Origin of the sequence: Stutzerimonas azotifigens, assembly GCF_013522725.1 — a bacterium.
Lineage (GTDB): Bacteria > Pseudomonadota > Gammaproteobacteria > Pseudomonadales > Pseudomonadaceae > Stutzerimonas > Stutzerimonas azotifigens_A.
Map to the genome: position 1 here is coordinate 56,306 of NZ_JAAMRF010000006.1, position 56,328 is coordinate 112,633.

The window sequence follows — 56,328 nt, forward strand, 5'->3', positions numbered from 1 at the left end:
CGGTACTCCATGCGGGTTGCGGTAGCCGGGCCCTGCAAGCGCAGAACCCGCTACAACTGACCCCAACCGCCGACGGGCTATCCGCGTCGATGCACGCCCTAGTGAAGCGTGAAGCGCTGCTGTTGGACGTCCTGCGAATCCAGGCCGATATAGAGGTTGAAGTCGCCGGGTTCGGACGTCCACTGCAGCGAAGCGTTGAAGAACCGCAGGTCGGCCTCGCTGATAGGGAAGCTCACCTGGCGCGACTCGCCGGGCTCCAGCGTCACCTTTTCGAAGCCCTTGAGTTCCTTCTTCGGCCGGCTGATCGAGCCGGTAATATCCTGAAGGTAGAGCTGCACCACCGTGGCGCCTTCACGTGTGCCGATGTTCTTCAACGTCACGCTGGCGGTCAGCTGCCCGTCGCGGCCGAGGCGGGTGTCGGACATCCGGATCGGCGAAAGGCTGAATTCGGTGTAGCTCAAGCCGTAACCGAAGGGATACAGCGGCCCGTTTTCGATATCGAAATAGCGCGAGGTGTACTTGCCCGAGCCGGTCTCGTCGGGCTTGGCCGGCCGGCCTGTGTTGAGCTCGCTGTAATAGAGCGGGACCTGCCCGACTGAACGCGGGAAGGTCATCGGCAGCTTGCCGGAGGGGTTGTAGTCGCCGAACAGCACATCGGCGATGGCGTTGCCGCCCTCGGTGCCGCTGAACCAGGTTTCCAGAATGGCGCCGGCATTCTCGTGCTCCCAGTTCAGGGTCAGCGGGCGGCCGTTCATCAACACCAGCACCAGCGGCTTGCCGGTCGCCTTGAGCGCCCGCAGCAGCGCCCTCTGGTTTTCCGGGATGTTCAGATCGCTGCGACTGGCGGACTCATGGGCCATGCCGCGCGCCTCGCCGACCGCCGCGATGACCACATCGGCCTGGCGTGCGGCCTCCACCGCTTCGTCGATCATCGCCTGGGCGGGCCTGGGGTCGACCGGGCTCTCGATCTCGGCGTCGTTGACGAAGCCCAGCACCCGCGGATCGTCGCTGATGTTGGCGCCACGGGCATGGAGGATGCGCGCCTGGTCGCCGACCGCGTTGCGCAGCCCTTCGAGCAGGGTGACCGCCTGCTCCGCGCGCCCGGCCGCCGACCAGCTGCCAATCATGTCCAGCTTGCTGTCGGCCAGCGGCCCGACCAGCGCCAGGGTGCCCTGCCGGGCGAGCGGCAGCGTCTGCGCCTCGTTCTTGAGCAGGACCATCGCGGTACGCGCCACCGCCCGCGACTCGGCGCGGTGCAGGCGCTCCTCGGCGTTGGTGTCGACCGGGTCGCTGGAGGCCGGGCCCAGGTGACGGTAGGCATCGGCGAACAGCCCCATGTCCCATTTCACCCCGAGCACGTTGCGCACGGCCTCGTCGATGTGCGCCTGCTGGACTTCGCCCCTGCCGAGCAGACCCGGCAGGTGCAGCCCGAACATGCGGTCGTGCATGTCCATGTCGATGCCAGCCTCAAGCGCCAGCTTCGCCGTCTGCGGCTCGTTGGCCGCCACGCCATGCTCGATCAGGCTCTTGACCGCCCCGTGGTCGCTCAGCGTCACGCCGCCAAAGCCCCATTGCTGGCGCAGCAGGTCGCGCAACAGCCAGCGGCTGGCGGTCGCCGGTTCGCCATTGACGGCATTGAGCGCGACCATCACCCCGCCGGCACCGGCATCCACCGCCGCCTTGTAGGGCGGCAGGTAATCCTGGTGCATGCGCTGCGGGCTCATGTCGACGGTGTTGTAGTCGCGCCCGCCTTCGGCCGCGCCATAGAGGGCGAAGTGCTTGACGCTGGCCATGATGCGGTCCGGCGCGGACGGATCCTCGCCCTGATAGGCCCGCACCATTACCTCGGACATCTTCGAGGTGAGGTAGGTGTCTTCGCCGAACCCTTCGGACACACGCCCCCAGCGGGGGTCGCGGGTAATGTCCACCATCGGCGAGAAGGTCATGTTGAGCCCGTCGGCGGCGGCTTCGATCGCCGACACCCGGCCGCTCAGCGCCACGGCCTCGAGGTCCCAGCTGGCGGCGAGCCCGAGGCTGATGGGGAAGATGGTGCGATGACCATGGACCACGTCGTAGGCATAGAACAGTGGGATCTTCAGGCGGCTGTGCTCGACCTGATCCTGCATGCGGCGAATATCGGGCTTGGTGACCGTATTGAACATGCCGCCAACCTGCCCCGCACGGATCTGCGCCATGGCCGTCTCGCGGGGATAGTCGTCGCCAATGCTGACGAGGTTGAGCTGGCCGAGCTTCTCGTCGAGGGTCATCCGGCCGAGCAGGTCGTCGATGAACGCCTGTTTGTCCTGCTTCGCCTCCGCGGGCGCCTGGGCCTCAACCGCCATCGAAAAACCGACCAGGCAGGCCAGAACGCCGACCACGCAACGCTTATGCATTTTTATTCCTTTGCCCTGAATACGTTCCCCGGACGCCCGGGTTGATTGCAGGCCGCTCGCGCGGCGCGGGCCATTCTCGATTAAACCCGTTTCGGCCTCCACGTCTTTTTGCACCACCGCGAACGGAGCCACGTCGCCGGACCGACAGCCCGTCCGTCGGGCCGCCGCTCCCCCAGCGCTGCGGTCACCACAACGTCATCTTCGCGCAGCAGCCTGAAGCCACCAGCACGAGTGGCGGAGGCGACAATGACTACCCAGACCCACGCGCTACCTGTACAGCACGACGAACCGGCGGCGCGTCCGTGGCTGTCCTGGCTGATCGTCGCCTGCCTGATCTACCTGCTGCTGGCCGCGGTAGGCGCGATCGGTGACGGTTTCAAGGTAGCCACCGGCGACAACGCCAAGGAACTCTTCGCCTTCGCCACCAACCCGTTCGTGGGTCTGATGATCGGCCTCGCGGCGACCGCGCTGATCCAGAGTTCGAGTACCGTGACCTCGATCGTCGTCGGCATGGTCGCCGGCGGCCTGCCGATCGCCATCGCCATTCCCCTGATCATGGGCGCCAACATCGGTACCTCGCTAACCAGCACCCTCGTCAGCCTCGGACATATCCGCCACGGCGACGAATTTCGCCGCGCCTTTTCCGCCGCCACGGTGCACGACGCCTTCAACCTCACCGCAGTGACCCTGTTGCTGCCGCTAGAATTGCTATTCCATCCACTACAACGGATATCCGAAGCGATCGCCGGACTGCTGGTGCACGACGCCAGCGTCGACATGAAAAGCGTCAATTTCATGAGGGTACTGCTCGAGCCGGCCAGCTCGGCGCTCAATGCCAGCGTCGCCTGGCTGCCCAGCCAGACCTGGACCGGCGTCGCGCTGATCCTGATCGGTATCGGCCTCATCCTTTTCGTGGTGTCGACCATCGGCAGAGTGCTGCGCCGGGTCATGGTCGGCCGCGCCAAGGATATCCTGCACGCCAGCGTCGGCCGCGGCCCGCTGTCGGGCATCGGCTCGGGCGCGGTTATCACCGTGCTGGTGCAGTCGTCCTCGACCACTACCGCGCTGATCGTGCCGCTGGCCGGCACTGGGGTATTCACCCTCAAGCAGGTCTATCCCTTCACCCTGGGGACCAATATCGGTACCTGTGTGACCGCGCTACTGGCGGCGACCGCCATTTCTGGCCCCACCGCGGAGCTCGCGATGCAAATCGCGCTGGTGCACCTGCTGTTCAATCTGCTGGGCATCCTGCTGATCTACGGGTTGCCCTTCCTGCGCGGCGTGCCGCCGATGATAGCCAACGGCCTGGCCAGCCTGGCCCAGCGCAGCAAGCTGTACGTCGCGGCCTACATTGGCGGATTGTTTTTCGCCCTGCCCCTGGGCCTGATCGTGGTTAGCCAGTTGTGAAAACCGACCGAGGAGCTCAGCGATGAAAAGCCAGCGCCACATCGAAACACGCGCCCGTATCCGTGAACTGCGCGCCTCGGTGGACGATCTGCAGGCCAAGCTCGCCGACCTCGAGGCGGACGAACAGGCCCAGCACCAGCAGATCGAACAGCTCGACCAGTACATCGACGCGGTGGATACCAAATTCAGCAGCGTTCAGCTGTTCTGGAACACGCTCAAGCAGGAATGGCTCAAGCCGAAGGGCTGACGAGGACGCACCATGACGGGCACTACCTGGATGACGACCCTGGCCGTTGCGCTGGCCGCTGCACTGCTGGGAAGCAGCAATGCTGCGGCTACGGACGAGCAAAAACCGATTCGCGCCAACGGCTCCAGCACCCTGTTCCCGGTGACCCTCGAAGCGGCGCGGCGTTTCCAGCGCGCGCAGCCCGGCAGCAACATCCAGGTCGAGTTTTCCGGCTCCAGCGCGGGGTTTCGCGCCTTCTGCCGCGGCGAGATCGATCTGGCCAACGCCTCGCGGGAAATGAATGAGGACGAACAAGCCGAGTGCGAGAAGAATGACATCGCCTACCGCCGGCTGCCGGTGGCGATCGACTCCATCGCCATCGTGGTCAACCCGGCCAACCGCTGGGCCGACGACATCACCGTCGAGGAACTGAAGAAACTCTGGGCACCCGAGGCCGAAGAGAAGATAACCACCTGGAAGGCGATCCGTGCGAGCTGGCCCGACGAGCCTATCGAACTCTTCGGCAGGGGCCAGGATTCGGGCACCTACGATGTGTTCACCGAGGCCATCATCGGCCAGGCCCACCGCAGCCGGCACGACTACCAGGCCAGCGAAGACGAAGAAGCGCTGGCCAGGGGCATCGCCGATTCACCCAATGCGCTCGGCTTCTTCGGCATCGGCGCCTATCACCGGCACTGGGATGAGCTCAAGCTGATCGCCGTCGATGCCGGCAAGGGCCCGGTCTACCCGACACTCGCCACGGTCGGCAGCGGCGACTACCAACCGCTGACGCGCCCTCTGTACCTCTACGTCAACGAACGCAGCTTCACCGGCAATCCTCGGCTGAGCGAGTTTCTCACCCACTACCTGACCCACCTGCGCAGCTGGATCCACTTCACCGGATTCATGCCGCTGGAGGAAGGCGGCTACCAGCAGAGTCTGCAGCTACTCGTCCCCAGCGACCACGCCGACGCCAGGCTCCCCGTCCCTGAGACGCCATAGACCCTGCATCCGACCTACGGATCGAGTCGCCTGCGCGCCCAAGTGGTCCAACGCTGAGTCCCCACACAACCGAAAGAGGTGATCTATGGGCCTGTTCGATAGGATCAAGGAGAAGCTTGGTGTCAGCAACGAGGCGCAGAAGAAGGCCGAGCTGCAGAACCCGGAAGCACGCGACAACCCTTCGACCGATCCGGTGATCGACTCGGAACGCCCCACGGCTGCGCAAAACGCCACCACCGGTCCGGGCCAGTACCTGGACGAGAACGCCAGTAGCCAGAGCGCCGCCGCGGGCGCCGCCGCGCCGGTGAATACCACGCCGGTAGACGTGACCGCCCACCTGGACGATCTGGCGCAACAGCACTGGGAAAAGCTCGACTGGCGCAACTCCATCGTCGACCTGCTCAAGCTGCTGGGCCTGGACAGCGACCTGGAGACGCGCAAATCGCTCGCTACCGAGCTTGGCTGCCCGCCCGAGAAGATGGCCGATTCGGCGCAGATGAACATCTGGCTGCACCGCGCCGTCATGCGCAAGCTGGCGGAGAATGGCGGTACCGTCCCGGAAGAGCTCGCTCGCGCCGCTGACTGAGATGCCTTGCGAGCCGGGGCCAACCGGTCCCGGCTCGCCTGGAGCTGCCCCTGCCCCTGTCCGTTTGCTAGGCTGCGCGCTTTCCCCGGATCGCGTGCCCCATGAGCCTTTCCGACTTTCTGCTGTTCGCTCTGCCTGCGGTCTTTCTCACCGGTCTGTCCAAGGGCGGCTTCGGCGGCGCGCTGGGCGGCATCGCCGTGCCGTTGCTGGCGCTGGCCACCTCACCGAAACAGGCGGTGGCGATCATGTTGCCGATCCTCTGTCTGGCCGACGTGGTGGGCCTGAAAGCCTATTTCGGCAAATGGGACGTGGCCAACCTCAAGGTCATGCTGCCCGGCGCCCTGATCGGCATTCTCATCGGCTCGCTCACGTTCGAATTGCTCAACGAGAACCTGATCGGCCTGCTGATGGGCGTCATCGCCGTGTCGTTCGTGCTGCTCGGCCTGCTTAACACCGGCCAGACGCCACGCCCGCTGCAGCGCGGACGCGGCACCGCCCTGTCGACCCTGGCCGGGTTCACCAGCTTCGTCGCCCACGCCGGCGGGCCACCCGTGATGATGCACCTGCTTCCGCAGCAACTGGAAAAGCTGCGCTATGTCGCCACCATCAACATGTTCTTCCTGCTGACCAACGCGATGAAACTGATCCCCTACACCGCGCTAGGCCAGTTCAGCCGGGAGAATCTCCTGATGAGCCTGATGCTCGCGCCCATCGTGCCGTTCGGTGTCTGGACCGGCCTCTGGTTGCAATCGCGGATCAACCACACCTGGTTCTATCGCATCGCCCGACTGGGAATGCTCGCCGCTGGCGTGCAGCTGATCTGGCGCAATCTCTAGGAAGCCTGTCGAGAGGCGGCTCACAGCTGGCGAACGAAGCCTCTTTTCCTGCCCGGCGAACTGGAGGATAGTCGCGCCCGCCAACCACTCTGCAACCCAAGGACGGACATGGAAAACATCTACCAGGCACCTGCCTCCGAGCTGGTGGAACCGACCACCCACAACGCCTTCTTCGTGACGTCGATACGCAAGCTGGTGGTCCTGTACTTCGCGACCTTCGGTCTCTACGCCTGGTACTGGGTCTACAAGCAATGGCAAGCGTACCGGGCTAACACGGGTGAAAGGGTCTGGCCGGTCGCCCGGGCGCTCTTCCAGATATTCTTCATGCATTCGCTGGGACGCGCTATCTCCCGGCGGCTGGAAGTAGAGGGGCTTGGACGATGGGACTACGGCGCTAACGCAACGGCCTACGTCGTGCTGGTGATCGCTTCGACAGCGCTCAACTTCGTCGTTGGCGGCGAGGCGCCGGGAATGCTCAATCTGCTGACCATTCTGGTCTCGCTGGCGTGCATGCTCCCGCTCACCGCCTTCCAGAAAATGGCCAACCAGGCCTGCGGCGACTCGCTCGGACAAGGCAATGCCAAGTTCAGCTGGGCGAACGTGCTCTGGATCCTGCTTGGAGTGATCTTCTGGGCGCTGACCATCGCCGGCTTCTTGCTGGGCTGATACCCAGCGCGAATTTCGCAAACATGAAAAAGGGGCTGCCAGGCAGCCCCTTTTTTCGTTGCTTACCGGCAGCCTTCAAGCGGCAGCGGCGAACAACGCACGACCATGGTCCAGACACTGGTCCACCAGCCATTTGCCATGGGCGATCGAAGCCCGCTGGGCCTGTTCCAGCTCCGCCAGAAAAGCGTGCTCGACCGGTAACGACATGCGTCGACTGGTGCGTCCGTCCGGCGCGCTGATTCGGCAGCCACCCGCCCAGGGCATCGGGCTACCAACGTGCTCGACGACGTCGGCGATGATGGTGTGGTCGCGGTAAGTGCATTGCATCGTGCTCATGAGCTGACCCTCGCTTTCCAGGGCCTCCTCCGGTACGAACAACATTGCTGCTTGCCCCAGCACAGCCGGATGGATAGGCCTGTATCCGCGTGACCGCGGTTAGCCATCGCAGCGGTCGGGCAAGCACCGCCACGACGGATATTCAGGCTGCGCCCCTGTCCGGTCCGATGCAAGGTCTCTCCGACGGATGCGTCAATCGCCGTCCAGCGATGGGCCGATCATTCGCGCCAGCTGCTCGTACACACCCGGTGCGGCAACCAGGTAGGGGTTGCCGTGCAGCAACCCGTCGTTGCGAAAGAAATCGTTGATGCGCCCGCCGGCCTCCTTGACCATCACCACCCCGGCCAGGCAATCCCAGCTCTTGAGATGGGTCTCGTGATAGCCGATCAGGCGTCCGGCCGCGACATAGGCGGTCATCAGGGCACCGGAGCCGTTGCGGAAGAACATCCCGCCTTCGGCCAGCAGCTTTTCAAGAAAGGGAATGAAGTTGCCCTTGCCTTTGCTGTGAAACGTCCCGGTCCCCATAACGCCCTGCCCCACATGGGTTGCCTCGCTGACCTTGAGCGGCGTCTCGTTGACGAACGCGCCGCGCCCCCGACAGGCATGGAACAGCTCGTCGTGATTAGGATCGGCGATGGCGCCGAGCACCGGCTCGCCATCGACCAGCAGCCCGATCGACACGCACCAGTTGTGCAGGCCGTTGAGGAAACAGGCCGTGCCGTCGATGGGGTCGATCACCCACACGCAGCGGGCACCCAGATCGGCACCGCCGCCCTCTTCGCCCAGCAGCCCGTCCTCGGGAAAGAGCCTGGCGAGTTCGGCACGAATGAACAGCTCGATTTCCTGATCGGCGGCGCTCACCACGTCCTGCAGATTGCCCTCCTTGTGCTCGACGATCAGCTCCTCGCGGCGCGCGTAATAGGCCATGCCCTTGCGGGCGGCCTCTTGGGCGATGGCCCGCGCACTGGCATAGCGTGCGTCGAGATCCAGGGATTGCTCTGTGCTGGTATCCATGAGTAAACCTGTTGCAGATGGAGGGAGACTGATGCGGATTATCGCGCGAGCAAGCGTCTGTGGGGAGCGAGCTGTCGCACCTTGCCTATCGTCGTGGGATCAGTGAGTGACTGCTCCAAGATCGCTCGCCCGCCGTACCAGCAGAATGAACCCGATTGCCGCCAAGGATGTGGTCGGCTGCGATGCCGACCCGGCAAAAGCTTCGGCGCTATTGGCGTGCTCCAAGCGGATAAATCCCTGTCCGGCTGCTCGGCTGACTCAGGGCACGTGCTGCCCTTGAGAGAGCGATGGCGGGAACAGAAGCAACCCTCAGCTCATGTTTTCGTGCAGCCGCACGTTGAGCTCGTCGACGATCGGCGCCCACTCGGCATCCTCTAGCAACTCGTCCTTGAGGAAGGCGCGCTGGGATTCGTTCAAGAACGGCGCCTCGGACACTTTCACGTCGTCGGGCAGCGGGTAATGCTGGGCGATGAACGCGTCGATACTGTCCGGATCGGAAGGCAGCCCGAGCTGCTCGAAAAGCGTGCCCAGGTCTTTGTTGGGTAGTTCCATGTCGATGTCCTCCAGGTATGGGTCGATTGACGCGCGGCGCCTACAGTGTCGTTATTCAGAGGCCGGCCCACACGCAACAGTTCCGGTGAAGGGACGGGCGTGGCCGTTATCGGAGAAAGCCTTTAGGCTCTGGAGCAATCCCCAGGCGAAGGCAGAGACATGCACATTCTTCTTTGCGGCAGTTTCGACGCATGCGAACGCGACCAGTGGCTGCGGGTGCTGCAGGCGCAGATTCCGGATGCACACTGGCACCTCGACCCCAGAGCGGCGGCTGAACGAATAGAGGTCGCGGTGGTGGCCAACCCGCCGCCCGGTTCGCTGCAGGGTCTGCCCGCGCTGCGCCTGATCCAGTCGCTGTGGGCCGGGGTTGACCGGCTGATGGTGGACGACAGCCTGCCTGAAGGTGTGCCGGTGACGCGGATGGTCGATCCGTACATGAGCGCGGCGATGGCCGAAACCGCTGTCTGGGCCAGCCTCTCGCTGCATCGTGGCTTCTTCGCCTATCAGCGCCAGCAACGCGAGGGCGCTTGGCGTCAGCTCGAACAGCGCCGGGCCTGTGAAGTGCAGATCGGGGTGCTGGGGATGGGGCAACTGGGCCGCCGCGCCGCACGGCAGCTCGCCGCGCTCGGTTACCGGGTGACGGGCTGGAGCCAGCGCACCGCCGCGGCCGAGCCGGGTATCGACACCTGCAGCACGGACCAGGCGCTGCAGGAGCTGCTGCCGCAGTGCGATATCCTCATCAACCTGCTGCCGCTGACGCCGGCGACCCGCGGCCTGCTGAACCGGCAGCTGTTCACCGCGATGCGCCGCGGCGCCGGTCTGGTCAATCTCGCGCGCGGCGCGCACCTGGTCGAGCACGACCTGCTACAGGCCCTGGACGAAGGCCAACTCGGCCACGCCGTGCTCGATGCCTTCATCGAGGAACCGCTGCCGACCGGACACCGCTTCTGGCAGCATCCGCAGGTCACCCTGCTGCCCCATGTCGCCGCGCTGACCGATATGCGCAGCGCCGCCGAAGCGGTGGCGGCCAACCTGCAAGCGCTGGCCCGTGGCGAACCGCTGAGCTATCTGGTCGATCGCCAGCGAGGTTATTGATCGCCTTCCCGTCAATGGGACCCGGCGTGAAGCACCCGTCTGACGGGTGCGCTGCTCTGCCGCCAGATAGGTGGATGCCCTTGCGCACCGGAGCGATTAGAATTCCCGCGCTACGCCAGACTCCTGAGCTTCATGAGAGCTGGCCCCTTTTACCAACAGAGATCAGCCATGGGCGCACAGTGGAAAGCCAAACATAAGGAAGCGGCGGCCAACGCCAAGGGCCGCATCTTCGGCAAGCTGTCGAAGGAAATCATGATCGCCGCCCGCAGCGGCCCCGACCCGGACATGAACCCGCGCCTGCGGCTGGTCGTCGAGCAGGCCAAGAAAGCCTCGATGCCACGCGAGACGCTGGAACGCGCCATCAAGAAAGGCGCTGGGCTCCTCGGCGATGCCGTGCAGTTCGAACGCACCACCTACGAAGGTTTCGCGCCTCATCAGGTGCCGCTGATCGTCGAATGCCTGACCGACAACATCAACCGGACCGTCGCCGAGATTCGCGTGCTGTTTCGCAAGGGCCAGCTTGGCGCGTCCGGCTCGGTCGCCTGGGATTTCGACTATGTGGGCATGATCGAAGCCTCTCCCGTAGCCGATGCCGATCCGGAACTGGCGGCAATCGAAGCCGGCGCCCAGGATTTCGAACCGGCTGAGAACGGCGCGACGCTGTTTCTCAGCGATCCGACGGACATGGACGCGGTCTGCCGTGCCCTGCCCGCCCATGGTTTCAATGTGACCGCCGCGCAGCTCGGCTACCGGCCGAAGAATCCGGTGAGCCTGTCCGGCGCCGAACTCGAAGAAGTCGAAGCCTTCCTCGAGGCGATCGATGCCCACGACGACGTGCAGAACGTCTACGTAGGTCTGGCGGGCTGAACCCGCTCATCTGCGAACCTCGGAGCGACCCAGGTCCCCCGAGGTCGCAGCGGCGACTCCCACCCAGAAGGGAGCGCCCCGCTTGCCGCGCGTGTAAACCATCGATTCGTTACCTGCGAGGTTTACCATGGCCACTACATCCGCCGACATCTGTGCCGCCGCCGACCAGCTCAAGGGCTTCGTCGGTTTCAACGGCAAGACCGGAACCCACATCGTCCGCTTCAGCGAAGACTCCTTCGGACTGGACGTCGCCGAAGACAGCATCGCCCCCACCTGTGAATTCGTCTGGCAGCCTCAGGGCAACGGCCTGATGACGCTCAAGCGCGAGCTCATCCAGCTGCTGCTCGACCAGAACATCCACGACCGCCTCGGCATCGGCGAACCGCTGATGCTCTACATGCGCCGCCAGGAATTGCCGGAAATCACCGCCGAACGCTTGCGCCGCTGAGGCCTGAGACGTCCTCGATCCCGACGCGCTCCGGACCTGCTGCAAAGCAAAATGACTAAACGGTCACAAATTTACTCCTAGAGCTGACGGCAAGGCTGCAGCAAGCCGGGGGGCGCGCCGATAACGAAGAACAATTCCAAAAAGGGCACCCCCGTGCCCGCCAACGAGACGCGCCTATGAAAAACCTCAAGGTAAGCTACAAGCTGGGCCTGGGCTTCGCCGCCGTGTTGCTGCTCACCCTCGCGACAGCGGGTATCGGCATCCAGGGCCTGGACATGCTGATTTCACGCAGCGACAAGGCCCAAACCACCGCGCTGATGCTGGACAAGGCCAATGACATCCGCCACGCACAGATGACATTCGAGTCCACCAGCGATCCGAAGCAGGTGGAAAGACTCGATGCGCTGGTGGCCGAGATCATTACGATGATCAACGAGGAAAAGCGCAAATTCAGCGATCCGAAAGACCTCCGCCTTCTGGACTCCATGGCAGCCGAAACGCTGAACTACCAGAAGAGCTTCAAGGCACTGGTCGCAGCAAAGGAGCTCAAGGTCGCAACGCGTCGCAATTGGGTGGCCTCAGGCGACACCGCCGACAAGCTCATCGCAGCGTTGGATGCGCGCTGGAGTGGGGCCATCGATAACCCGGTGGTCCATCAGGACCGCGAGACCGCGTCGCTCGCGCTGCAGGTCGCCAACCTGTCCAGGCAGAACCGCCAGCTGCGCTTCACCGTCCGCGGTTACCTGCTGGACGAGTCGGACAAGTCGCTGCTGCTCCTGCAACAGCAGTTCCAGACCATGCGCGATGTCATCGACATGCTGGCCCAGGAGCTGGTAGGCCCCCAGGCGCAGAGCCTGCAGGCGATCAAAGCCGCCGCCGAGGAATACATCGGTCTGGTTGAAAAATTGCCGCCGATCGTCGCCAGCGAACGCAAGGCACACGACGAAATGGCCAGCAACTTCGAAAATTTCTATACCGCTGCCGCTGGAATCGGCGCCGTTCAGAACGCCAAGCGCGCCGAAGATGCGGCCTCAAGCAAGCTGCGCATGCTCGGCGCGACCCTCCTCGCCCTGCTCGCCGGCGTGATGATCAGCTGGTGGATGGTGCGTCAGATCACCCAGCCCCTGAGTCAGGCGGTGCGTATAGCCGAGGGCATCGGGGCGGGCGACATGACCAGTCAGCCCACCGAGAAGCGTGGCGACGAATTCGGCCTGCTGCTCGATGCCATGAGCCGTACCCGCAGCAATCTGCGCGACCTGCTCGCCCAGATCGGCGGGATCACCACTCAGCTCTCCGCAGCGGCCGAGGAACTCTCGGCCGTTACCGAACAGACCAGCGCCGGCGTCAACAACCAGCGCATGGAGACCGATCAGGTCGCCACCGCGATGAACGAAATGGCCGCAACCGTGCACGAAGTGGCACAGAATGCCGGTGAAGCCTCCGAAGCCGCACAACGCGCCGACCGCCAGGCCGCCCAGGGCAACACCGCAGTCAAGCGTGCCCTGGCGCAGATCGAAAAGCTCACCAGCGAGGTGACGCTCTCGGCCGAAGCCATGGGTCGCCTGAACCAGGAGAGCGCCAACATCAGCACCGTGCTGACGGTGATCAACGGTATCGCCGAGCAGACCAACCTGCTGGCGCTCAATGCGGCGATCGAAGCGGCGCGTGCCGGCGAAGCCGGTCGCGGTTTCGCGGTGGTGGCCGACGAGGTGCGCGGCCTGGCCCAGCGCACCCAGCAATCCACGGCGCAGATCGAAACGCTGATCGGCAGCCTGCAGAAGGGATCCCAGTCCGCCTCAGGCATGATGCAGAGCAGCAGTGCGCTGGCAGTCGAGACGGTTGGCCTGGCGCGCACCGTGGGCGAGGAATTGGAGGCGATCACCCAGACCGTTTCGATGATCCAGGCCATGAACATGCAGATCGCCACGGCGGCCGAGGAGCAGAGCTCGGTGGCCGAAGAGGTCAACCGCAGCGTGCTCAACGTGCGCGACGTGGCCGATCAGTCCGCCGCCGCCGCCGAGGAAACCGCCGCCTCCACGGTCGAACTGGCGCGGCTCGGCAACGAGCTGAACCTGTTGATCGGACGCTTCAAGGTCTGAGGGGAAGCAGGTTTCGCCTCAGGCGAGGCGAAGCCTGCCGAACAACCAGCCACCGAACACGTTGATCAGCAAGCCCAGCATCACCAGCAGCGCCCCGGCCATCTGCAACGGGCCGAGCGCTTCACCCAGCAACACTGCCGACGAGCTCAGGCCGATCACCGGCACCAGCAGCGAGAACGGCGCCACCTGCCCCGCCGGATAGCGCGACAGCAGGCGACTCCAGAGGCCGTAGCCGAGAATGGTGGCACCGAACGCCAGGTAGGCGAGCACCAGGAACGAGTTCCAGCCGAAATGGCGCAACGAGGCCTCGATCTGCTCAGGCCCCTCGAGGAACCAGGACATCGCCAGGAACGGCAGCGGTGGGATCAGGCTGCCCCAGACCACCAGCCCGACCAGATTCACCTTGCCCACCTTGCGCGTGACGATGTTGCCCATCGCCCACATCGACGCCGCGCCGATGGTCAGCAGGAAACCGGTCAGGGTCGTCCCCCGCTCGCCCTGGGAGCCGATCAGAAACAGGCCGGCGGCGGCCATCACCAGCCCCAGCAGATTGGCCGGCCGAATGCGTTCGCCAAGGAACATCGCCGCGAAGAACAGCGTGAAGAAGGCCTGCGACTGCAGCACCAGCGAAGCCAGGCCCGCCGGCATGCCCTGATTCATCGCCGAGAACAGGAAGGCGAACTGGCCGAACGAGATGGTCAGCCCATAGGCCAGCATCCAGCGCAGCGGAACCTGGGGACGTTTGATGAAGAACACGGCCGGGATCGCGGCGAGCGTGAAACGCAGCGCCCCCAGGAGCATGGGCGGCATGTCATGCAGGCCGACCTTGATGACGACGAAATTCATCCCCCAGACGACGATGACAACGAGGGCGAGCAACAAATCCTTGGGCGCCATCTCGGGCTCCGGGCAGAGAAAGAAGACCATTAGAACGGCCCAACCGCCCGGCGCGCCCGGTACAGTCGCAGCGGATTTTTGCCATACAGTGCCGGCCGCGACAGCAGTGAGCGGCGGGGCTAGAATTGCAGAGCCACTACCAACGGGACCGTTCCATGAGCGACAACGCTAAAAGCAGGATTCCCTACAGCCAGCGCGAGCAGGGTTATCGTGAAAAGGCGCTGAAGATGTACCCCTGGGTCTGCGGGCGCTGCGCCCGCGAATTCTCGGGCAAGCGCCTGAGCGAGCTGACCGTGCATCACAAGGACCACAACCACGACAACAATCCCGAAGACGGCTCCAACTGGGAGCTGCTTTGCCTGTATTGCCACGACAACGAACACTCGCGCTACACCGACAACCAGTATTTCGCCGAGTCGACCCCCGGCGCGGACCAAGGTCCCAAAACCACGTTCAAAGGGCTGGCCGGTCTGGGCGATCTGCTCAAGGGTAAGCAGTAGCCCGCCAACCTGAAGCGGCGAACCGGGTCTGCTGGGCCATGGGTTCGCCGCTCCCGTTCGGCTATATCGCCGACAAGGTGCGGTACTCGTCCTGGGCATGCTGATCGGTCATGCCGCTGATGAAATCCTGCAGCATCCGGCAGCGGTGATAGAACTCCCATAGCCCCGCGTCCGACCCGTGCCCCTCCACCTCCTTGAGCGCCTCGTGATACGCCTTGACCTGCTGGCTCGGCAGGCGGCGGGCAAGCATCTGCAGATGCGGCTCGCGGCGGCAGCGGCCTTGCGTCAACTCGGCGAAGATCTCCGGCGAGACGCGCAGCAGCGGCGCGTAGAAATCCAGCAGGCCCTGCAGGATGCGATAGCCCTGCAGCTGCAGCGTATCGACTTCCGGATGGCAGAAGACCCGCTCCATTGCCACATCCTTGAAGGTCTGGACGATGGCATTGGGTAGGCTGTCATCTTCCATCAGGGCGCGGTCGAGAGTGCCCTCGTACACCGCCTCGATGTTGTCGATGAACTGCCGGGCCGCGTGCTGCACCAGCGGGTGGATCATGTTCACCCGCAACCAGATGAAAAACTCGCTGACCTTGTTGATCGGCTCGTTCTGCGAACGCTTCAGCGCATACTGGACGAGTTCGCGAAAGGACTGCTGCTTGCCGGGAACGGGTTCGTCGGGCGACTTGTGCTCGGCGAACTTCTCGACCAGCAGGTGCGCCAGCTGCTCGATGCCGAGGATGCCCTTCTCCACCGAGTCCTCGATGTCGGCCAGGCAATAGGAAATGTCGTCCGCCGCCTCCATGATGTAGGCCACCGGGTGACGGGTCCCGTCCGGCATGCCTAGCGCCGCGCGCAGCTCGGTGATGAAGGCCTTCTCGCTCAGGTAAAAACCGGGCTTCTTGTTCAGGTAGGCGCTGGGGCTGCCCTTGTCCGGCTTGGGCAGGTAGGCCGGGCGCACGTATTTGATCAACCCGGCGGTCTGGGTATAGGTCAGGTTCAGCCTCAGCAGCTTCACCACCAGGCGAATGGCCTGGGCGTTGCCCTCGAAGCTCTTCAGGTCAGTGAGCATGCGCTGGCGCAGCTCGGGATCGCCCTGCCCTGGCGGCACAGCGGTGGCGAACAGCGAATCCAGCGCGGCGCCGAACCAGTCGCCAATGGCATATTCGCCGAAATGCCCGAACGGCGGATTGCCCACGTCATGCATCAGGCAGGCCATCTCCACCAGTGTCTCGAGCGCGCCATCGAGCCCGTCGAGGCCGAACCGCCCGGCGCGATCGCCCAACTGCTTGTACAGCGTGCGCACGATGAAGCGCCCGGTCTGCTGGACTTCCAGCGAATGGGTCAACCGGCTGCGCACCGCGGCGTTGCGTTCGAGCGGAAAAACCTGGGTCTTCTGCTGTAGCCTGCGCACCGCGGCGGAGTTGATGATGCGGCCTCGATCGCTTTCGAGCTGGTCGATCAGCGCGCCGACGGCCCCCGCATCGAGCATGCCGGGGTCCGACTTGCCATGCGGTCGCTGGCGGGAGATTTTCTGTTTGAAATCGACGGGACCCTGCATCGTTGCGCTCGCTGACTATGTACCGAGCCCGCAGCCTAGCGCGGGTTGCCCATGCAACCAAGTACACCTCGCCCACCATCGACGGAGCGATCAATGAACCGAGCCACCTTTCATCAGCAACAGGCCGAACGCGCCACGGCCGAAGCCCAGCGCCTGCTGGACCAGCGCGAAGCCATGGGCCCCCGTTGGCTCGCCTGGTTGGCGACGCAACTCTACGGGCTGGGCCCGCCCGAGTTCGCCGCCATGGTCCGACGCGAACTGCAGCGGCTCACCGGGACGCCTGAATGAGCGAACGGCTGGTAAGCTCGGGTTTTACCCCTGGAGCCGATCCCGTGCACTGGCCATCGACCGGACCTTTCATCCTCGAACGGCCTCGATCGCTTCCCGGCGAGGGCAAGCTGTCGGCGATCGATAAACGCATGGCCTTGGGCAGCGTATGGCTTGGGCATGACGGCCTGACGGGCGATCGGGTGGTCGACCGTCGTTATCATGGCGGCCCGGACCGCACCGTCTGCCACTTCCCGGCGCAGCATTACGACAGGCTCGGCCGGCAGTTTCCCATGCTCGCCCGCTGCGCAATTCCGGCATTCGGCGAGAACCTCTCCACCCACGATCTGGACGAACAGGCGGTGTGTATCGGCGACCGCTTTCGCTGGGGCACTGCGGTCATCGAGATCAGCCAGCCCCGCGTGCCCTGCGTCAACCTCGATCGCCGTCACGCCGCGCCGGGCCTGGCGCGCGCGATGGCCCAGGTCGGACTGACCGGCTGGCTCTACCGGACCGGGATGGAAGGCGCGATAAATCCAGGGGATGGCCTCGAAATCATCGAACGACCGCTGCCGACGCTGACGGTCGCCTCGGTGTGGCGCGCCTACATGGACGAGAATGCTTCGCTCGCAACGCTTGCAGAACTGGCACAGGCACCGCTGCTCGCGCGCCAGCTGCGCCAGGTGTTTCGCCAGCGACTGGATACTGCATGTGCCAGGCGTGATCAGACCCGCCTGTTCGACTAGGCCATCTCCTCGCGCAACCGACGCAACAACTCAGCCGCCGGCAGTTCACGTGCGAGGGGCGCGCCCTGCCCGGCCCACTGCGCGGCGAATTGGTGGCTGCCGCCCGTGCTGGCCGCGGCATGCAGCGCTTTGGCCGCGTCATAGGCGATGGGGTAATCCGGTAACGTCGGAGCACCGGGACCACCGATTTCTTGGTACATACGGTTGGGCAGGCCACGGGCAGGCCGCCCGGATATGTTCGATGTGATCTGCGTATGGGCTGCGCGCTCGCTCTTGAGCGCGTCACGGTAGGCCGCATTGGCTGCCGATTCCGGACAGAGAATAAAGGCCGTGCCCAACTGAACGCCGGACGCACCCAGCGCCAGGGCGGCCTTGATGCCCTGCCCATCCATGATGCCACCGGCGGCCAGGATCGGCAGGCGTGTCCGGGTGGCGAGCAGGCGTACCAGGGCAAAAGTGCCGATGCCGGCGTCGAGGGAAGTGTCGTCGAACACGCCACGATGCCCTCCCGCCTCGATGCCCTGGGCGACGATCCCATCGATATCGGCCCGTTCGATCTGCTCGGCCTCCTGGAGCGTAGTGGCACAGGCAAGCAAGCGAATTCCCGCAGACTTCAGTGCCTCGATAAAGGCGGTAGGGGGCAAACCAAAGTGAAAACTGACAACGGCTGGCCTCTCCTCCAGGAGCATGGCCAGCATCGCCTCGTCCTCGACGAAGCTTCGGTAGATCTCACGCAGGTCATCAGGTGGCGCCGCGCCGAATTCGGCGAACCAGGGCTTCAGATAGGTTAACCAGGCGGCCTCACGGTCGCCTTCGGCGCGCGCCGGACGGTGACAGAAGAGATTGACGTTGAATGGCTTGTCGGTCAGCCCCCGCGTCTCCCGGATCATCGCCCGTGCCTGCTCTATGGTGCTGGCCCCCACGCCTATCGAGCCGAGCCCACCCGCCTCGCTGACCGCAGCGGCCAGCCTGGGTGTGGACACGCCCACCATTGGCGCCTGGACGATGGGAGTATCGATGCCAAGTAACTTCACGAGCGTGACCACAAATGTCTCCTCGAACCAATTCCTGGCGAGCAGCTTATCTCGGTTGCCCAACGAACACGACAGAACCGCGACACGATATCCACGCTGGCGAACTCACGGCGGTCACTTGCAACCGAGACGACGGACATAACTTTCTGACACAAATAATAACGGCGCCCGTAGGCGCCGTTATTCAACCGATCATAACTTAGAAGTTATAGCCTATACCCACGCTATAGAAGAACGCCCCATCGTCATAACGGTCACGCGCATCGCTGCCGCTCTTGAACAGGAACTGATATTCCGCCATTGCGGTAATGAAGGTCTTTTCCTGAACCCAATACTTGATACCAACTTCGGGACCGGCCATGAAGGTGTCGTCGACACCCTCACCGTAAACGCCACCGCCACTTACCCCTATGAACGGGCGGGCCGGGCCGGTTCCGAAATGATAATCGTAGAACACCCGAGTGGAGCCATCGAACTTGACGCTCTCGCCCTCGGTATCGCGTGCGTTGATGGTCTGGCGAACACCCCACATGGAGGAGTCATCCAGATATCGACCCCAACTGCCCTGGACCGACAGAATGGTATCGTCGAAGTCCTTGTCACTACTGCCCGCACCACTAAGCGTAACTTCTTGATCTCCCGCTACCGGAACCGCAAGTGCGGCCACAGGGAACATCGCGGCGACTAACAGGGATGATTTGAAAAGTCGGTTCATGGCTCTGCCTCTTGTTCTGTCGTGGGGGAACGCAGATACGGTAATCGCACAGCGTACACAAAGGACAAAGAGTGCAAGTAAGCGTTCACCCGCAATTGAGAAAAGGCGATAACAGGTAACTAACAAGCGCAAGCGGCAACAAGCGAAACGTCAGGCTTACATTGAACTGGGCATGACTGTCATATCAGCTGACATAACTTCTGGCGATAAAAAGGCAACGGAGGGGCCAGCGAACTGGCCCCTATTGCAGTCAGGCTCGATTAGCCGCGCTGGAAGGTTTCATAAGGGGTTCGTCTTCGGGAACCACATCGAAATCGCGGCGCAGCGCGATACGCAACCAGATGGGAACCAACAGCAAACCGATCGCAATGCAGACCCAACTGAGCACGGCGCTGCCTTCCGGGGGAGGAAACATCAACCGTCCTACACCGACCAATAGCGAATACAGCGAAATTGCCGTCGTCGCCACCGCCATCAGCCGCACGCCGAGTGCCTTGACCGACGCGCTGCTGCTCGTTCCGCACAGGGATGCGGCCCGTGGCCAGAAGCCCAGCGGTCGAACCCGCTCGTAGAAGCGCTTGAGCGTCGAGTCATCCGTTTCCGGGGTAATAAAGGTCACCAGAATCGCAACGCTGGTCGTGACCAGGGCCATGATGCCCAGGCGAATCCATTCGCCATCCGGATCGGTACCGAGGAAGTAGAGCAGCAAGGGGGCCGTGATCAGCGAGGCGCCCATCGCTGCGAGCTCCGAGTACAGGTTGATCCGCTCCCACAGCCAGCGCAGCACCAGCACCGAGCCCATTCCCGCTCCGAACAGCAGCGAAATGAACCACGCGGTCTGGATCGACCCCAGGTTGGCCATGATGATCATCGCGATCACCAGGATGAGCACGTTGGACAGCCGCGCCACCAGGACCAGCTCGCGATCCTTGGGCTTGCGCTTGAGCAGGTGGGGCGCGATCACCCCACCGTAAACATCGTTGCTCCAGTAGGACGCGCCCCAGTTGAGGTGGGTGTCCACCGTAGAGGCGAGTGCCGCGAGCAGACCGACCAGCATCAGGCCACGAATACCCGGTGGCAGCAGGTCCTCGATGCCCTGGACGAACAGCGCCTCGCGGCCGGCAGTGAAGCCCTCCCCGGACATGTCGCCGGTCGAGAAGGGATAGAGCACCAAGAGTCCGATGGCGATGGCGAGCCAGAACAGGCTGCGCAGGAAGATCTGCAACCAGGTGAAGACCAAACCGGCGATGCGCGCCTCGCGGTCGTTGGTACAGGCCATACTTCGCTGCGCCAGGTAGCCGGTGCCATCAGAATTCATCTGGAAGAACCATTGCAAGCCGATGATCACCAGAAAAGGCATCAGCGCCTCGCCAGCGCTCGAAGGCGGTGCAAAGGACAGCATCTTGCTCGCCTGCTCGATGCCATACAGCTCGACGATGCGATCGGTCAATCCACCCAACCCGCCAGCCGCATCGACGACGAACCAGGCGTAGGCCAGAGTACCGAGCATCGCGAGGCTGAATTGCACCACGTCGGTCTGAATCACCGCGCGCAAGCCGCCCGTAATCGAATACATCGCCGTGAATATCAGGATGGTGAGAATGGAGATGAGGTTGTTGGCGCTCATCATCGCCGGGTCCAGTCCGGTGATACTTTCGCCCAGTTGCAAGCCGATGGCCTGAACGAAGCCGACGATGGGATCGTAGATGCCCGATGGCAGCCAGTCATGCCAGGGCAGGAAGACCTCGGCGATTCGAATGGCGGCAACCAGCACCATCGCCAGCACCACACAGTTGATCACCGTGCCGTAATAAATGGCCTTGAGCAGGCGCAGCGGCGTTACACCCCGGCCGCTGTATCGAACCCGAGTCAGCTCTGCATCGGTCAGCACCCCTGCGCGCCGCCATCCCACAGCGAAGACGAAGGCCAGCAACAGGAAGGCCAGCCCGTATATCCACAAGCGCCAAAGCGCGAAAACCCCCGCCGTCGCGACCAGCCCGGTGACCAGCAGCGGCGTGTCGGCAGCGAATTGGGTGGCTGCCATGGAAAAGCCGGCTTTCCAGCCCTTGATACTGTTGCCGGCTAAAAAGTATTCGTTGAGACTCTGAGACGCCTTGCTTCGCGCTCGCAGGCCGGCACTGAGGCCGTAGATAATGAAAGCCGCCACGATCAGTAGGTCCAACATGTTGTTATTCCTGTCGTTGGAAAGACTCGTTCTTGAGAGCGCGCAAGCTCCTAAAAAATGCATGGACCTGATAGACGGTCAATAAATTGGCAGCTCGCCGCGTTCGTACTCCTTATTCGTTATAGCCAGTCTGCCGACATTGCGTTCGCCGATCAGCGCTTCCCGTGACCACTTTGCCTTGGAAACACCTGTGGGCCCGATCCAGTACCTGCCCCTTTCTCCGCTGCAGCGCCCCTTGCTGGACAAGTTCTATCGCACCCAGCGCAGCGCCATGCGCACCCCGGCGCAGGCCGCCCTATGGGTGGCCCGAACGCCGGACATCGTCGCAGGCCTATGTTTGTCTGCCGTCGAGGATGGCCATTGGTTGACGGGCCTGCTGGTGGCCGAAACGCACCGTCGGGCAGGCATTGCGAGCGCACTGATGTCCCGAGCAGCGGAATCGGTCGAAGGGAATTTGTGGCTGTTCTGCCACCCGAACCTGAGCGCCTTTTATGTAAGGCACGGCTTTGCGAATTGCACGCAACTGCCAGATTCTTTGGCCAACCGGCTCGAGCGCTACAGCCGCCACAAGAAGCTGATAGCGCTGGTTCGGCCGCAACCACACCATTGACTCGCCTTAGCGAGCGCCATGGGATCGGAGCAGACAGACGAGACCGTCTTTTTGCAATCGAGCCAGCACATATGCCGAAGATGGGCGCTGAGCCAGCCCGAGGTCATTCCTGCTCGTCTACGACCAGGGGCAACCCTAAGGCGCTTCGCCGCCGTAGCGACTTCAACGGTGAAGCGCTATCGAGGCGTTTTCAAGGTGAAATGGGATCGCTGGCGGGAAAGGTCTCTTCCAGCGCTTCGTCCAACTGATCCTCGTCGGCATCCGTAGGGCTGCGTTTGATAGGATCTTCGTCCGGCACCGGTTGCCGCTGTTTATCGTCACCGCTCATGGCCGTACTCCTGCAAATTGAACACCTCCATTAGGCTACGACGCGCAAAGAGGGTTCGCTTTCGTGCAGGCAAAAAAAGGGGCGGGGTTTGAGCCCCGCCCTCTTTAGTCCTTTTCCCTTATTTCCTGCTCATCATCCTGATGAATCATGCCCTTGATTGTTCCTGACCCCCTTCCGTGGCGGCCTGTGCTTGTCCCTAAGCACAGGTGCGATAGTAAGGATCTGGGTGACCACGGCAACCACGAAAAAATCCCGACATCACCGTTATAAATGTATGCCTATAAATAATTTTGTATTTAAAAACAGTTAGTTACGAACCAATAAGAGAGCAAAACCTACTGCGGATGGATAAATTTCGAGCTTAGCTTACAGATCTTGTAAGCGAATGCTTACAAGGCGCGGGGTAAAGCGTCGTTTCGCTGAGAAGGATGGAGGGGGGAAGCGAAAGCGGAAAGCGGAAAGCGGAAAGCGGAAAGCGGAAAGCGGAAAGCGGAAAGCGGAAAGCGGAAAGCGGAAACCATGCCCGGCAACGACAAGACCGGGCAAGGATAGGCTTACTGGAACAGGGCGTCGCTGGACAGCCCGTTGCGCTCGAGAATCTCGCGCAGACGCTTGAGGGCCTCGACCTGGATCTGCCGGACACGCTCGCGTGTCAGGCCGATCTCCTGGCCGACCTCCTCCAGCGTGCAGCTCTCATAGCCACGCAGGCCGAACCGACGAATCACGACATCGCGCTGCTTCTCGGTCAGGTCCGAAAGCCATTGGTCGATGCTCTGGGACAGGTCATCGTCGAGCAGAAGCTCGCACGGATCGGACGGCTTTTCATCGGTCAGGGTGTCGAGCAGTGTCTTGTCGGTGTCAGGCCCCAGCGAAATGTCCACCGAGGTAACCCGCTCGTTCAATCCCAGCATGCGCTTGACCTCGCACACCGGTTTTTCAAGCAGGTTGGCGATCTCTTCGGGGCTCGGCTCGTGGTCGAGCTTCTGCGTCAGCTCACGAGCGGCACGCAAATAGACATTGAGTTCTTTGACCACATGAATCGGCAGGCGAATCGTTCGGGTCTGGTTCATGATCGCCCGTTCGATGGTCTGCCGGATCCACCAGGTCGCATAGGTCGAGAAGCGGAAACCGCGCTCCGGATCGAATTTCTCGACCGCGCGGATCAAGCCCAGGTTGCCTTCTTCGATCAGGTCCAGCAGCGATAGACCCCGATTGACGTAGCGACGCGCGATCTTGACCACCAGTCGCAGGTTGCTTTCGATCATGCGCTTTCGCCCCGCCGGATCGCCCTTCTGGGCAAGGCGCGCGTAATGCACTTCTTCGGCGGGAGAGAGGAGCGGCGAAAAGCCGATTTCGTTGAGGTACAGCTGGGTGGCGTCGAGCGCACGGCTGTAGTCGATGAACTTGTGTTGCTTGGGAGAGGAAGCAGATTTCGCCTTGCTGCCGGAAGAAGGTGTGGACGCCGGGCGGGCACCCTCGAAGACAATAGCGGGGTCCATCAGCAGGACCTCGTCGTCTAAGTCAAACTCCGGCGCTTCTTTGTCGAGAGCCATTATTGTTGTCCTGTGCTGAGTTCGACAACAGGCTCGGCGACGCCAACCGTGGCAGCGCTGAGCCTATTCGTGCCGGACGGTCAGGAGTCAGGTCAACGTTTAGGCAGGTATTGCTGGGGATCTACCGGCTTACCCTGGCGGCGAATCTCGAAATGCAGTTTCACCCGGTCGGTTCCAGTCGAACCCATGTCGGCAATGGTTTGCCCGGCTTTGACCTGTTCGCCCTCCCGAACCAGCAACCTACGGTTATGACCGTAGGCACTTACGTAGGTATCGTTATGCTTGATGATCACCAGTTCGCCGTAGCCCCGCAAACCGCTGCCGGCGTACACAACAGTCCCATCAGAAGCAGCTAAAACAGGCTGTCCTAATTCCCCTGCGATATCAATTCCTTTATTCAAACTTCCGTTTGAGGAAAAAAGCCCGATTACCGGGCCGTTTGCCGGCCATGCCCAGCCGCTGGCCGAACGCGTGACCGGCGTCACAGGCGTCGTGGCAGGCTTATTGACCGGCTGCGTTGCAGGCGTGGTCGAGACTGGCGGCTGAGAGGCCGGCGTCGAAACAATCACCGGTGAGGACGTGGCCGGCCGCGGTGGTGCGGCTGGGGTGACGCGGCGTGGCGGCGTGGCGGCAACCGAACTAGCCGACGAATGGCCATCGAAGCGAATGCGCTGCCCCGGGTAGATGACATAGGGAGGGCGGATGCCGTTGCGCTGCGCCAGCTGCTTCCAGTCCCAGCCGAAGCGAAACGCGATGGCGTACAGGGTGTCGCCTCGCTGAACGGTGTATTGGCCACTGGTGACCGGGGCACGTGCGTTGCGGTCGACCACCTGAACGCCGCCGGAAGGAGAACCCGCGCACCCTGACAGCAATGCCGCCAGCAGCAGAGCACAGGCGACGGGTCTGGCAGGTGACTGGCAGCTGAACGGCTGGCTGAAAAGGCGCCTCAACTGACACTCCGGTTCATCATCGACTCCTAGGCGTTTTCGGCGACGGGCTGGTTGCGCGAGGCGATCCATTCGATACCGAGCACAAGCGCTACACCCACGACGGCCAGCATCAGGGCGAGCACGAGCTGAGGATCCTGCCCGGTAATATCGGCAAAGGCACCCGGGGATATATTTCGCTCCAGTAGCGGTACTTGCTCGCCTTGGGAATTGACCCGCCAGGTGAGGGTTTCCTTCCACGGCCAGACCTTGTTCAGCGAGCCGAGCATCAGCCCGGTCAGGAACGCCAGAGTCAGGTCGCGCCAACGCTTGAGCATCCAGCTTACCAGCCGGGCGAAGGTCAGAAGCCCCACAACGCAGCCGGCCAGGAAGGTCAGCAGGATCCCCGCTTCGAACCCCTTCACCGCGGCCAGGACCACTGGGTAAAGGCCGAGCAGAAGCAGAATAAAACTGCCGGAAATGCCTGGCAGGATCATCGCGCAGATGGCGATCGCGCCGGCCAGGAACAGGCTGAGCCCGTCGCTCCCCCACTGCACGGGCTCGGCCACGGTGATCCAGTAGGCGAAGGCGATGCCGAGCAGCAGAGCCACCACACGACTGGTACCCCAGCGCCCGATGTCCTTGGCGACGATATGCACCGAAACCAGGATCAGCCCGAAGAAGAACGACCAGACGGGAACTGGGTGGTGCTCAAGCAGGTAGGAGATCAGCCGCGCCAGGCTAATGATGCTGGTGAAGACACCGCCGAAGAGAATCAGCAGAAACGACAGGTTGGCGGTCTGCCAGGCCTCGCGCACCCTGCCGCGCAAGAGCTGCACCGCCGCGTTGGGGACCGCGGAAATCGACCGCAGCAATTCGTCGTAGATCCCGGTGATGAAAGCGACGGTGCCGCCCGAAACGCCAGGCACCACGTCGGCCGCGCCCATGGCGATGCCCTTGGCGTACAGCATTAAAGCCTTCTTCATGTTTCCTTCCGCTGAATCGTCAAACTACAGGTCCATTGAGCAGCGGCACGAAACGTACGGTATCCAGCATGTGGCGGGAGAAACCGTTTTCCTCTCGAATGATCAGCATCAGTTGCTGGACATCACCCGCGCCGACCGGGATCACCAGTCGACCGCCAGGTGCAAGTTGATCGAGCAATGCCTGAGGCACATCGGCTGCCGCCGCGGTAACGATGATGCCATTGTAGGGAGCCAATGCCGACCAGCCTTCCCAACCATCACCCCAGCGAAAGACCACGTTGCGTAATTTGAGTTCGACGAGACGCTCTTTGGCCCGGTCCTGCAACGCCTGGATTCGCTCGACGGAAAACACCCGCTCGACCAGTTGCGCCAGCACGGCTGTCTGGTAGCCGGAGCCGGTACCGATCTCCAGCACCTTGTCCAGCGGGCCGTCGGCGATCAGCAGCTCGCTCATGCGCGCAACCATGAACGGCTGCGAGATGGTCTGGTTATGGCCGATCGGTAGCGCCGTGTCCTCGTAGGCCCGATGCGCCAGGGCCTCGTCGACGAACAGGTGGCGCGGCGTGCGCCGAATCACCTCGAGCACCTTCGGGTCCGACAACCCTTCCTCGTACAGGCGCTGTATGAGCCGGTCGCGGGTGCGCTGGGAGGTCATGCCGGTTCCGTTGCGCAGAAAATCGTCTGGTCCACGCCTGATCACAGCAACCCCTCCAGCCAACGGTCGAGGCCCTGGAACGCCTCGTGAAAGGTGCGATCGAGCTGCAGCGGGGTGACCGAGACATAGCCCTGCATCACCGCGTGGAAATCGGTACCCGGTCCGCCATCCTCGACGTCTCCGGCTGCCGAAATCCAGTAGCCCTCCTTGCCCCGCGGATTGGCCACCTTGACCGGCGCCTTGGCGCGTCGCCGATGTCCCAGGCGCGTCAGCTGGATACCACGGATATGGTCCAGCGGCAGGTTCGGCACGTTGATGCTGAGCACCGTGCGCGCAGGCATCTGCAGGCGGGCATGGTTTTCCACCAGCGTGCGGGCGATGTAGGCGGCGGTCGGGAGGTTGTCCGGCTGACGCGAGACCAGGGAGAAGGCGAACGCCGGCATGCCGGTGAAGCGCCCTTCGATGGCGGCGGCTACGGTGCCCGAATAGAGAACGTCGTCGCCCAGGTTGGCACCCAGGTTGATCCCCGAGACGACCATGTCCGGCGCCTGCTCGAGCATTCCGTTGATACCCAGGTGAACACAGTCGGTGGGCGATCCGTTGAGACCGATGAAACCGTTCGGCATGGTGACCGGGTGAAGCGGGCGATCCAGGGTCAGCGCGCTACTGGCGCCGCTCATGTCCTGGATCGGGGCGATAACCTGGCACTCGGCGTAATCCGCCAGCGCGTCATAAAGCGCGGCGAGCCCAGGTGCATACACCCCGTCGTCGTTGGCGATCAGAATACGCATCAGATGTCCGTCTGCCCTGCCAGGCTGACCAGCTCACGAACCACGGCGGTGGCGAAGCATCCGGTCGGCAGGACGAATTCCAGTTGCAGAATGTCAGGCTCGGGATAATGCCACGACAAGCTCCCAATGGGGAGGCGAAGAATGCGCCGTTCGTGCTCCAATCGCGCTTGCTCCAGCCAAGCGGTCAATGCGGGCTCCGCCTCGGCCACCCGCTGTTCGAGCGCGGCGGTGGCGCCACTGGCTGGCGAATTGCCCTGTCCCCACAGCGCAGCGGTCGGATGCAGGTCGAGGATGGCCAGCCGCGGATCGCTGCACTCGGCTTCGCCGGCAACGAAAAAACTACGACTGTCGGTAAAAGCCAGCAGATCGCCGACCTGCGCCTTGTTCCAACTGCCCGCCGCCACGCGCTCGGCAAGGACCCGGTTGAACAGGTAGCTGCGTGCCGCGGACAGCAGCCGTGAACGCAGATTGCGGGACTCCGGCAACTCGCCGCGCGCGGCATATTCACGCGCACCGGCGAGATTGCCGCCTTGGTAGCCGAAACGCTGGGGGCCATAGTAATTGGGCACTCCTTGCTGGCGAATGCATTCCAGACGCGCTTCGAGCGCCGTGCGATCGGCCTGTAGCTCGGTCAGGCGCAGCGTGAAGCCATTGGCCGAATGGGCGCCGCGCTGCAACTTGCGTTGATGACGCGTCTGTCTGAGCAGGCGCAGGCTGTCGTTCTCGGCCGCGCCAAGGTCCGGATCAGCCTTACCGGGAAGATGCAGGCTGAACCATTGTCGAGTCAGGGCCTGGCGATCCTTCTGGCCGGCATAGCTGATCGCTCGCAGCGGTACACCGGCGGCCCGCGCGAGGCGCCGCGCCGCTTCCTCGGTATTCAGGTTGCGTTTTTCGACCCACAGCCACAGGTGCTCACCTTCACCCGACAACGGGATATCGAGCACCTCGTCGACCTGAAAGTCCTCGGCCACCGCCTTGAGCACGGTCTGACCACAGGGTTCTCCATGGGCCCGGGAGCCAAGTAGCTGATCTTCGGTCATGCCTTGACCAGCAGCGCGACGGCGTGCACCGCAATGCCTTCTTCACGCCCGGTGAAACCAAGCTTTTCGGTCGTGGTGGCCTTAACGTTGACTTGATCCATCTCGACTTCGAGGTCCTCGGCAATGGAGGTGCGCATGGTCTCGATGTGCGGCGCCATTTTTGGCACCTGCGCGACGATGGTGGCGTCGACGTTGCCGACCTGCCAGCCACGGGCGCGCACCTGGGCGACCACGTGGCGCAACAGGACACGGCTGTCGGCGCCCTTGAACTGCGGGTCGGTATCGGGAAAATGCTTGCCGATGTCGCCCAGCGCGGCGGCGCCCAGCAGCGCGTCGCAGAGCGCGTGCAGCAGCACGTCGCCATCGGAATAGGCGAGCAGCCCGGAGGTATGGGGGATGCGCACACCCCCGAGGGTGATGAAGGTCCCCTCGCCGAAGCGATGCACGTCGTAACCGTGGCCGATACGCATAGTTATGTCACCAAGCAGAAGCGAGCGGCGATTCTACAGGAGCTGGCGTCGGGGTGAACCGCAATCGCGGGGGGCGATGAGCAGATCGAAACGGGCGATGATGACCATCAACCGAATCGATCTTATATCGGATAGAACCGATATAAAGTTCGCCCCATCACGATATCCATCCGATTTTACTCATGCCTGACGAACTCGACGACATCATCAAGGCCCTGGCCCATCCGCTCAGACGCCAGATCCTCGACTGGCTCAAGGATCCGCCGGGCCACTTCCCCGATCAGGAGCATTCCCTGGAGAGTGGCGTCTGCGCAGGCCAGATCGACCAGCGCGCCGGACTGTCGCAGTCAACCGTCTCGGCCCACCTGGCCACCCTCCAACGGGCCGGTCTCGTTACCAGCCGCAAAATCGGCCAATGGCATTTCTTCAAGCGCAACGAGGAGGCCATCCAGGCCTTCGTCGAGCGCCTCGGTCGGGAACTCTGACCGAAACACTTCCTGAACCTTCGCAACCGGAGCCTCAAGCATGCCTACTCTGTTCGACCCGATCATCATCGGTGACCTGCACCTGTCCAACCGCATCGTCATGGCGCCGCTGACCCGCTGCCGCGCAGAACCCGGCCGCGTACCCGGCGAGCTGATGGTCGAATACTACGCACAGCGTGCATCGGCCGGTCTGATCATCAGCGAGGCGACGTCGGTCACGCCGATGGGTGTCGGCTACCCGGACACGCCCGGCATCTGGTCCGACGAGCAGGTCGAAGGCTGGAAGAAAATCACCGCGGCGGTGCATGCCAAGGGCGGCAAGATCGTCCTGCAGCTGTGGCATGTAGGGCGCATTTCCGACCCGGTCTATCTGGATGGTGAACTGCCGGTAGCGCCTAGCGCCATTCAGCCGGCAGGCCACGTCAGCCTGATCCGCCCGATGAAGGACTACGTGACACCGCGCGCCCTCGAGACCAATGAGATCCCGGGGATCGTCGAGGCCTATCGCAAGGGCGCCGAAAACGCCAAGAAAGCCGGCTTCGACGGCGTCGAGATCCATGGCGCCAACGGCTACCTGCTCGACCAGTTCCTGCAGGACAAGACCAACACGCGCACCGATGCCTATGGCGGCTCCATCGAAAACCGCGCACGGCTGATGCTGGAAGTCACCGATGCGGCGATCGGCGTCTGGGGGGCGGGACGCGTCGGCGTGCACCTGGCTCCACGTGCGGACTCCCACGACATGGGCGACTCCAACCTGGCAGACACCTTCGGCTACGTGGCTCGCGAGCTCGGCGCCCGCGGCGTCGCCTTCATTTGCACCCGCGAGAAGGAAGGCACGGACAGCCTCGGCCCGACCCTGAAGCAGCACTTTGGCGGGGTCTACATCGCCAACGAGCGCTTTACCAAGGAACAGGCCAACGCCTGGCTGGCTGAAGGCAAGGCGGATGCGGTGGCCTTCGGCATTCCCTACATCGCCAACCCGGACCTGGCCGAGCGCCTGCGTCAGGACGCCCCGCTGAACGACCCGCGTCCGGACCTCTTCTACGCCAAGGGCGCGGAAGGCTATACCGATTATCCGTCGCTCTAAGCTCCGCTGACGGAAAGGCCCGACCGGGTGACCGGTCGGGCCTTTTTTTAACCGTAGGGTGGAAACCGCGAAGCGTTTCCACGCGGGCCGGTGATCGTCGAATCGCCAGGCTTGCTCGAACGCCGCCGCCCCACGCGCGGATGAGGCTTCGCCGTCATCCACCCTACGCCTTCAACACCTCGGCATGACGTAGGGTGGAAAACCGCGAAGCGTTTTCCACGCGAACCGATGATCGTCGAATCGCCAGGCTTGCTCGAACGCCGCCACCCCACGCGCGGATGAGGCTTCGCCGTCATCCACCCTACGCCTTCAACACCTCGGCATGACGTAGGGTGGAAAACCGCGAAGCGTTTTCCACGCGGACGGTGATCGTCGAATCGCCAGGGCTTGCTCGAACGCCGCCACCCCAGCGCGTGGATGAGGCTTCGCCGTCATCCACCCTACGCCTTCAATGCCTCGGCGTGATGTCGCAGGTGATCCTCGATGAAGCTGGCGATGAAGAAGTAGCTGTGGTCGTACCCCGGCTGCAGGCGCAGCGTCAGGGGATGTCCTGCCGCCTTCGCTGCCTGCTGCAAAGCTTCCGGCTTGAGCTGGGTGGCCATGAAGTCGTCGCGGTCGCCCTGGTCCACCAGGATCGGCAACTTCTCCTGCGCCGAGGCCATCAACGCACAGGCGTCCCACTCCTTCCAGCGCGCCCGATCCTCACCCAGGTAGCGGCTGAAGGCCTTCTCGCCCCATGGGCAGTCGAGCGGGTGGGCGATCGGCGCGAACGCCGACAGCGAACGATAACGCCCCGGGTTGCGCAGCGCGCAGACCAGCGCCCCGTGGCCACCCATTGAATGGCCGCTGATACCGCGTCGATCGGAGACTGGGAAGTTGGCCTCGATCAGCGCCGGCAGCTCCTGCACGACGTAGTCGTACATGCGGTAATGCCGGGCCCAGGGCTCCTCGGTCGCGTTGACATAGAAACCCGCGCCGAGCCCGAAGTCCCAGGCGCCCTGCGGATCGTCAGGCACGCCCTCACCCCGCGGGCTGGTATCGGGCGCGACGATCACCAACCCGAGCTCGGCGGCCATGCGCATCGCACCCGCCTTCTGCATGAAGTTCTCGTCGGTACAGGTCAGCCCGGACAACCAATAGAGCACCGGCAGCTTGGCGCCCTGCTCGGCCTGCGGCGGCAGGTAGACGGCGAACACCATGTCGCAATTGAGGCTGCTGGACCGGTGGCGATAACGCTTGTGCCAGCCGCCGAAGCTTTTCTGGCAGGAAATGTTTTCCAGAGACATTGCTCGCTCCTGATTCGGGTGGTGACCTGCGGAGAAGGCTCCGAAGATCACCACCCTGCCGTTCAGAAATGGATGACGGTGCGGATGCTCTTGCCTTCGTGCATCAGCTCGAACGCCTCATTGATCTGATCCAGACCCATGTTGTGGGTAATGAAGGTATCGAGCGGGATCTCGCCCGTCTGAGCCTTTTCCACATAGCTCGGCAACTCGGTGCGACCCTTCACCCCACCGAACGCCGAGCCGCGCCAGACGCGGCCGGTGACCAGCTGGAACGGACGCGTGCTGATCTCCTGCCCGGCGCCCGCGACGCCGATGATGGTCGACTCGCCCCAGCCCTTGTGGCAGCACTCGAGCGCGGCGCGCATCAGTTGCACGTTGCCTACGCATTCGAACGAATAGTCGACGCCGCCATCGGTCATTTCGACGATGACGTCCTGGATCGGCTTGTCGTGATCCTTCGGATTGACGAAGTCGGTGGCGCCCAGCTCACGGGCGATGTCGAACTTGGCCGGGTTGATGTCGATTGCGATGATCCGGCTCGCCTTGGCCATGGTCGCGCCGATGATCGCCGCCAGACCGATGCCACCCAGCCCGAAGATGGCGACCGTGGCGCCCTCTTCCACCTTGGCGGTGTTGAGCACCGCGCCGATGCCGGTGGTCACGCCGCAGCCGAGCAGGCAGACCTTCTCCAGCGGTGCCTCCTTCGGAATCTTGGCGACCGAGACTTCGGGCAGCACGGTGTATTCCGAAAAGGTCGAGGTGCCCATGTAGTGATAGACCGGCTGGCCCTGGTAGGAGAAGCGGCTGGTGCCGTCGGGCATCAGGCCCTTGCCCTGGGTCGCGCGCACCGAGCTGCACAGGTTGGTCTTGCCCGACTTGCAGAATTTGCACTCGCGGCATTCGGCGGTGTACAGCGGGATCACGTGGTCGCCGACGGCCACTGAGGTCACGCCCTCGCCGACCGCCTCGACGATGCCGCCACCCTCGTGACCGAGGATGCAGGGGAATACGCCTTCGGAGTCCTGCCCCGACAGCGTGTAGGCATCGGTATGGCAGACGCCCGACGCGACGATGCGCACGAGCACTTCGCCTGCCTTTGGCGGCTCGACGTCGACTTCGACGATCTGAAGGGGTTCGTTCGCGGCGAACGCCACCGCGGCGCGGGATTTGATAGTCATGGCCTGGCTCCTGTCATGGGCTGAATGCGACAGTGTAATTCACTCGCACTCTGGGATAATTGGCGTCTTGGTAAAAACATTATTGTTATTCAGGGATAATCAATGAGCGATTTTCGGTGGGACGGTCTGGACGAATTCGTCGCCGTGGTCGAATGCGGCGGTTTTCAACGAGCTGCCGAACGCCTACGGGTGTCATCCTCACACGTCAGCCGACAGGTCGCCGCACTGGAAGAACGACTTCAGGCCAGGCTGCTCTATCGCACCACCCGGCGCGTGTCGCTGACCGAACCCGGCCAGGCGTTCTACGTGCGTTGCCAGCGACTGATAGAGGAACGCGATCAGGCTTACCTCGCGGTCAGCGACCTGCACAGCGCCCCGGCGGGCCTGTTGCGCATGACGGCCGCGGTAGCTTACGGCGAGCGCTTCATCGTTCCTCTGGTCAATGCATTCATGGCCCGGCATCCACAGCTTCGAGTCGAGATCGAGCTGACCAACCGCACCCTCGACCTCGTTCAGGAAGGCTACGATCTGGCCATCCGCCTCGGCCGGCTCAGCGAGTCGCGCCTGGTGGCCACCCGCCTGGCACCACGCGCCATGTATCTGTGTGGCGCGCCGGCCTATCTCGAGCGCTACGGCACACCGCACACCCTGTCCGAACTGGGCCGGCACAACTGCCTGATTGGCACCGGCGATACCTGGACGTTCCAGATCGACGGGCGCGAGCACCTGTTCAAACCCAGCGGCAACTGGCGCTGCAACAGCGGCCAAGCGGTACTCGATGCCGCCCTGCGCGGCTTTGGCTTGTGCCAACTGCCCGACTACTACGTTCAGGAACCGCTCCAGCGCGGCGAACTGGTCTCGCTGCTGGAACCCAACCAGCCGCCAGACACCGCCGTCTGGGCGGTGTATCCCCAGCGACGGCTACTGTCGGCCAAGGTCGGCGGGCTCATCGATGCACTCAGGGCCGGGCTGACGGCGCGCCCGGAATATCCCTGACCGGGACACACACGGCGCAAGCATTCGGCTCGGAACCCTGTATCGACTGATCCGTCGTAACAATAGAAGGGGCAGGAATCGCTTCCTTCGAAGCCATTGCGCGCAATGCGCCTGACAGGAGACTTGCATGCACATTCAGGTCAACAGCAATAACAGCATCACCGTTTCTCAAGCGCTGGAAGAGCGCGTACGCGCCACTCTCGAAGGCGAGCTGGAACGCTTTGATGAGTACCTGACGCGGCTCGAGGTGCACCTGAACGATGAAAGCGCGTCGAGAAGCGGCCCTCAGGACAAGCGCTGCCAGATCGAGGCACGCCTGAAGCACCACGATCCGCTGTCGGTCACCCACAAGGCCGATTCGCTGGACCTGGCCATCGACGGCGCCGCCGAAAAGATGAACCACGCGCTCGATCACCTGATAGGCAAACTCAGCCGCAGAACAGATTGACACTCCCCGAGGGATCGCCCCGAGTCATACGCAAAGAGGTGCACTATGCCTGCGACAACTCTGAACCGAGCAAACCTCAAGCAGCTTCTGACCCACAAGCAGCCGCCCTGCCTGTCGCTGTATCAGCCGACCCATCGCAGTTTCCCGGACCGGGAACAGGACCCGATACGCTTCAAGCAGCTCGTCCGGCAGCTTGAAGAATCACTGCACAAACAGGGCAGGAACGACACGGCGAGCATACTGGCGCCCTTCCATGCCCTGGTGGATGACATCGACTTCTGGAACCACAGCCTCGACGGCCTCGCCGTCTTCGGCGCGCCCGACTATTTCCAGGTGTTCCGCCTGCAGCGCAGCGTTCCGGAGCTGGCGGTGGTCAACGACCGTATGCACGTCAAACCGCTGGTGCGAATCGCCCAGTCGGCCGACCGTTACCAGATCCTTTGCATGACCCTCGACTCGGTGCGCCTGTTCGAGGGTACCCGAGACGGCATCAGCGAAGTTCCGCTGGCCGAAGGTGTCCCGGCGACGCTGGAGGACGCCCTCGGACGGGACCTGACGCAGAAAGGCCAGACCGGCTTTCCCCAAGGCTACGGCCGGGCGAGCGAACGGGGCGATCCGATGCAGGTGGAGGCCGGCGGTTCCGGCAAGCAGGACGAGATCGATCGCGACCGCGAACGTTTCTTCCGCGAGGTCGACCGCGCCATCACCGAACATCACTCCAAACCCTCGGGCCTGCCGCTGATTCTCGCCGCACTGCCGGAACACCAGTTCCACTTCCGCAAGCTCAGCCACAACGACCAGCTGATCGAAGAAGCGATCGAAGTCGACCCCTCGTTGCTGTCGTCCGAACAGCTGCGCGAAAAGAGCTGGATGGTGATGCAGCCGCGCTACCTGAAGCGCCTGGGCGGGCTGCTCGACCAATTCGGTGAGTCCCATGGGCAGGGCCTGGCCACCGATCAGATCGAAGCCATCGGCCAGGCCACCCGCGAAGGCCGGGTCGCCACGCTGCTGGTCGAGGCCGAGCGCAGGATTCCAGGCAAGGTGGACAAGGAAGAAGGCAAGGCGATCCCGGTCGACGATGGCTCGCAGACAACACCGGACCTGCTCGACGAACTCACCGTCTGGACCCTCGAGCAAGGGGGCGAAGTCGTGGTGGTACCGGTTGAGCGTATGCCGACCCAGAGCGGCGCCGCAGCCATCTATCGTTACTGAGCGGCATGAAAAAGGCAGGGGTATCCAGGCTGTGTTAAAAACGTAGCGAGCGAAGGTCAGACAAGGCAAAAACAGGCGATAAAGCGCACAGTTTACGAGTTGTAAATGAGCATTTTGAGCCTGTTTTTAACGCAGCCTGACCGAGCGTAGTAGTTTTCACACAGTCTGGTCTCCCCGCCTTTCTTCGTCCTCCCGGCTAATGAGCGCGCCGGGCCACTGCTGCTCCAGCCAATGCAGGTCCTCGGGTCGGGTCACCTTGATGTTGTCCGCCCGCCCCTCGATCAACCGCGGTGCATACCCTGCCCACTCCATTGCCGAGGCCTCGTCGGTCACACGCACCCCGGCGGCCAGGGCCTGTTGCAGCGCCTCGCGCAACATGCCGAGGCGGAACATCTGTGGCGTGTAGGCAAGCCAAATCACCGAGCGGTCCACCGTTTCGGCTACCCGCCCGTCCGCTCCGGCACGCTTGAGCGTGTCCTTCGCCGGTACGGCCAGCAGACCGCCGACCGGATCACGGGAGAGTTGCTCGAGCAAGCCATCGAGGTCGGCCCGCTGCAGATTCGGGCGCGCTGCATCGTGCACCAGAACCCAGTCTGTATCGCTGGCACCGAGAGCGAGCAAACGAAACAGCCCATTGAGCACCGAATCAGCACGTTCGCTGCCGCCAACGGCACGACCGATGCGCTCATCCGAAGCGCAGTCCAAGGAATTCCAGTAGGGATCATCCGCCGCCAGGCTGACCACCAACCCGCGCAGTCGGGGATGGGAGAGAAAACAGCCCAGGGTGTGTTCGATCAAGGCGCGACCGGCCAGTGGCAAATACTGCTTTGGACGATCGGCAAGCATACGGCTGCCGACACCCGCCGCCGGGATGACGACCCAGAAGCCGGTCATTCTGCGAGCTGAAAGAGGGTTTCGCCCTCTTTGACCATGCCCAGCTCGTGACGGGCGCGCTCTTCGACCGTTTCCATGCCCTGCTTGAGCTCCATCACTTCGGCCTCGAGGATGCGGTTACGCTCGAGCATGCGCTGGTTCTCCCCTTGCTGATCGGCGATCTGCTTCTTCAGCTCGGTCACGTGCGCGAGGCTGCCTTCGCCGACCCACAGACGATATTGCAGCCCACCCAGGAGCAGGAGCAGCACGACGAACAACCAGTAAGGACTACGCATGGACGGCATCAGAAGACTTTGAGTAGCTGAGCGACAGACGAGCCGCGAATGGATACATGAAATCGGCAACCGTCACGCTAACCATCCGTCAGGCTCCGGCGAGAGAACCCGCGAATACGTGACGGGACTGGATCATTCCGGCCTTACACAAAAAAGGGCGGCTCAGGCCGCCCTTTTAACATGGCAAGGATCAGCCACGGAACTCCGCACGTCCCTTGTAAGGCGCTTTTCCGCCCAACTGCTCTTCGATGCGCAGCAGTTGGTTGTACTTGGACACACGATCGGAGCGGCACAGCGAGCCGGTCTTGATCTGGCCGGCAGCGGTACCGACGGCGAGATCGGCGATGGTGCTGTCCTCGGTTTCGCCCGAACGGTGTGAAATCACTGCGGTGTAACCAGCGGCTTTCGCCATCTGGATGGCTTCGAGGGTCTCGGTCAGCGAGCCGATCTGGTTGAACTTGATCAGGATCGAGTTACCGATGCCCTTCTCGATGCCTTCCTTGAGGATCTTGGTGTTGGTCACGAACAGGTCGTCACCGACCAGCTGGACCTTACTGCCGATCTTGTCGGTGAGCACCTTCCAGCCATCCCAATCGGACTCGTCCATGCCGTCTTCGATCGAGATGATCGGGTAGCGCTCGGACAGACCCGCGAGATAGTCGGCGAAACCGGCGGCGTCGAACACCTTGCCTTCGCCGGCCAGGTCGTACTTGCCGTTCTCGAAGAACTCGCTGGACGCGCAATCGAGCGCCAGGGTGACGTCGTCGCCCAGCTTGTAGCCGGCGTTGCCCACGGCTTCGGCGATGGCCGCCAGCGCGTCTTCGTTGGATGCCAGGTTCGGCGCGAAGCCACCCTCGTCACCCACGGAAGTGCTGAGGCCACGTGCCTTGAGCACGGCCTTGAGGTGGTGGAAGATCTCGGCGCCCATGCGCAGCGCGTCGGCAAAGGTCTTGGCGCCGACCGGCTGGACCATGAACTCCTGGATGTCGACGTTGTTATCCGCGTGCTCGCCACCGTTGATGATGTTCATCATCGGGACCGGCATCGAATACTGGCCCGGGGTGCCGTTGAGGTTGGCGATGTGGGCGTAAAGCGGCAGGTCGGCATCCTGGGCAGCCGCTTTGGCCGCGGCCAAGGAGACGGCGAGGATCGCGTTCGCGCCCAGCTTGGCCTTGTTCTCGGTGCCGTCGAGTTCGATCATGGCGCGGTCGAGCGCCTGCTGATCGGCCGGATCCTTGCCCAGCAGCAGGTCGCGAATCGGCCCGTTGATATTGGCCACGGCCTTCAGTACGCCCTTGCCCAGGTAGCGGCTCTTGTCGCCATCGCGCAGTTCCAACGCCTCGCGGGAACCGGTGGATGCACCGGACGGCGCACAGGCGCTGCCGGTGATGCCGTTATCGAGGATTACATCGGCTTCCACGGTGGGATTGCCACGGGAGTCGAGAACCTCCCGCCCCTTGATGTCGACGATCTTTGCCATTTTTGCTCACTCTCCATAGATAACTGCAGGCTTCAAGCAGCTCGCTTCAAGCGGTTTCGATCGGGGGGAAACTCTTGACCAGGTCATCCAATTGCTTGAGCTGGGCGAGGAACGGCTCCAGCTTGTCCAGGCGCAGTGCGCAGGGCCCATCGCACTTGGCGCTGTCCGGGTCCGGGTGCGCTTCGAGAAAGAGACCCGCCAGGCCCTGGCTCAGACCGGCCTTGGCCAGATCCGTTACCTGGGCACGGCGGCCGCCGGCCGAATCGGAACGCCCGCCGGGCATTTGCAGGGCATGGGTGACATCGAAGATGACCGGGTACTCGGTCTGCTTCATGATGCCGAAGCCGAGCATGTCGACCACGAGATTGTTGTAGCCGAACGAGGAGCCGCGCTCGCAGAGGATCAGCTGATCGTTGCCGGCCTCCTCGCACTTGGTCAGGATGTGCTTCATTTCCTGCGGGGCGAGGAACTGCGCCTTCTTGATGTTGATCACCGCGCCGGTCTTGGCCATCGCGACCACCAGGTCGGTCTGCCGAGACAGGAAGGCCGGCAGCTGGATCACGTCGCAGACCTCGGCCACCGGAGCGGCCTGGTAAGGCTCGTGCACGTCGGTGATGACCGGCACGCCGAAGGTCTTCTTCACTTCCTCGAAGATCTTCATCCCCTCGTCGAGGCCGGGGCCACGGTAGGAATTGACCGAGGAGCGGTTGGCTTTGTCGAAGCTCGCCTTGAAGACGTAGGGAATGCCCAGTTTCTCGGTGACCTGCACATAGGCCTCGCAGATCTGCATGGCCAGGTCGCGGGATTCGAGCACGTTCATCCCACCGAAGAGGACGAACGGCTTGTCGTTGGCGACATCGATGTGGCTGACGCGGATCGTCTTCTGGGTCATGCGTTGCGAGCCTTTTGTGCCAGTGCGGCATTGACGAAACCACTGAACAGCGGATGGCCGTCGCGCGGAGTCGAGGTGAATTCGGGGTGAAACTGGCAAGCCACGAACCACGGATGATCCGGCGCCTCTACGACCTCGACAAGGGCACCGTCACCCGAACGACCGGTAACCTTGAGGCCCGCAGCCTGAAGCTGCGGCAGCAGGTTGTTGTTGACCTCGTAGCGGTGACGATGGCGCTCGACGATTCGCTCCTTGCGATAACAATCATGGACGTTGGAACCCGCCTCGAGTTGGCATTCCTGAGCGCCCAGGCGCATGGTGCCGCCCAGATCCGAAGCGTCCGAACGGGTTTCGCGCGCACCGGTCGCGTCTTCCCATTCGGTGATCAGGCCTACCACCGGATGACCGCTGTCACGGTCGAACTCGGTGGAGTTGGCATCGCTCCAGCCCAGCACATCGCGCGCGAACTCGATGACGGCGACCTGCATGCCCAGGCAGATGCCCAGGTACGGAATCTTGTTCTCGCGCGCATATTTGACCGTGGCGATCTTGCCTTCGACGCCGCGCAGGCCAAAACCGCCCGGCACCAGAATAGCGTCCATGCCTTCGAGCAGGCCGGTACCCTGATTTTCGATGTCTTCGGAGTCGATATAGCGAAGGTTCACTTTTGTGCGGCTCTGAATTCCGGCATGACTTATCGCCTCGATCAGAGATTTGTAGGCATCAAGAAGTTCCATGTACTTGCCGACCATGGCGATGGTGACTTCTTTTTCCGGGTTCAGCTTGGCATCGACCACGCGATCCCACTCGGACAGATCGGCACCGCCACACTCCAGGCCGAAGCGCTCCACCACGAAGTCATCGAGGCCTTGCGCATGCAGCACGCCCGGGATCTTGTAGATGGTGTCGACGTCCTCGAGGGAAATCACCGCACGCTCTTCGACGTTGGTGAACAGCGCGATCTTGCGCCGCGACGAGACGTCCACCGGGTGGTCGGAGCGACAGATCAGCACATCCGGCTGCAGGCCGATGGAGCGCAGCTCCTTGACCGAATGCTGAGTCGGCTTGGTCTTGGTCTCGCCGGCGGTGGCGATGTAGGGCACCAGGGTCAGGTGCATCAGCATGGCGCGCTTTGCGCCGACTTCCACCCGCAACTGGCGGATCGCCTCGAGGAACGGCTGGGACTCGATGTCGCCGACCGTGCCGCCGATCTCGACGAGGGCGACGTCGGCATCGCCGGCACCCTTGATGATGCGGCGCTTGATCTCGTCGGTGATGTGCGGAATCACCTGAATGGTGGCACCCAGGTAGTCGCCACGACGCTCACGACGCAGCACATCCTCGTAGACGCGGCCGGTGGTGAAGTTGTTGTTCTGGGTCATGGTGGTGCGAATGAACCGCTCGTAATGGCCTAGGTCCAGGTCGGTTTCGGCCCCGTCATGGGTGACGAAGACTTCACCATGCTGGAACGGGCTCATGGTGCCCGGATCGACGTTGATGTACGGATCCAGCTTGAGCATGGTGACCTTCAGGCCCCGCGCCTCCAGGATTGCCGCCAAAGATGCCGAGGCGATGCCCTTCCCCAATGAAGAAACAACACCGCCCGTGACGAATATATAGCGCGTCATGAAAAACCCTAGAAGTCTGCGTTAAGCGGCCAGCGCCGCCGGGGAAAGCGAGGTGCCATTGCACGAGGTTCGGCAATGACGAACTGCCGCGGGATCCAGGTGGACCGCAGAAGCTCTGTAGAGACGGGAGCGTAGTCTACTCGAAAGGCCCTATCAGCTCAAACGGCCGTCGCCCGTCGGCGGGCTCCAATCGAGGAAGATACCGGAGCCGGTCAGATCGCCCAGATTGGCGACTGCAACGACCTCGTTCCGGCGCAGCAGAAGCGGCAGGCGTGGCCGGACGAATCCCGGGATGCCCCGCTCATTGAGCACACGCTTGAGATCCCGCCTACCTCGCCCCGCCAGCTGCAACCACTCGCCACCCTGGCGATAGCCAAGCCGCAACGCATCCCCTCCCGCACCTGTGATCCGCACCCGACCATTGCCGACCAACTCAATTTCGCCGTGCAGGTTCGACACGCTCGGCTCCGGCGGTGTCTTCAGCCAGGCCCCGTCAAGCAGCCAGAGACGCTCCCCGGCACGGCGCAGCTCGGCCTGATCCAGACGCCACACAGGTGCGGCATCGGCAGCGGCATCGCGCAGATCGCACCAACCGGCCCAGTGATCGGCGTCGGGCAGCTGCACATGGGGACGCAACCACTGGCGCAAGGCATTGCGCTGCCGCGCATCGGACAAGGCGCGCAATGGCTCGAGGGCCAGGCTGGGCAACTCGAGCCAGGCGAAGGGCGACGGCGTGGCAGCCGATGCCAAATCCAGCTCCGCCAGCTCGTCCAACAGCCCCTGGGCCTCCGCCAGGTGCCCGGCCGCACGCGCGATGGCCGGCACGGCAGCCGGCCAGCGCTGCTCGAACGCCGGGATGATCTGGTGACGAAGGTAGTTGCGTGAATAATCGAGCGAGGCATTGCTCGGGTCTTCGACCCAGCTCAGGCCCTCGGCCCTCGCCCAAGCCTCGAGCTCGCCCCGACCGACGCCCAGCAGCGGACGCAACAGAAGTCCGCGCCCCAACGCACGCGTCGGCGACATCGCGGCCAGCCCCTTCAGCCCTGCGCCTCGCAGCAGGCGAAACAGCAGCGTCTCGGCCTGATCGTCACGATGCTGAGCGGTCAGGAGCACCTCACCATCGCCAAGCCGCGTCTCGAACGCCGCGTAACGCGCTTCGCGGGCGGCATTCTCGAGACTCGCCGAAGCCGCGACGCGTACCCGGGCCACCTCCAGCGGCACACCCAACGCACGGCACGTCTCACGGCAGTGATCCGCCCAGGCGTCGGCACCTGACTGCAGGCCGTGGTGAACATGGATCGCCGAGATCGGCGGCAACGGCTGCGCGCGTGTGAGCCTGGCCAGCAGATGCAGCAAGACACATGAATCGAGACCACCCGAATAGGCGATCCGCCAGGCGCGCGCATGGCGCTGCGGGATGAGAGCGGTCAGCAGGCGGGATTCGAGCGACATGAGGGAGCGACGATGCGCAAGGTGAGACGCCGAGAATGCGCCAGTGGCAAGCACGGCGCAATCGACACTGTCGTCAGGCCAGCGACGCGGAAGGCGCGCGGCTGCCCTGACGGGGCGACCGGATCAGGCGATGCCGTAACTCATCAGGCGCTCGTAGCGCTTGGCAAGCAGTGTATCGGCGTCCAACCCGCGAAGCTGCTCGAGCTGCATGGCAAACTCCTCGCGCATGGCCTCGGCCATTACAGCCGGATTGCGATGGGCACCACCTAGCGGCTCGGGAATCACCTTGTCGACGATACCCAGGCCTTTCAGGCGCTCAGCGGTAATGCCCATCGCCTCGGCGGCGTCGGGCGCCTTCTCGGCGGTTTTCCAGAGAATCGAAGCACAGCCTTCAGGAGAGATCACCGAATAGGTGGAGTACTGCAGCATGTTCAGCCGGTCACAGACGCCAATCGCCAGCGCACCGCCGGAACCGCCCTCGCCGATCACGGTGGCGATGATCGGCGTTTTCAAGCGAGCCATCACACGCAGGTTCCAGGCGATGGCTTCGCTCTGGTTGCGCTCCTCGGCATCGATGCCCGGATAGGCGCCGGGCGTGTCGATGAAAGTGAGGATCGGCATCTTGAAACGCTCGGCCATTTCCATCAGACGGCAGGCCTTGCGATAGCCTTCCGGGCGCGGCATGCCGAAGTTGCGACGCACCTTCTCGCGCACGTCGCGGCCCTTCTGATGCCCGATGATCATCACCGGCTGGCCTTCCAGGCGCGCCACGCCACCGACGATGGCGGCGTCGTCGGAGAAGTGTCGATCGCCGTGCAGCTCGTCGAACTCAGTGAACAGATGGCTGATGTAATCCAGCGTATAGGGACGGCGCGGGTGACGCGCCAGTTGCGCGATCTGCCAGCTGGTCAGGTTACCGAAGATACTTTCGGTGAGCGATTCGCTCTTGTCCTGCAGGCGCGCGATTTCATCGCCGATGTTCAGCGAGTTGTCGTTGCCGACCAGGCGCAACTCTTCGATCTTGGCTTGCAGGTCGGCGATCGGCTGTTCGAAATCCAGGAAATTCGGGTTCATAGGCATCCGTCATGCGTCGACGGCCAGGCGGCCGGGAGGCTGTTCCGTTTTTTGCGCCTTACCTTACGGGAGAGGCGCATTCAGGTCGAACAAAAAAATGCTCGTCTCGTGACCCGGTCATCGACCAGGCCTATCGGTAGTGCAGGAAGACGTTGTCTCGGCCGAACTGGTCACGCAACGCTTGAATCAAGTTGTCCGCCGGGTCGATTCGCCAGCCTTCGCCGAACTGCAGCAACGCCTTCGCATCGCGGCTGGTGTACTCGAGCGTGATCGGACAGGCGCCGCGGTGACGTCCGCAAACATCGGCGAACCAGCGCAGCCGGTCGCCTTTCAATCCTTCGGATGCAACCTTCACCCGCAGGCTTTCGGCAAGCCCAGTGCGCGCCTCCTCCAGACTCATCACCCGCTTGGCGCGCAGACGCAGACCACCGGAGAAATCATCGTTACTGACCTCACCCTCGACCACCACCAGCGCATCGGTCTGCAGCAACGCCTGGGCCGAGTTGAACGCCTCGGCGAACAGCGAAGCCTCGATGCGACCGGACCTGTCATCAAGGGTGATGAAGCCCATCTTGTCGCCCTTCTTGTTCTTCATCACCCGCAGGTTGACGATCAGCCCGGCAATGGTCTGCGACTCACGCGACGGGCGCAGGTCGATGATCCTCTGGCGTGCGAAACGTCGGACCTCGCCTTCGTACTCGTCGATCGGGTGGCCGGTGAGGTAGAGGCCCAGGGTCTCCTTCTCGCCGCGCAGGCGCTCCTTGAGGGAAAGCTCCTTGGCCTTGCGGTGGTTGGCATAGACATCGGCCTCGGGCTCGGCGAACAACCCGCCGAACAGATCCATATGCCCACTGTCCAGACTGCGCGCCGTCTGCTCGGCGGCCTGGACGGCTTCTTCCATCGCCGCCAGCAACACCGCCCGGTTACGGTCGATGTTCGCCTGGTACGCCTTGGGTTCGTCGGAGAAATAGGGGCCGAGACGATCCAGCGCCCCGCCACGGATCAGCGCCTCGAGGGTCCGCTTGTTGATCCGCTTGAGATCGACCCTGGCGCAGAAGTCGAATAGATCCTTGAACGAACCACCCTCGTTGCGGCACTCGACGATCGCCTCCACCGGCCCCTCGCCGACGCCCTTGATGGCGCCAAGACCGTAGACAATGCGCTTGTCGTCATCGACGGTGAACTTGAATTCCGAGTTGTTGACGTCCGGGGCGACGATGCGCAGCTTCATGCTGCGGCATTCCTCGATCAGCGTGACCACCTTGTCGGTGTTGTGCATATCGGCCGAGAGCACCGCCGCCATGAACGGCGCTGGGTGGTGCGCTTTCAGCCATGCCGTCTGGTACGACACCAGGCCGTAAGCGGCCGAGTGCGACTTGTTGAAGCCATAACCTGCAAACTTCTCCACCAGATCGAAGATGTTGCCCGCCAGATCGGCGTCAATGCCATTTTGAGCGCAACCTTCAATGAAGCCGCCGCGCTGCTTGGCCATCTCCTCGGGCTTCTTCTTGCCCATGGCGCGACGCAACATATCGGCGCCACCGAGGGTGTAACCAGCCATCACCTGAGCGATCTGCATCACCTGTTCCTGATACAGGATGATGCCATAGGTGGGCTTGAGCACCGGTTCCAGGCCTGCGTACTGGTAGTCCGGGTGCGGATAGGCGAGCTCGGCACGGCCGTGCTTGCGGTTGATGAAGTCATCCACCATGCCCGACTGCAACGGGCCGGGGCGGAACAGCGCCACCAGTGCGATCAGGTCTTCAAGGCAGTCCGGCTTGAGCTTCTTGATCAGCTCTTTCATGCCGCGAGATTCGAGCTGGAACACGGCCGTGGTTTCGGCCTTCTGCAGCATCGCGTAGGTCGGCTTGTCGTCCAGTGGAATGAAGTCGATGTTCAACGGCTCCAGGCCCTTCTGCGCCTGCTCGCGGTTGATCGTTTCCATCGCCCACTTGATGATCGTCAGGGTACGCAGCCCCAGGAAGTCGAACTTCACCAGACCGGCCTGCTCCACGTCGTCCTTGTCGAACTGGGTAACCAGGCCGCCGCCCTCTTCGTCGCAGGCGATCGGTGAAAAGTCGGTGAGCTTGGTCGGTGCGATCACCACGCCGCCGGCGTGTTTCCCGGTGCCGCGGGTAATGCCTTCGAGCTTGAGCGCCATCTCCCAGATTTCGGCCGCTTCTTCGTCGACCTTCAGGAACTCGCGCAGCGGTTCCTCCATCTCGTAGGCTTTATCAAGCGTCATGCCCACTTCGAACGGGATCATCTTGGACAGTCGATCGGCCAGACCGTACGACTTGCCCTGCACCCGCGCGACGTCCCGCACCACCGCCTTGGCCGCCATGGTGCCGAAGGTGATGATCTGGCTGACCGCGTTGCGCCCGTAGGCCTCGGCCACGTAGTCGATAACCCGGTCGCGGCCGTCCATGCAGAAGTCGACGTCGAAGTCGGGCATCGAAACCCGCTCCGGGTTGAGGAAGCGTTCGAACAGCAGGTCGTAGGCGAGCGGATCAAGGTCAGTGATCTTCAACACGTAGGCCACCAGCGAGCCGGCACCCGAGCCCCGGCCCGGACCCACCGGCACGCCGTTGTTCTTGGCCCACTTGATGAAGTCCATCACGATGAGGAAGTAACCGGGGAACCCCATCTGGATGATGATATCCAGCTCGAAATTCAGCCGGTCGATATAGACCTGACGCTTCGCCTCGTAATCCTCGGTCTCGGGCGGCAGGACGACCTTCAGGCGCTCCTCGAGCCCCTCGAACGAGACGTGGCGCAGGTAGTCATCGATGCCCATGCCGTTCGGGGTCGGGAAGTCCGGGAGGAAGTACTTGCCCAACTGCACTTCGATGTTGCAGCGTTTGGCGATCTCGACGGTGTTCTCCAACGCCTCGGGCAGGTCGGAAAACAGCGCCTGCATTTCAGCGGGCGTCTTCAGGTACTGCTGATCGGAATAGTTGCGCGGCCGACGTGGGTCGTCCAGCGTGCGGCTTTCGCCGATGCAGACACGCGTTTCGTGGGCCTCGAAATCCTCCTGCTTGAGGAAGCGCACGTCGTTGGTCGCTACCAGCGGTGCGCCGAACCGGTCCGCCAGCGCCACGGCGGCGTGCAGGTACTCCTCGTCGTTGACTCGACTGGTGCGCTGAACCTCGAGGTAGAAACGATCCGGAAATACCTGTTGCCACTCGGCGAGCAATCCGGCGGCAACGGCCTCGTCTCCCGCCAGCAACGCCTGGCCGATTTCGCCCTCCTTGGCGCCGGACAGGCAGATCAGCCCTTCGGCGGCGCCCTTGACCCAATCGCGCTGAATGATCACCAGCTCGTTGCTCTGGCCCTCGGTCCAGCCACGCGAGACCAGCTCGGTCAGATTGCGATACCCGCGGTTGTCCATCGCCAGCAGCGTCATGCGGCTGAGCGGACCGTCTTCCTCGCGACTCGCCAGCCAGATGTCGGCGCCACAGATCGGCTTGATCCCGCCGCCCATGGCGGCCTTGTAGAACTTGACCAGCGAGCACATGTTGCTCTGGTCGGTTACCGCCACCGCCGGCATCCCCGCGCCCGCCACCGCCTTGATCAGCGGCTTGACGCGTACCAGACCGTCGACCAAGGAGAATTCGGTGTGTACACGCAGATGAACGAACAGAGCGGTCATGGGGATCCTTTCTACATCCAAAAACAACAAGGCCGGATTGTACCGGGCCTTGGTCCAAACGGCAGCGTCAAACGATCAGCGATCGCCAGAAGCACGCTCGAGCTTGGCCTGCATTTCCGGATAGCGGGACACGACGAAGCGCAGCGTTGCGCTGCATGCCTTATTTAAGGGCGGTTTCGGCTATAAAACGGCGCGCCCGCCCGACCGAAGCGATGGAGCGGAACAAGCTGGACGACCAACGGCACGTTTAGGCAGGAATTGATTACGTCTACCGATCAGACGATGAGCACGTCCACCGGCACCGAAGCCTCGACCACCGCGACGGCCTCGAGCAGATTGCGCACCGGCGCAAAGGAGCGCCGATGAATGGGCGTGGGGCCGAGCCGCTGCAGCGCGTCGAGGTGCACGGCCGTGGCGTAGCCTTTGTGGGAGGCGAGCCCGTAACCTGGGTAACTGAGATCGAGCACGTGCATTTCCCGGTCGCGACTAACCTTGGCCAGGATCGAGGCGGCCGCGATGGCCGGAACCGACGCATCACCCTGGATCACCGGGGCGCTCGGCACGCTCAGCTGTGGGCAACGATTGCCATCGATCAGGGCCAGACGAGGCATCACGCTCAGACCCTCAACCGCCCGCTTCATCGCGAGCATGGTGGCATGCAGGATGTTCAGGCTGTCGATCTCATCGACCTCCGCGCGGGCGATGCACCAGGCCACCGACTTTTCGCAGATTTCGTCGAACAACGCCTCGCGACGGGCTTCGCTGAGTTTCTTCGAATCGTTGAGGCCTTCGATCGGCCGCAACGGATCGAGAATCACTGCCGCCGTGACCACCGGGCCGCACAGCGGACCACGCCCGACCTCATCGACACCGGCGACCAGCTCTTCCACGAGACTGAAATCCAGACCTAACTGCATCAGTTGTGCCCCGCCAACCGGAGCACCGCGTCGGCAGCCTGAGCCGAAGCGTCGCGACGCAAGGCGCGGTGAATCACATCGAAACCTTCGGTTTGCACGGCGCCGCCATCGATCAGCGGCGAGAGCAGCTGCGCCATCGCGTCGGGCGTTGCCGCTTCCTGCAACAACTCGGGCACCAGCATGCGTTGGGCCAGCAGATTGGGCAGCGAAACGTAAGGGGTCTTCACCATACGCTTGAGAATGCGGTAGGTCATTGGCGCTACGCTGTAGCCGACCACCATAGGCCGCTTGTAGAGCAGCGCCTCCAGCGTCGCGGTACCGGACGCGATCAGCACCGCATCGCATGCCGCCAACGCTTCATGGGAGCGGCCGTCAAGCAACGTCAGCGGCAAGTCGCGACCGACGAGCATCTGCTCGAGCTGCTGACGACGTGCCGGACTGGCCGCCGGCAACACGAAACGCAACCCAGGACGCAACGCCCGCAAACGCTCGGCAGCATCGAGAAACAGCGCGCCAAGGCGGCCGACCTCACCGCCTCGGCTTCCCGGCATCAGCGCTACGACCGGACCGTCCTCGGGAAGGTCGAGCGCAGCGCGCGCAGCCGCTCGATCAGCTTCCAGGGGTATCGCATCGGCCAACGGATGCCCGACAAAGCGCACCTGCACGTCGTGCTCGTCGTAGAACTGCGCCTCGAAGGGGAACAGCGTCAGCATCAGATCGCACGCCTCGCGGATCTTGTGCACCCGCCCCTGACGCCAGGCCCAGACCGAAGGGCTGACGTAGTGAGCCGTCTTGATACCGGCACGACGCAGCTTGAGTTCGAGGTCGAGGTTGAAGTCCGGTGCATCAATGCCAATGAACACGTCAGGGCGCTGCTCGATCAGCGTCTTCAACAACCGCTTGCGCCGTGACAGCAATTCGGGAAGACGCCCGAGAACCTCGACCAGCCCCATCACCGAAAGGCGTTCCATCGGGAAGTAGGAGACAAGCCCCTGGGCCTCCATCAACGGCCCGCCGACACCGATGAACTCGACGTCGGGCTGGGCCACCTTCAATGCCTGCATCAGGCCGGAGCCGAGGATGTCGCCGGACGCCTCACCGGCTACCAGCGCAATACGAAGCCGCTTCATTTCAGCGGGTGATGCCGCGGGTCGAGGCAAGGATGGAATCGCGGAACAGTGCCACTTCGGGGAACTCGACAGCCTGCTCGGCGAGTTCTACGACCGCCTCTTCGATAGTCAGCCCCTTGCGGTAGACCGTCTTGTACGCGCGACGCAGCGCGTGGATCGACTCGGCACTGAAGCCCCGACGACGCAGCCCTTCGAAATTCATGCTGCGTGCTTCGGCAGGATTGCCAGACACCGTGACAAACGCAGGCACGTCCTTGCCGATCGCCGTGCCCATGCCGGCAAAGGCGTGGGCGCCGATGTGGCAGAACTGATGGACCAGGGTATAACCGGACAGGATGGCCCAGTCACCCACGTGAACGTGGCCGGCCAGAGCGGTATTGTTCACCAGGATGCAATGGTTGCCGATCACGCTGTCGTGGCCGATGTGGGCATAACACATGATCAGGTTGTGATCGCCAACCGTCGTCTCGTCGCGGTCCTGAATGGTCCCGCGGTGCATGGTGACACCTTCACGAATGATGTTGTGGTCACCGATGACCAGCCGGGTAGGCTCGCCCTTGTATTTACGATCGGGCGTGTCCTCGCCGAGGGACGCGAATTGGTAGATGCGGTTGTGCTTGCCGATCCGCGTCGGGCCTTTGACGATGACATTCGGGCCGAGCACCGTGCCTTCGTCTATTTCCACGTCGGGCCCGATGATCGACCAAGGACCAACGACAACGTCATCGGCCAGCTTTGCAGCCGGGTCGATGATGGCGCGAGGGTCAATCAAACTCATAGCTTGCGTTCCGCGCAGATGATCTCTGCCGAGCATACCGGCTTTTCATCGACCGTTGCCTGGCAGTCGAACTTCCAGATCCCGCGCTTGACGCTGAGGAACCTGGCTTCCAGGATCAGCTGGTCGCCGGGCAGTACCGGATGCCGGAAGCGCAGTTTGTCGGAGCCGACGAAATAGTAGAGCGTACCGTCCGAAGGCTTGACATCGAGCATCTTGAAGCCGAGCACGCCAGCGGCCTGGGCCATGGCTTCGATGATCAATACCCCAGGCATGATCGGATGCTGGGGAAAGTGGCCGTTGAAAAAGGGCTCGTTGATGGTGACGTTCTTGTACGCGCGAATGCGTTTGGCTTCCGTGTCGAGCTCCACCACCCGATCCACCAACAGGAAAGGATAACGGTGTGGTAGGTATTCGCGAATCTCGTTGATGTCCATCATGTCAGGGAAAGGCCTGTAATTGAGTAAGAGTCCGCCGGACCGAATCATTCTGTTTCGCAGCGAGCTGGCCGCGCGCTCGAACGGTCGGTCAGAGAGGACGTTCAGGCATCAGAAGCAGCATCCCCGCTCGGGGTCACGGCCGCCAGCCCTTTTTCCAGTTGTTGCAGCCGGCGCGCCATGTCATCCAGCTGACGTATCCGCGCCGCGCTCTTCTTCCATTCGCCGGCGGGCTGCATGGCCGTGCCCGATGAGTAGGCGCCCGGTTGGCTGATCGAGCGAGTAACCATGGTCATGCCAGTGACAAATACGTTGTCGCACACTTCGATGTGACCAACCATGCCGACTCCCCCTGCGATCATGCAGTTGGCACCGATCTTGGTACTGCCGGAAATGCCGCAGCAGCCAGCCATGGCGGTGTTATCGCCGATCTGCACGTTGTGCGCGATCATGATCTGGTTATCCAGTTTGACGCCGTTGCCAATCACCGTGTCGGACAGCGCGCCGCGGTCTATCGTGGTGTTGGCACCGATCTCGACATCGTCACCGATGCGCACACCTCCGATCTGGGCGATCTTCTGCCAGGCGCCAGCCTCTTTGGCGAAGCCGAAACCTTCACCGCCGATCACCGCACCCGACTGGATCACCACGCGCTCACCGATCGTCACATCGTGATAAAGCGTGACCCGCGCTGCCAGCCGCCCGCCGGCACCGACCCGACTGCGAGCCCCGACAACGCTATGGGCGCCGATGACGACGTCAGGGCCGATCCAGGCGCCCTCTTCGATCACCACGAACGGCCCGAGGCTTGCCGACGGATCCACCTGAGCCGTCGCGCAGATCATTGCCGACGCATGCACGCCAGCTGCAACCGGGGGCCGGGTTTCGAACAGATGCGAAGCCTGGGCATAGGAAAGGTAGGGATTGTCGACGACCAGCGCAGCGCCCGTGTAGACATCGGCATCAGCGGCCTTGAGCAGCACGGCGCCGGCCTGGGTCGAACTCAGGAACTTGCGGTACTGGGCATTGGCGAGAAAGCTGAGCTGATCGGGACCCGCATCCTGCAGCGTGGCAAGCCCGCGAATGGGCGTTGCGCCATCGCCGCGCAAGGTCGCACCCAGGCGCTCGGCGAGATCGCCGAGCGTAAAGACAGCGCTACCGGTCATGTCAGCGCAGCTGATTCATGCGCTCGATGACCTGGCGGGTGATGTCGTACTGCGGCTTGACATCCACCACCGAGCCCCGCTCGAAGACCAGGTCGTAATTCCCTTTCTTGATGACCTCTTCGACCGCCTGATCGAGCTTGGGCTTGAGCTGCTTGAGCATCTCGCGGTCGGCCACCGCCTTGGACTCGTTCAGCTCCTTGGACTGGAACTGGAAATCACGAGCCTTCTGCTTGAATTCGAGCTCCAGGCGTTCACGTTCGGCCTGCTGCATCTTGTCGCCATCCTTGACCAGGCGATCCTGAATGCGCTTCGCATCGCTTTCCAACGTCTGCAGCTTGGTCAGCTGAGGGCCGAATTTCTTCTCGGCATCGACCGCGTAGCGCTTGGCTGCGTCGGACTCCAGAAGAGCCATCTGATAGTTCATCACCGCGATCTTCATCTCGGCGAATGCGGGGGTCGCTACCAGCGCTGCGGCAACGAGCATCATTTGAGTCAACTTACGCACGGTATGTACCACTCCTGCTGGTGGATCTGCGCCACACGGCGGCAGATCGTTAAAAGGTTTGCCCAAGGGAGAACTGGAAGACCTGGGTCTCGGCGTTGTCCGGTTTCACGATTGGCATGGCCAAACTGAAGCTGAGCGGGCCAAGTGCCGTGATCCAGGTCAGGCCCACGCCGACAGAGCTCGCCATTTCGCCAAGATCGATGTCGGTGCAGTTGGGCGATCCGGAGGGGCAATTGCTGTCGAATACATTACCGACATCCCAGAACACCGACGTACGCAGGGAACGCTGATCCCTGACGAAGGGCATTGGGAAGAGTACTTCCAGACCACCCTGGATGAGAACGTTGCCGCCGAAAGGTAGCGGATCCTGATCCGGGTCTACGACTGTACCCGGCCGGGAGCCAGTACTGGGTGTGCTGCGGGGGCCAAGTGTACTGTCCCTGAAGCCACGAACCGAGTTGAAGCCACCGGCAAAATAGTTTTCATAGAACGGCAGCCGAGAGGTCGAGCCAAAGCTCTCTCCGTACCCCAACTGCGTGTGCATGCGCAGCGTGTAGGAATCGGTCAGCGGCACGAACAACTGGCCGTTGTAGTCGAGCTTGTAGAACGACAGGTCGCTCCCCGGAATCGTGCTTTCGAACACGAGACTCTGCGAGTGGCCTCGCGTAGCGAGAGTGCCACGGTTCAGGGTGGATTCCGACCAGCCGATCGAGCCACGGAAGTTGAGGAACTTGTCGCCTTCCTGCTCGAGGAAATCGAAAATCTCGTCAACGGTGTAAAGACCGGTGTCGATCTCGTCCTGCTGTACCGTCAGGCCGAACGTCAGGCGCGAGGTTTCGCTGATCGGGTAGCCAATGTTGATGCCGGCACCGAGACTGTCGACCGCATAGCTGGAGATGTTGTAATCCAGCTCGTCGTAATCGGTGGTCCGATAGAAGGCGTTGTAGCCCAGGCTGACGCCGTCTTCGGTCCAGTAGGGATCGACGAAGCCGAAGTTGTAGCGCGTCTGGTATTCGCTGCGAGTCAGGCCCAGGCTCACCCGATTGCCGGTGCCCAGGAAGTTGTTCTGACTGATCGAGCCACCGAGAATCAGGCCGGCGTTCTGCGCAAAACCGATGCTCGCCATGATCGAGCCCGAGGGCTGTTCCTCGACGCTGTAGTTGACGTCGATCTGGTCGTCGGTGCCGGGCACCTGCGGGGTTTCGACATTGACCTCCTTGAAGAAGCCCAGGCGTTCGAGACGGGTCTTGGACTGGTCGATCAGATAGGTCGAGGCCCAGCCGCCTTCCATCTGGCGCATCTCGCGGCGCAGCACTTCGTCTTCCGTCTTGGTGTTGCCACGGAAATTGATGCGATTCACATAAGCCCGCTTGCCCGGATCGACGGCAAAGGTGATCGACACGGTGTGGTCTTCGTCGTGCGCCTCGGGAATACCGTTGACGTTGGCGAAGGTGTAGCCCTCGTTGCCCAACCGACGCGAGATGAGCTCGGAGCTGGTGGTCATTACCTTGCGCGAGAAGACCTGCCCCTTCTTCGTCAGCAGCAGCGCCTCGACTTCTTCCTGCGGAACCTTGAGGTCGCCGCTCAGGCGCACGTCGCGCACCGTGTAACGCTCGCCCTCGGCGATGTTCACGGTGATGTAGACGTCCTTCTTGTCCGGGGTGATGGACACCTGGGTGGAGGTGATGTCCATGTTGATGTAGCCGCGGTCCAGGTAATAGGAACGCAGACGTTCCAGGTCACCCGAAAGCTTCTCACGAGCGTACTTGTCGTCGTTACGGAAGAAGGAGAGCCAGTTGCTGGTCTTGAGCTCGAACAGGTCAGCCAGATCTTCGTCGGGGAACACCGTGTTGCCGACCACATTGATGTGCTTGATCGCAGCAACCGTGCCTTCGTTGATGTTGATCTTCAGCGCGACGCGGTTACGTGGCTGCGGAACGACTTCCGTGTCGATACTTGCCGAGTAACGCCCCTGCGCCACGTACTGGCGCTGCAGCTCGTTGCGCACGCCTTCGAGCGTGGCCTGCTGGAAAATTTCGCCTTCGGCAAGACCGGACTGCTGCAGGCCGGTCATCAGATCTTCGGTCTTGATCGCCTTGTTACCTTCGATCTCGATACCGGAAATCGAGGGACGCTCAACGACGGTGATGACCAGAACGTTGCCGTCACGACCAAGTTGAATGTCCTGGAAGAAACCGGTCTTGAACAGTGCGCGGGTCGCCTCTACCAGGCGCCGATCGTCTGCAGCATCGCCCACGTTCAGCGGCAAGGCACCGAACACACTGCCGGCCGAGACCCGCTGCAGGCCATTGACTCGGATATCGGAGATGGTGAAGGACTCGGCGTGAACTTCGGCGATCATCAATGCGGAAATCACCGCAGGTAGCAGCAGACGTTTCATGAAGTCCTTTCTTGTTCAGAACCTGATAGAGAGCCGGCGCAAGAGCGCGGCATTACGGTACCCGGCGTCACAGTCGACCGATGTCGTTGACCAGAGCCAACAGCATCACCCCGATCACCAGGCTGATACCGATCTGCACTCCCCAGCCCTGCACCCGATCCGACAGAGGCCGCCCACGTACCCACTCGATCAGATAAAAAAGCAGGTGTCCTCCATCGAGGACCGGAATAGGCAATAGATTGAGCACGCCCAAGCTAATACTCAAATAGGCAAGGAAATTCAGGAAGTCCCCGAATCCCGACTGGGCAGAAGCGCCCGCCACTTTAGCAATGGTTATCGGGCCGCTCAAGTTTTTTACCGAGAGCTCACCGAACAGCATTTTGCGCAGCGAGTCGAGCGTCAGCACGCTCATCGTCCAGGTCCTCTTGGCCCCTTCCGCTACCGCTTCCAGCGGACCGAAGCTCACCTCACGCAACATCTCTGCCGGCCACTCGCCGCCTTCTACGCCCGCGCCAAGGTACCCACGACGTCCGTCTCCCTCACCACGCTCGGCCAAGGTTACCGGCACCGACAAGCGTTGACCGTCGCGCTCGACCTCGAACGAAACGCGCGCGCCTGCCAAGCCCTTCACCGAATCGATGACTTGTTGCCAATCACCCAGCGGCCGTCCGTCGAGACTGAGCAGACGATCGCCAATGCGAATGCCGGACGCCTGCGCCGGGCCGTCAGGATCCAACTGCGAGATAAGCGGGGCGACTTGTGGACGCCACGGCCGGATACCGAGCGATGCAATCGGATCGGGCTCTTCGACGCCCTTGAGCCACTCGCGCAAATCGATCTGCCGCGCGATCGGCTGGTCACTGCCCGCGTCGCGCACGGAAAGCTGCAGCGTGCCGCTTTCCCCGAGCCGCCGCACGAGCTGCAGGTTCACCGCAGCCCAACCGGAGGTCTCCTGATTGTTGACGGAAACGATTTCCTGGCCCGCCACCAAACCAGCATGATCGGCCAGGCTGTCCGGCTCGACGGCCCCGATCACCGGCCTGACCTGCTGACTGCCAAGCATTGCGACCAGCCAGAAGAACAGCAAAGCGAGGATAAAATTAGCCAGAGGGCCGGCCGAGACGATGGCGAAGCGCTGGCGCACTGGCTTGCGATTGAAGGCCTGATCGAGCTGGTGCTCGGCCACGGGCGCTTCGCGCTCGTCGAGCATCTTGACGTAGCCACCCAGCGGAATCGCAGCAATCACGAACTCGGTTCCATGGCGGTCATGCCAGCGAACCAGCGGTGTACCGAAGCCCACCGAGAAGCGCAGCACCTTGACGCCACAGCGGCGCGCCACCCAGAAATGTCCGTACTCGTGAAACGTGACCAGTACTCCCAGCGCAATCAGGGTACCGATGATCATGTAAAGCGCGCTCATGGATTCCTCTGGGCTATTGCCCGTAGCGACTCAGCCATTGGCCAGCCAGCACGCGCGCCTGCGCGTCGGCGGCCAGCACATCCTCCAGGCATGCCGCCGGCACGCTGGCCTCGCGGCCGAGGACGTCGTCGATGATACTCGCGATCTCGGTGAAGCGGATGCGTCCCGACAGAAACGCATCGACCGCCACTTCGTTCGCTGCATTGAGCATGGCGGGTGCGGTACCGCAGGCCTGGGCGGCCAGGCGAGCCAGGCGCAGGCAGGGAAAACGCTGCTCGTCCGGGGCCTGGAAGTCCAGATGACCGATGCGCAGCAGGTCGAGCGGCGAAACATCGGAATGGATACGCTCGGGCCAGGCCAGCGCATGGGCGATCGGTGTGCGCATGTCGGGATTGCCGAGCTGGGCGAGCACCGAACCGTCGATGTAATCGACCATCGAATGAATCACGCTTTGCGGATGGATCACCACCTCGACCTGTTCGGGCCTGGCATCGAACAGCCAGCAGGCCTCGATAAGTTCAAGCCCCTTGTTCATCATGCTCGCCGAATCGACCGAGATCTTTCGCCCCATCGACCAGTTCGGGTGAGCGCAGGCCTGCTCCGGCGATACGTCGTGCAACTGGTCGGCCGCCAGCTCACGAAACGGACCGCCGGAAGCAGTCAGAAGGATCCGGCGAACGCCAACGCTGGCCAGCCCGCGAGCATAGTCGGCGGGCAGGCACTGGAAAATCGCGTTGTGCTCACTGTCGA

Annotated in this window: 54 protein-coding genes and 1 pseudogene (1 of these 55 running past the window's edge); 19 read left to right on the forward strand and 36 right to left on the reverse strand. The window is 62.9% G+C overall.

Annotated elements, in window-relative coordinates; translation table 11 throughout:
• Positions 1-98: 98 nt before the first annotated feature.
• The gene (bglX, locus tag G7026_RS12660) at positions 99-2,393 is read right to left on the reverse strand and encodes a beta-glucosidase BglX (RefSeq protein ID WP_181071278.1); all 2,295 of its coding nucleotides are present in this window, start codon (positions 2,391-2,393) and stop codon (positions 99-101) included.
• Positions 2,394-2,639: 246 nt separating this feature from the next.
• Here bglX and G7026_RS12665 point away from each other — a divergent pair, with 246 nt between their 5' ends.
• The 6 genes from G7026_RS12665 (at position 2,640) to G7026_RS12690 (ending at position 7,116) form a co-directional block, all read left to right on the forward strand.
• Positions 2,640-3,800: a Na/Pi symporter gene (locus G7026_RS12665; protein ID WP_181071279.1), complete on the forward strand. Its 1,161-nt coding sequence runs from the start codon at positions 2,640-2,642 to the stop codon at positions 3,798-3,800.
• A gap of 22 nt (positions 3,801-3,822) precedes the next feature.
• A complete protein-coding gene (locus G7026_RS12670) occupies positions 3,823-4,047 on the forward strand; it encodes a hypothetical protein (protein ID WP_181071280.1) in 225 nt (74 codons plus the stop codon).
• A gap of 12 nt (positions 4,048-4,059) precedes the next feature.
• The gene (locus G7026_RS12675; RefSeq protein WP_258190265.1) at positions 4,060-5,028 is read left to right on the forward strand and encodes a PstS family phosphate ABC transporter substrate-binding protein; all 969 of its coding nucleotides are present in this window, start codon (positions 4,060-4,062) and stop codon (positions 5,026-5,028) included.
• Between the two features lie 85 nt (positions 5,029-5,113).
• Positions 5,114-5,614 carry a DUF3597 domain-containing protein gene (locus tag G7026_RS12680; RefSeq protein ID WP_181071281.1) on the forward strand — a complete coding sequence of 167 codons (501 nt, stop codon included), beginning with the start codon at positions 5,114-5,116 and terminating at the stop codon, positions 5,612-5,614.
• 101 nt (positions 5,615-5,715) lie between these two features.
• On the forward strand, positions 5,716-6,450 hold the full coding sequence (locus G7026_RS12685; protein ID WP_181071282.1) for a sulfite exporter TauE/SafE family protein: 735 nt from the start codon (positions 5,716-5,718) through the stop codon (positions 6,448-6,450).
• A gap of 108 nt (positions 6,451-6,558) precedes the next feature.
• Positions 6,559-7,116, forward strand: coding sequence for an MFS transporter permease (locus G7026_RS12690; RefSeq protein WP_181071283.1), 558 nt, complete (start codon positions 6,559-6,561; stop codon positions 7,114-7,116).
• Between the two features lie 75 nt (positions 7,117-7,191).
• On the opposite strand, the gene G7026_RS12695 is transcribed toward G7026_RS12690, so the two are convergent.
• From G7026_RS12695 to G7026_RS12705, 3 genes are all read right to left on the reverse strand, one after another.
• Positions 7,192-7,452 (reverse strand): hypothetical protein, encoded by a 261-nt coding sequence (locus G7026_RS12695; RefSeq protein WP_181071284.1) that lies wholly within the window; start codon positions 7,450-7,452, stop codon positions 7,192-7,194.
• A gap of 192 nt (positions 7,453-7,644) precedes the next feature.
• On the reverse strand, positions 7,645-8,466 hold the full coding sequence (locus tag G7026_RS12700) for an inositol monophosphatase family protein (protein ID WP_181071285.1): 822 nt from the start codon (positions 8,464-8,466) through the stop codon (positions 7,645-7,647).
• A gap of 309 nt (positions 8,467-8,775) precedes the next feature.
• A complete protein-coding gene (locus tag G7026_RS12705) occupies positions 8,776-9,018 on the reverse strand; it encodes a DUF2789 domain-containing protein (RefSeq protein ID WP_181071286.1) in 243 nt (80 codons plus the stop codon).
• Between the two features lie 159 nt (positions 9,019-9,177).
• Here G7026_RS12705 and G7026_RS12710 point away from each other — a divergent pair, with 159 nt between their 5' ends.
• The 4 genes from G7026_RS12710 (at position 9,178) to G7026_RS12725 (ending at position 13,527) form a co-directional block, all read left to right on the forward strand.
• Positions 9,178-10,113 carry a 2-hydroxyacid dehydrogenase gene (locus G7026_RS12710; RefSeq protein ID WP_181071287.1) on the forward strand — a complete coding sequence of 312 codons (936 nt, stop codon included), beginning with the start codon at positions 9,178-9,180 and terminating at the stop codon, positions 10,111-10,113.
• A gap of 168 nt (positions 10,114-10,281) precedes the next feature.
• Positions 10,282-10,980, forward strand: coding sequence for a YebC/PmpR family DNA-binding transcriptional regulator (locus G7026_RS12715; protein WP_181071288.1), 699 nt, complete (start codon positions 10,282-10,284; stop codon positions 10,978-10,980).
• 127 nt (positions 10,981-11,107) lie between these two features.
• Positions 11,108-11,428, forward strand: a complete 321-nt coding sequence (locus tag G7026_RS12720) for a DUF2025 family protein (protein ID WP_181071289.1) — start codon at positions 11,108-11,110, stop codon at positions 11,426-11,428.
• Positions 11,429-11,604: 176 nt separating this feature from the next.
• Positions 11,605-13,527, forward strand: a complete 1,923-nt coding sequence (locus G7026_RS12725; RefSeq protein WP_181071290.1) for a methyl-accepting chemotaxis protein — start codon at positions 11,605-11,607, stop codon at positions 13,525-13,527.
• Positions 13,528-13,545: 18 nt separating this feature from the next.
• On the opposite strand, the gene G7026_RS12730 is transcribed toward G7026_RS12725, so the two are convergent.
• Complete coding sequence (locus tag G7026_RS12730) at positions 13,546-14,424, reverse strand: EamA family transporter (RefSeq protein ID WP_181071291.1); 879 nt, start codon at positions 14,422-14,424, stop codon at positions 13,546-13,548.
• 155 nt (positions 14,425-14,579) lie between these two features.
• On the opposite strand from G7026_RS12730, the gene G7026_RS12735 reads away from it, so the two are divergent.
• On the forward strand, positions 14,580-14,924 hold the full coding sequence (locus G7026_RS12735; protein ID WP_181071292.1) for a YajD family HNH nuclease: 345 nt from the start codon (positions 14,580-14,582) through the stop codon (positions 14,922-14,924).
• 61 nt (positions 14,925-14,985) lie between these two features.
• Here the strand turns inward: G7026_RS12735 and dgt are convergent, their stop codons facing one another.
• Entirely contained in the window at positions 14,986-16,479 is a 1,494-nt protein-coding gene (dgt, locus tag G7026_RS12740) for a dGTPase (RefSeq protein WP_181071293.1), read from the reverse strand.
• Positions 16,480-16,572: 93 nt separating this feature from the next.
• Between dgt and G7026_RS12745 the strand changes: the two genes are divergently transcribed.
• Both G7026_RS12745 and G7026_RS12750 read left to right on the forward strand, forming a co-directional pair.
• Positions 16,573-16,767 (forward strand): hypothetical protein, encoded by a 195-nt coding sequence (locus G7026_RS12745; RefSeq protein ID WP_181071294.1) that lies wholly within the window; start codon positions 16,573-16,575, stop codon positions 16,765-16,767.
• A 44-nt stretch (positions 16,768-16,811) separates the two neighbouring features.
• Entirely contained in the window at positions 16,812-17,492 is a 681-nt protein-coding gene (locus tag G7026_RS12750; protein WP_308811799.1) for an MOSC domain-containing protein, read from the forward strand.
• Here G7026_RS12750 and G7026_RS12755 read toward each other — a convergent pair.
• The 3 genes from G7026_RS12755 to G7026_RS12765 all read right to left on the reverse strand — a co-directional run bounded on the left by G7026_RS12755 (position 17,489) and on the right by G7026_RS12765 (position 21,426).
• Positions 17,489-18,538, reverse strand: a complete 1,050-nt coding sequence (locus tag G7026_RS12755) for an NAD(P)H-dependent flavin oxidoreductase (protein ID WP_308811800.1) — start codon at positions 18,536-18,538, stop codon at positions 17,489-17,491. The genes G7026_RS12750 and G7026_RS12755 overlap by 4 nt on opposite strands.
• A 187-nt stretch (positions 18,539-18,725) precedes the next feature.
• Positions 18,726-19,241, reverse strand: a complete 516-nt coding sequence (locus G7026_RS12760) for a hypothetical protein (RefSeq protein ID WP_181071296.1) — start codon at positions 19,239-19,241, stop codon at positions 18,726-18,728.
• 250 nt (positions 19,242-19,491) lie between these two features.
• Positions 19,492-21,426 carry a sodium:solute symporter family protein gene (locus tag G7026_RS12765; protein WP_181071297.1) on the reverse strand — a complete coding sequence of 645 codons (1,935 nt, stop codon included), beginning with the start codon at positions 21,424-21,426 and terminating at the stop codon, positions 19,492-19,494.
• A 190-nt stretch (positions 21,427-21,616) separates the two neighbouring features.
• On the opposite strand from G7026_RS12765, the gene G7026_RS12770 reads away from it, so the two are divergent.
• The gene (locus G7026_RS12770; protein WP_181071298.1) at positions 21,617-22,036 is read left to right on the forward strand and encodes a GNAT family N-acetyltransferase; all 420 of its coding nucleotides are present in this window, start codon (positions 21,617-21,619) and stop codon (positions 22,034-22,036) included.
• A gap of 190 nt (positions 22,037-22,226) precedes the next feature.
• On the opposite strand, the gene G7026_RS12775 is transcribed toward G7026_RS12770, so the two are convergent.
• The 8 genes from G7026_RS12775 to ispF all read right to left on the reverse strand — a co-directional run bounded on the left by G7026_RS12775 (position 22,227) and on the right by ispF (position 28,785).
• Positions 22,227-22,364, reverse strand: coding sequence for a hypothetical protein (locus G7026_RS12775; protein ID WP_181071299.1), 138 nt, complete (start codon positions 22,362-22,364; stop codon positions 22,227-22,229).
• 554 nt (positions 22,365-22,918) lie between these two features.
• Positions 22,919-23,917, reverse strand: coding sequence for an RNA polymerase sigma factor RpoS (rpoS, locus tag G7026_RS12780; protein WP_181071300.1), 999 nt, complete (start codon positions 23,915-23,917; stop codon positions 22,919-22,921).
• Between the two features lie 92 nt (positions 23,918-24,009).
• The gene (locus G7026_RS12785; protein WP_258190278.1) at positions 24,010-24,804 is read right to left on the reverse strand and encodes a peptidoglycan DD-metalloendopeptidase family protein; all 795 of its coding nucleotides are present in this window, start codon (positions 24,802-24,804) and stop codon (positions 24,010-24,012) included.
• Positions 24,805-24,893: 89 nt separating this feature from the next.
• Positions 24,894-25,829, reverse strand: a complete 936-nt coding sequence (locus G7026_RS12790) for a DUF368 domain-containing protein (protein WP_181071302.1) — start codon at positions 25,827-25,829, stop codon at positions 24,894-24,896.
• A 19-nt stretch (positions 25,830-25,848) separates the two neighbouring features.
• A complete protein-coding gene (locus G7026_RS12795; RefSeq protein ID WP_138408805.1) occupies positions 25,849-26,484 on the reverse strand; it encodes a protein-L-isoaspartate(D-aspartate) O-methyltransferase in 636 nt (211 codons plus the stop codon).
• Positions 26,485-26,525: 41 nt separating this feature from the next.
• Positions 26,526-27,275: a 5'/3'-nucleotidase SurE gene (surE, locus tag G7026_RS12800; protein ID WP_181071303.1), complete on the reverse strand. Its 750-nt coding sequence runs from the start codon at positions 27,273-27,275 to the stop codon at positions 26,526-26,528.
• On the reverse strand, positions 27,275-28,315 hold the full coding sequence (gene truD, locus G7026_RS12805; protein ID WP_181071304.1) for a tRNA pseudouridine(13) synthase TruD: 1,041 nt from the start codon (positions 28,313-28,315) through the stop codon (positions 27,275-27,277). The genes surE and truD overlap by 1 nt, the downstream gene beginning before the upstream one ends.
• Positions 28,312-28,785 carry a 2-C-methyl-D-erythritol 2,4-cyclodiphosphate synthase gene (ispF, locus tag G7026_RS12810; RefSeq protein WP_181071305.1) on the reverse strand — a complete coding sequence of 158 codons (474 nt, stop codon included), beginning with the start codon at positions 28,783-28,785 and terminating at the stop codon, positions 28,312-28,314. The genes truD and ispF overlap by 4 nt, the downstream gene beginning before the upstream one ends.
• A gap of 182 nt (positions 28,786-28,967) precedes the next feature.
• Between ispF and G7026_RS12815 the strand changes: the two genes are divergently transcribed.
• A complete protein-coding gene (locus G7026_RS12815) occupies positions 28,968-29,270 on the forward strand; it encodes an ArsR/SmtB family transcription factor (RefSeq protein ID WP_181071306.1) in 303 nt (100 codons plus the stop codon).
• 40 nt (positions 29,271-29,310) lie between these two features.
• Positions 29,311-30,360, forward strand: a complete 1,050-nt coding sequence (locus G7026_RS12820) for an alkene reductase (protein ID WP_181071307.1) — start codon at positions 29,311-29,313, stop codon at positions 30,358-30,360.
• Positions 30,361-30,800: 440 nt separating this feature from the next.
• On the opposite strand, the gene fghA is transcribed toward G7026_RS12820, so the two are convergent.
• Together fghA and G7026_RS12830 are read right to left on the reverse strand one after the other, a co-directional pair.
• Entirely contained in the window at positions 30,801-31,646 is an 846-nt protein-coding gene (gene fghA, locus G7026_RS12825; protein WP_181071308.1) for an S-formylglutathione hydrolase, read from the reverse strand.
• Positions 31,647-31,708: 62 nt separating this feature from the next.
• Positions 31,709-32,824: an S-(hydroxymethyl)glutathione dehydrogenase/class III alcohol dehydrogenase gene (locus tag G7026_RS12830; protein WP_181071309.1), complete on the reverse strand. Its 1,116-nt coding sequence runs from the start codon at positions 32,822-32,824 to the stop codon at positions 31,709-31,711.
• Between the two features lie 102 nt (positions 32,825-32,926).
• Here G7026_RS12830 and G7026_RS12835 point away from each other — a divergent pair, with 102 nt between their 5' ends.
• From G7026_RS12835 to G7026_RS12845, 3 genes and pseudogenes are all read left to right on the forward strand, one after another.
• Positions 32,927-33,820: a LysR family transcriptional regulator gene (locus tag G7026_RS12835; protein ID WP_181071310.1), complete on the forward strand. Its 894-nt coding sequence runs from the start codon at positions 32,927-32,929 to the stop codon at positions 33,818-33,820.
• 127 nt (positions 33,821-33,947) lie between these two features.
• Positions 33,948-34,250, forward strand: a pseudogene (locus G7026_RS12840) (HPF/RaiA family ribosome-associated protein); the annotation flags it as partial.
• A 63-nt stretch (positions 34,251-34,313) separates the two neighbouring features.
• Positions 34,314-35,480 carry a baeRF3 domain-containing protein gene (locus G7026_RS12845; RefSeq protein ID WP_181071312.1) on the forward strand — a complete coding sequence of 389 codons (1,167 nt, stop codon included), beginning with the start codon at positions 34,314-34,316 and terminating at the stop codon, positions 35,478-35,480.
• Positions 35,481-35,636: 156 nt separating this feature from the next.
• Here G7026_RS12845 and ispD read toward each other — a convergent pair whose 3' ends face one another.
• The 17 genes from ispD to ispC all read right to left on the reverse strand — a co-directional run.
• On the reverse strand, positions 35,637-36,374 hold the full coding sequence (gene ispD, locus G7026_RS12850; RefSeq protein WP_181071313.1) for a 2-C-methyl-D-erythritol 4-phosphate cytidylyltransferase: 738 nt from the start codon (positions 36,372-36,374) through the stop codon (positions 35,637-35,639).
• The gene (gene ftsB, locus G7026_RS12855; protein ID WP_181071314.1) at positions 36,371-36,649 is read right to left on the reverse strand and encodes a cell division protein FtsB; all 279 of its coding nucleotides are present in this window, start codon (positions 36,647-36,649) and stop codon (positions 36,371-36,373) included. Before ftsB ends, ispD begins: the two co-directional genes overlap by 4 nt.
• Before the next feature lie 190 nt (positions 36,650-36,839).
• Entirely contained in the window at positions 36,840-38,129 is a 1,290-nt protein-coding gene (eno, locus tag G7026_RS12860) for a phosphopyruvate hydratase (protein WP_181071315.1), read from the reverse strand.
• 46 nt (positions 38,130-38,175) lie between these two features.
• A complete protein-coding gene (gene kdsA, locus G7026_RS12865; protein ID WP_181071316.1) occupies positions 38,176-39,021 on the reverse strand; it encodes a 3-deoxy-8-phosphooctulonate synthase in 846 nt (281 codons plus the stop codon).
• Positions 39,018-40,649: a CTP synthase gene (locus tag G7026_RS12870; RefSeq protein ID WP_181071317.1), complete on the reverse strand. Its 1,632-nt coding sequence runs from the start codon at positions 40,647-40,649 to the stop codon at positions 39,018-39,020. The genes kdsA and G7026_RS12870 overlap by 4 nt, the downstream gene beginning before the upstream one ends.
• A 153-nt stretch (positions 40,650-40,802) precedes the next feature.
• Positions 40,803-42,101 carry a tRNA lysidine(34) synthetase TilS gene (gene tilS / locus G7026_RS12875; protein WP_181071318.1) on the reverse strand — a complete coding sequence of 433 codons (1,299 nt, stop codon included), beginning with the start codon at positions 42,099-42,101 and terminating at the stop codon, positions 40,803-40,805.
• Positions 42,102-42,224: 123 nt separating this feature from the next.
• Positions 42,225-43,175 carry an acetyl-CoA carboxylase carboxyltransferase subunit alpha gene (locus G7026_RS12880; RefSeq protein ID WP_181071319.1) on the reverse strand — a complete coding sequence of 317 codons (951 nt, stop codon included), beginning with the start codon at positions 43,173-43,175 and terminating at the stop codon, positions 42,225-42,227.
• Positions 43,176-43,305: 130 nt separating this feature from the next.
• A complete protein-coding gene (dnaE, locus tag G7026_RS12885; protein ID WP_181071320.1) occupies positions 43,306-46,827 on the reverse strand; it encodes a DNA polymerase III subunit alpha in 3,522 nt (1,173 codons plus the stop codon).
• Between the two features lie 275 nt (positions 46,828-47,102).
• Complete coding sequence (rnhB, locus tag G7026_RS12890; RefSeq protein WP_181071321.1) at positions 47,103-47,744, reverse strand: ribonuclease HII; 642 nt, start codon at positions 47,742-47,744, stop codon at positions 47,103-47,105.
• Positions 47,744-48,874 carry a lipid-A-disaccharide synthase gene (gene lpxB, locus G7026_RS12895; protein WP_181071322.1) on the reverse strand — a complete coding sequence of 377 codons (1,131 nt, stop codon included), beginning with the start codon at positions 48,872-48,874 and terminating at the stop codon, positions 47,744-47,746. The genes rnhB and lpxB overlap by 1 nt, the downstream gene beginning before the upstream one ends.
• A gap of 1 nt (position 48,875) precedes the next feature.
• Positions 48,876-49,652, reverse strand: a complete 777-nt coding sequence (lpxA, locus tag G7026_RS12900; protein ID WP_181071323.1) for an acyl-ACP--UDP-N-acetylglucosamine O-acyltransferase — start codon at positions 49,650-49,652, stop codon at positions 48,876-48,878.
• Entirely contained in the window at positions 49,649-50,089 is a 441-nt protein-coding gene (gene fabZ, locus G7026_RS12905) for a 3-hydroxyacyl-ACP dehydratase FabZ (protein WP_138408739.1), read from the reverse strand. The genes lpxA and fabZ overlap by 4 nt, the downstream gene beginning before the upstream one ends.
• A 101-nt stretch (positions 50,090-50,190) precedes the next feature.
• Positions 50,191-51,252 (reverse strand): UDP-3-O-(3-hydroxymyristoyl)glucosamine N-acyltransferase, encoded by a 1,062-nt coding sequence (lpxD, locus tag G7026_RS12910; RefSeq protein ID WP_181071324.1) that lies wholly within the window; start codon positions 51,250-51,252, stop codon positions 50,191-50,193.
• A gap of 1 nt (position 51,253) precedes the next feature.
• Positions 51,254-51,757, reverse strand: a complete 504-nt coding sequence (locus G7026_RS12915) for an OmpH family outer membrane protein (RefSeq protein WP_181071325.1) — start codon at positions 51,755-51,757, stop codon at positions 51,254-51,256.
• 49 nt (positions 51,758-51,806) lie between these two features.
• Positions 51,807-54,158 carry an outer membrane protein assembly factor BamA gene (bamA, locus tag G7026_RS12920; protein WP_181071326.1) on the reverse strand — a complete coding sequence of 784 codons (2,352 nt, stop codon included), beginning with the start codon at positions 54,156-54,158 and terminating at the stop codon, positions 51,807-51,809.
• Between the two features lie 67 nt (positions 54,159-54,225).
• Positions 54,226-55,578 (reverse strand): RIP metalloprotease RseP, encoded by a 1,353-nt coding sequence (rseP, locus tag G7026_RS12925; protein ID WP_181071327.1) that lies wholly within the window; start codon positions 55,576-55,578, stop codon positions 54,226-54,228.
• A 13-nt stretch (positions 55,579-55,591) separates the two neighbouring features.
• Positions 55,592-56,328: the 3' portion of a 1-deoxy-D-xylulose-5-phosphate reductoisomerase gene (ispC, locus tag G7026_RS12930; protein ID WP_181071516.1), read on the reverse strand. Its footprint extends 442 nt past the window's final position; 737 of the gene's 1,179 nt are visible here — the last part of the coding sequence; the start codon falls outside the window, past its right edge; it ends in the stop codon at positions 55,592-55,594.

What these genes read in the sequence shown, in the direction of transcription:
- bglX (WP_181071278.1), bottom strand. Translation starts at nt 2,393, where the DNA reads ATGCATAAGCGTTGCGTGGTCGGCGTTCTGGCCTGCCTGGTCGGTTTT.
- G7026_RS12665 (WP_181071279.1), top strand. Translation starts at nt 2,640, where the DNA reads ATGACTACCCAGACCCACGCGCTACCTGTACAGCACGACGAACCGGCG.
- G7026_RS12670 (WP_181071280.1), top strand. Translation starts at nt 3,823, where the DNA reads ATGAAAAGCCAGCGCCACATCGAAACACGCGCCCGTATCCGTGAACTG.
- G7026_RS12675 (WP_258190265.1), top strand. Translation starts at nt 4,060, where the DNA reads ATGACGGGCACTACCTGGATGACGACCCTGGCCGTTGCGCTGGCCGCT.
- G7026_RS12680 (WP_181071281.1), top strand. Translation starts at nt 5,114, where the DNA reads ATGGGCCTGTTCGATAGGATCAAGGAGAAGCTTGGTGTCAGCAACGAG.
- G7026_RS12685 (WP_181071282.1), top strand. Translation starts at nt 5,716, where the DNA reads ATGAGCCTTTCCGACTTTCTGCTGTTCGCTCTGCCTGCGGTCTTTCTC.
- G7026_RS12690 (WP_181071283.1), top strand. Translation starts at nt 6,559, where the DNA reads ATGGAAAACATCTACCAGGCACCTGCCTCCGAGCTGGTGGAACCGACC.
- G7026_RS12695 (WP_181071284.1), bottom strand. Translation starts at nt 7,452, where the DNA reads ATGAGCACGATGCAATGCACTTACCGCGACCACACCATCATCGCCGAC.
- G7026_RS12700 (WP_181071285.1), bottom strand. Translation starts at nt 8,466, where the DNA reads ATGGATACCAGCACAGAGCAATCCCTGGATCTCGACGCACGCTATGCC.
- G7026_RS12705 (WP_181071286.1), bottom strand. Translation starts at nt 9,018, where the DNA reads ATGGAACTACCCAACAAAGACCTGGGCACGCTTTTCGAGCAGCTCGGG.
- G7026_RS12710 (WP_181071287.1), top strand. Translation starts at nt 9,178, where the DNA reads ATGCACATTCTTCTTTGCGGCAGTTTCGACGCATGCGAACGCGACCAG.
- G7026_RS12715 (WP_181071288.1), top strand. Translation starts at nt 10,282, where the DNA reads ATGGGCGCACAGTGGAAAGCCAAACATAAGGAAGCGGCGGCCAACGCC.
- G7026_RS12720 (WP_181071289.1), top strand. Translation starts at nt 11,108, where the DNA reads ATGGCCACTACATCCGCCGACATCTGTGCCGCCGCCGACCAGCTCAAG.
- G7026_RS12725 (WP_181071290.1), top strand. Translation starts at nt 11,605, where the DNA reads ATGAAAAACCTCAAGGTAAGCTACAAGCTGGGCCTGGGCTTCGCCGCC.
- G7026_RS12730 (WP_181071291.1), bottom strand. Translation starts at nt 14,424, where the DNA reads ATGGCGCCCAAGGATTTGTTGCTCGCCCTCGTTGTCATCGTCGTCTGG.
- G7026_RS12735 (WP_181071292.1), top strand. Translation starts at nt 14,580, where the DNA reads ATGAGCGACAACGCTAAAAGCAGGATTCCCTACAGCCAGCGCGAGCAG.
- dgt (WP_181071293.1), bottom strand. Translation starts at nt 16,479, where the DNA reads ATGCAGGGTCCCGTCGATTTCAAACAGAAAATCTCCCGCCAGCGACCG.
- G7026_RS12745 (WP_181071294.1), top strand. Translation starts at nt 16,573, where the DNA reads ATGAACCGAGCCACCTTTCATCAGCAACAGGCCGAACGCGCCACGGCC.
- G7026_RS12760 (WP_181071296.1), bottom strand. Translation starts at nt 19,241, where the DNA reads ATGAACCGACTTTTCAAATCATCCCTGTTAGTCGCCGCGATGTTCCCT.
- G7026_RS12765 (WP_181071297.1), bottom strand. Translation starts at nt 21,426, where the DNA reads ATGTTGGACCTACTGATCGTGGCGGCTTTCATTATCTACGGCCTCAGT.
- G7026_RS12775 (WP_181071299.1), bottom strand. Translation starts at nt 22,364, where the DNA reads ATGAGCGGTGACGATAAACAGCGGCAACCGGTGCCGGACGAAGATCCT.
- rpoS (WP_181071300.1), bottom strand. Translation starts at nt 23,917, where the DNA reads ATGGCTCTCGACAAAGAAGCGCCGGAGTTTGACTTAGACGACGAGGTC.
- G7026_RS12790 (WP_181071302.1), bottom strand. Translation starts at nt 25,829, where the DNA reads ATGAAGAAGGCTTTAATGCTGTACGCCAAGGGCATCGCCATGGGCGCG.
- G7026_RS12795 (WP_138408805.1), bottom strand. Translation starts at nt 26,484, where the DNA reads ATGACCTCCCAGCGCACCCGCGACCGGCTCATACAGCGCCTGTACGAG.
- surE (WP_181071303.1), bottom strand. Translation starts at nt 27,275, where the DNA reads ATGCGTATTCTGATCGCCAACGACGACGGGGTGTATGCACCTGGGCTC.
- truD (WP_181071304.1), bottom strand. Translation starts at nt 28,315, where the DNA reads ATGACCGAAGATCAGCTACTTGGCTCCCGGGCCCATGGAGAACCCTGT.
- ispF (WP_181071305.1), bottom strand. Translation starts at nt 28,785, where the DNA reads ATGCGTATCGGCCACGGTTACGACGTGCATCGCTTCGGCGAGGGGACC.
- G7026_RS12815 (WP_181071306.1), top strand. Translation starts at nt 28,968, where the DNA reads ATGCCTGACGAACTCGACGACATCATCAAGGCCCTGGCCCATCCGCTC.
- G7026_RS12820 (WP_181071307.1), top strand. Translation starts at nt 29,311, where the DNA reads ATGCCTACTCTGTTCGACCCGATCATCATCGGTGACCTGCACCTGTCC.
- fghA (WP_181071308.1), bottom strand. Translation starts at nt 31,646, where the DNA reads ATGTCTCTGGAAAACATTTCCTGCCAGAAAAGCTTCGGCGGCTGGCAC.
- G7026_RS12830 (WP_181071309.1), bottom strand. Translation starts at nt 32,824, where the DNA reads ATGACTATCAAATCCCGCGCCGCGGTGGCGTTCGCCGCGAACGAACCC.
- G7026_RS12835 (WP_181071310.1), top strand. Translation starts at nt 32,927, where the DNA reads ATGAGCGATTTTCGGTGGGACGGTCTGGACGAATTCGTCGCCGTGGTC.
- G7026_RS12845 (WP_181071312.1), top strand. Translation starts at nt 34,314, where the DNA reads ATGCCTGCGACAACTCTGAACCGAGCAAACCTCAAGCAGCTTCTGACC.
- ispD (WP_181071313.1), bottom strand. Translation starts at nt 36,374, where the DNA reads ATGACCGGCTTCTGGGTCGTCATCCCGGCGGCGGGTGTCGGCAGCCGT.
- ftsB (WP_181071314.1), bottom strand. Translation starts at nt 36,649, where the DNA reads ATGCGTAGTCCTTACTGGTTGTTCGTCGTGCTGCTCCTGCTCCTGGGT.
- eno (WP_181071315.1), bottom strand. Translation starts at nt 38,129, where the DNA reads ATGGCAAAGATCGTCGACATCAAGGGGCGGGAGGTTCTCGACTCCCGT.
- kdsA (WP_181071316.1), bottom strand. Translation starts at nt 39,021, where the DNA reads ATGACCCAGAAGACGATCCGCGTCAGCCACATCGATGTCGCCAACGAC.
- G7026_RS12870 (WP_181071317.1), bottom strand. Translation starts at nt 40,649, where the DNA reads ATGACGCGCTATATATTCGTCACGGGCGGTGTTGTTTCTTCATTGGGG.
- tilS (WP_181071318.1), bottom strand. Translation starts at nt 42,101, where the DNA reads ATGTCGCTCGAATCCCGCCTGCTGACCGCTCTCATCCCGCAGCGCCAT.
- G7026_RS12880 (WP_181071319.1), bottom strand. Translation starts at nt 43,175, where the DNA reads ATGAACCCGAATTTCCTGGATTTCGAACAGCCGATCGCCGACCTGCAA.
- dnaE (WP_181071320.1), bottom strand. Translation starts at nt 46,827, where the DNA reads ATGACCGCTCTGTTCGTTCATCTGCGTGTACACACCGAATTCTCCTTG.
- rnhB (WP_181071321.1), bottom strand. Translation starts at nt 47,744, where the DNA reads ATGCAGTTAGGTCTGGATTTCAGTCTCGTGGAAGAGCTGGTCGCCGGT.
- lpxB (WP_181071322.1), bottom strand. Translation starts at nt 48,874, where the DNA reads ATGAAGCGGCTTCGTATTGCGCTGGTAGCCGGTGAGGCGTCCGGCGAC.
- lpxA (WP_181071323.1), bottom strand. Translation starts at nt 49,652, where the DNA reads ATGAGTTTGATTGACCCTCGCGCCATCATCGACCCGGCTGCAAAGCTG.
- fabZ (WP_138408739.1), bottom strand. Translation starts at nt 50,089, where the DNA reads ATGATGGACATCAACGAGATTCGCGAATACCTACCACACCGTTATCCT.
- lpxD (WP_181071324.1), bottom strand. Translation starts at nt 51,252, where the DNA reads ATGACCGGTAGCGCTGTCTTTACGCTCGGCGATCTCGCCGAGCGCCTG.
- bamA (WP_181071326.1), bottom strand. Translation starts at nt 54,158, where the DNA reads ATGAAACGTCTGCTGCTACCTGCGGTGATTTCCGCATTGATGATCGCC.
- rseP (WP_181071327.1), bottom strand. Translation starts at nt 55,578, where the DNA reads ATGAGCGCGCTTTACATGATCATCGGTACCCTGATTGCGCTGGGAGTA.